Raw genomic sequence first — 55924 nt, forward strand, 5'->3', positions numbered from 1 at the left:
CCCTGTCCGCGATCTGCACGTCGATCACGCGATGCCGCATTTCGGAGACGGGAATCGCCTTCGGGGGCGAAGCGGGGGTTTCGGCGAGCACGGCTCGTTGCCCGTGGAGCCGGTCGGCCATGCAGGGCCGACCGTGGGACGGCTCCTGCGAAAAACCGCGACGCTGTTGCCCTTCGGAGCGGACCCTGTCCGCGATCTGCACGTCGATCACGCGATGCCGCATTTCGGAGACGGGGATCGCCTGCAGGGCAGGCTCCTACAAAGGCGCGACGGTGTTGCCCTTCGTCGGAGCGGACCCCGTCCGCGATTGGCGCGTCGATCACGCGACGCTGCATTTCGGAGACCGGAATCGTCTGCAGGGGTGGAGCGGGGGTTTCGGCGAGCACGGCTCGCCGCCCGTGATGGCTCCTGCGAAAGACAGCACGGCTCCAAGGATGTGAGGCGTTTTCCGTAGGAGCGGACCCTGTCCGCGATCCGGATGTCGATCACCCGCTGTCCCGTGTCCGGCGATAGCGGATCGCCAGTCGATGCCGTTCCGGCAACACTTCCCGCAGCGCAGTCAGCCGGCCCGCTCAGTCGGCTGGCCGGCGCCACACGCTGGCCAGCCAGTTCTGCTGTTCGCGCGGCAGGCCGGACGGGCGGTAGTAGTGGGTCAGTTCGACGAAACCGGCGCCGGTCAGGTAGCGGCGCCAGCTGTCGAGGTCATGGTAGCTGCCGTAGCGTTCGCCATTCCACCCTTCCTGTCCGTTGCCGCGCGGATTCGAACTGAACAGCACGCCGCCGGGCTTGAGTGCAGCACACAGCTTGCCCAGCACCCCGGGCAGCAGACGCGCCGGCACATGGAACAGCGAGGCATTGGCAAAGACGCCGTCGAAGCGCGCCGGGGGAAGGTCGAGATCGAGGAAGTTCTGTTCCAGCACCGTGCAGCCGCTGAACGCGCGCGCCATGGCAGCCGGGCGTGCGGCGCCTTCAAGACCGGTCGGACGATGGCCCATGTCCTTCAGTGTCTTCAGGTCACGGCCGGGGCCGCAGCCGAAATCCAGCAGCTCGAATGGTGGCTCGGCGTCGATGAAGGACAGCAGGGCGGCGATGTTCTGGCTCACGTCGTGGTTGCGCGTACCTTGCCAGTAGTCATCGGCATGGCGATCGTAGTGGCCCAGCGTCGAGCGGGTGATCAGGTCTGCATCGTCGGCGGGCTCGGACATGCGGTGCGCTTCCATGGATGGGGTCGGTGAAACGTCGCTGCAGTGCAGCGGGACACCTGCGCGAAAACCTCTATGCTGAAAAGGTATGTGCGCCGGCCCTGCTGCCGGTGCGTATTGTGTGCCGATTGCAGGCCCTGCCGCTCAGCCATCCAACAACAAGCGAACAACCGGCCGGCAGTAGATGGAACCCGGCGCCGTCCGCGGCCCGCGCCGTGCAAACGGTGAATCAGAACAGCGTCGTCGATGCGGCCTCCTGCCGCACCGGATGGCGTGTCGTCCATCGATGGAGGAGACCGACATGAAACGTGCAGGAAAAACGCCCGACTCTGACCCGTATCCGGAAGCTGAAAGCGAAGCCAGGTCCGGAGCCGGAACGAGGGAGGACATCGCAGCGGAATTTCTCCCGCCCGTCGACGTGCTGCAGGCGGAGAAGGCCGGATTCGGCATGCCCTGGGAACGTGAACTCGATGTCGTCGCGGCCTGGCAGGCGGCCGGCGGCAACGTCGACAGCGAGTGGGACGCCTGCGTGTGGGAAATGCGTGCCACGAGCTTGCGCAGCACACCGAGCGCAGCGCGCGCGGCCGGTCCGGATGCCGCGAATGAACCGCCGACCATGGCCACCGTGGTTCGCCTGACGACCTCGCTCGTGTCCCTGCGCGAGCGGCTGTTCCGCATGCAGAGCGAGGTGACCGACGTCGCGCGTGGCGAAATGCGCGAGCGGCGCACACCGGTCGACGATGCCGATGAGGCCCCCGCGCGCTCGGTGGTGCGCCGCCCGCTCAGCGCCCCGAACAGCGCACGCATCCTGCGCCTGGCGCGTGACTACGTGGCGGCACTTGATCTTGCGCGCGCCGGCATGGCCAGTCTGGTCGGCTTGCAGCCGATGAATGAAGCCGCTGCCGAGCCGGTGGTCGATCGTCGTCGCAACCGCGTGCTCATCGACTTTCCCGACCGCCGCTCCGCCGGCTGACGCCTCGACCCGCACCGGCGGGGTGTTGCCGCCCGGTCAGGCGACCGCGGCGGTGGCTGCTTCGGCCGGCTCTTCGATGTCCTCGCCGAGGAAGCCGCCGCTCTGGTGCGCCCACAGACGCGCGTACAGCCCGCCCCGGGCCAGCAGCGCAGCGTGGTCGCCCTCTTCGACGATGCGGCCGCGATCGAGCACGATCAGCCGGTCCATCGCGGCGATGGTCGATAACCGGTGCGCGATGGCGACCACGGTCTTGCCGGTCATCAGCCGGTACAGGCTGGCCTGGATCGCGGCTTCCACTTCCGAATCGAGCGCACTGGTCGCTTCGTCGAGCAGCAGGATGGGGGCGTCCTTCAGCATCACGCGGGCGATCGCCACGCGCTGGCGCTGTCCGCCTGACAACTTCACGCCGCGTTCGCCGACGTGGGCGTCGTAGCCGCGCCGGCCCTTGGGATCGACCAGATCGGCGATGAATTCGTCGGCTTCCGCGCGTTCGGCGGCGGCGATCATGTCGGCATCGTCGGCGTCGGGCCGGCCGTACAGGATGTTGTCGCGCACCGAGCGGTGCAGCAGCGAGGTGTCCTGCGTCACCATGCCGATCTGTGCGCGCAGGCTGTCCTGGGTGCCGAGCGACACGTCCTGACCGTCAATCAGGATGCGGCCGCCCTCGACGTCATGAAAGCGCAGCAGCAGGTTGATCAAGGTGGACTTGCCGGCACCCGAGCGGCCGACCAGACCGATCTTTTCTCCCGGCCGGATGTGCAGCGACAGGTCGTCGATCACCCGCTCGCCGGTGCCATGACCGTTGCCGTAGTCGAAATTGACATGCTCGAAGCGGATGTCGCCGCGCGTCACATGTAGCGGCTGTGCGTCGGGCCGGTCATTGACGAGGCGCGGCCGCGCCAGCGTGTTGATGCCGTCGCGCACGGTACCGATCTGCTCGAACAGCGACGCCAGTTCCCACATCACCCAGTGCGAAATGCCGTTCAGGCGCAGCGCCATCGCAGTGGCTGCCGCCACCGCACCGACGCCGATCTGGCCCTGCATCCACAGCCACAGCGTGGTGCCGGCGGTGCTGGCGATCAGCCCCATGCTCAGGATGTGATTGATGATTTCGAAAGCGGTGACGAGCCGGCTCTGCGCGTACACCGGCACCATGAATTCACGCATCGCGTCGCGCGCGAACAATGCCTCGCGCGCCGAGTGCGAAAAGAGCTTCACGGTCGCGATATTGGTATAGGCGTCGGTGATGCGCCCGGTCATCAGCGAGCGGGCGTCCGCCTGCGACTGAGCCACCTTGCCCAGGCGCGGCACGAAATAGACCATCGCTGCCACGTACAGCGACAGCCAGCCGGCGAAGGGCAACAGCAGCCACAGGTCGAAACTGCCGACCAGCGCCACCATGGTGACGAAGTAAATGATCACGAACACCAGGATGTCGGCCACGATCATCCAGGTATCGCGCACCGCGAGCGCGGTCTGCATCACCTTGGCAGCGATGCGGCCGGCGAACTCGTCCTGGTAGAAGTTCATGCTCTGGTCGAGCATGTGGCGGTGGAAGTTCCAGCGCAGACGCATCGGGAAGTTGCCGGCCAGCGACTGGTGCTTGATCAGCGTCTGCAATGCAATCAACAGCGGGCTGGCCAGCAGGATGCCGCCCAGCATCAGCAGGTGGGTGCGCTCCTCAACCCACAGCTGCGCCGGCTCGATCCTGCCCAGCCAGTCGACGATGTTGCCCAGCATGGCGAACAGCATGGCTTCAAACACGCCGATCAGCGCGGTACACGCGGTCATCAGCAGGATGAGGCCACGCATGCCTTCGGTGCCGCTCCACAGGAAGGCGAACAGGCCTTTGGGTGGCGAAGGAGGCGTGCCGTCCGGGTACGGATCGACCCGTCGTTCGAAATAGCTCAGCAAATCTTTCTCCGAGAGGGCTGCATGGGTGCATACCGCACCGACCCGAGGGGCGATTTTACCCGGCCGGCTGTGACAGCCCGCGCTTGGGCAACGGATCGACGGGTTGGTTGCGCCGGGCGCAGCGCCGCTACAGCAGTACCACGCGGTCCGGCAACTCGTTGTGCGGGTGGCCGTCGGGCGGGAAGTGGCGCGCCAGCGCCTGCGTGACCGCTTCGACGCATTCCAGTGCGCCGTCGCGGAATTCGCCACGCGCAAAGCGCGTTTCGAGCTGCCCGCACAGCGCCGCCCATTCGGCGTCGCCGACGCGGGCGCGGATGCCGCGATCGGCGACGATTTCGATGTCGTGATCGGCCATCTGCAGATAGATCAGCACACCGTTGTTCTGTGCGGTGTCCCAGATGCGCAGTTGCGAAAACACCTCGATTGCACGCTCGCGTGCGGTCTGGCCGCGCCACACCGCAAGTGGCTGCTGTGCACCCTCGACCACGAAACGCAATTCGCCCGCGTGGCGCGTTTCGCTGGCCGTGATCGCCTGTTCGATGTCGCGCAGCGTCGCAGCCGGAAACGCCCGGTGCATCTGCCAGGGCAGATGGAAGGCATGCTTGAGCATGCGCAGCACGGTCATGGCCTCACTCCGCTCACTTGCTCGTTCGTTCGCTCGCTCATGGGTTTGCTCACCATCGGCCCGACGCGCCACCGCCGCCGAAACCCCCGCCACCACCGCCGAAGCCGCCGCCCCCTCCGAAGCCACCACCCCGCCCGCCGCCCATGCCGCCGATACCGCGCCCGCCGCCACCAAACAGCGTGACCAGCAGCGCAATGATGGCGGCGGCAATGGCGATGCCCAGCCCACCCACCATCAGCCAGGCAACGAAGCCCACCGCGCCGCCGGTCACCAGCGCGCCGGGCAGTCGGCCCAGCACCGAGCGCAGGATGCCGCCCATCGCCAGTGCAATGACGAACAGCACCGGAATGTAGCCTTCGATGTCGCCGGCCGATTGGCCCGCTTTCGGTGACACCGCCGGCAGCGGCTCGCCGTCGATCACCGACACCATGCGTTCGACGCCGGCGCGCACGCCGCCGTCGAAGTCGCCTTCGCGAAAGCGCGGCGTGATGATTTCGGCAATGATGCGCTTGGCCGTGATGTCGGTCAGCGCGCCTTCCAGCCCGTAACCGACCTCGATGCGCAGCGCGCGGTCGTCCTTGGCCACCAGCAGCAACGCGCCGTCATCCACGCCCTGGCGACCGAGCTTCCAGCTTTCGGCGACGCGCAGCGCGTACTGCTCGACGGTTTCCGGCGCGGTCGTCGGCACGACGAGCACCGCGATCTGGCTACCCTTGCGCGCCTCGAAGGCCGCCAGCGACTGCTCGAGCGCAGCCGTGGTGGCCGGACTGAGCGTGCCGGTCTGGTCGGTGACGCGCGCGCCCAGCGGCGGCACCGCCAGCTGTGCGAAGGCCAGCGAGGAGACAAGCAACAGCGCGCCGAACGCGGCGCGCAGGCCCGGCATCAGGTTCACTTTCGGCTCACTGCGTGGCGCCGGCCGGTTTCGCCGGCTGGGTGCCGAAATCCACCGTCGGCGGGCGCGCAATCTCGGCCTCGTTCTCGACCGTGAAGTTCGGCTTCACGTCATGTCCGAATACCATCGCCGTCAGGTTGCTCGGGAAGGAACGCACCGTGACGTTGTAGTCCTGCACCGATTTGATGTAGCGGTTGCGGGCCACCGTGATGCGGTTTTCCGTGCCTTCGAGCTGCGCCTGCAGGTCGCGGAAGTTGGCATCCGACTTGAGCTGCGGGTAGTTTTCAGCGACCACCAGCAGGCGCGACAGCGCGCTGCCCATTTCGCCCTGTGCGGCCTGGAATTTCGCGAATGCCTGCGGATCGTTGATCAGCTCCGGCGTGGCCTGGATGGCGCCCACCTTTGCGCGCGCTTCGGTGACGCGGATCAGGATGTCTTTCTCCTGTTCGGCGAAACCCTTGACCGTATTGACCAGATTCGGAATGAGATCGGCGCGGCGCTGATACTGGTTCAGCACCTCCGACCACGCCGCCTTCACCTGCTCGTCGCCCGACTGCAGCGTGTTGTAGCCGCAGCCCGACAGCAGCGTGACGGTGAGAAGAGCCAACAGTGACATCCACAACTTGCGCATAGCCTGCCTCCGGAACCGTTTGAACATGACGGTAGTTGGGGGCGAGTGCCCCGGATGCAAGCAGGATACAGGCTGGATGTGACGGCGCCTCGGTTGTGAGGGTGATTGCGGACGGGGTCGGGTCCGACAATCAACCGCGAACGGCAGGAGCGGACCCTGTCCGCGATACGGACGCTGATCACGCGATGCCGCATTTCGGAGACCGGAATCGCCTGCAGGGCAGGCTCCTGCGAACACCGCGACGGCTTGCCCTTCGTAGGAGCGGACCCTGTCCGCGATCCGCACGCTGATCGAGCGCTGTCGCGTGTTCGGAGACCGGAATCGCCTGCAGGGCAGGCTCCTGCGAACACCGCGACGGCTTGCCCTTCGTAGGAGCGGACCCTGTCCGCGATCCGCACGCTGATCACGCGATGCCGTATTTCGGAGACCGGATCGCCTGCGGGGCAGGCTCCTACGAAAACCAGCGACCGTGCTGCCCTTAGGAGCGGACCCTGTCCGCGATCCGCACGCTGATCACGCGATGCCGTATTTCGGAGACCGGAATCGCCTGCAGGGCAGGCTCCTGCGAACATCGCGACGGCTTGCCCTTCGTAGGAGCGGACCCTGTCCGCGATCCGCACGCTGATCACGCGATGCCGTATTTCGGAGACCGGAATCGCCTGCAGGGCAGGCTCCTACGAACACCGCGACGCTGTTGCCCTTCGGAGCGGACCCCGTCCGCGATTGGCACGTCGATCACGCGATGCTGCATTTCGGAGACCGGAATCGCCAGTGGGGGCGGAGCGGGGGGGGGGCGAGCACAGCTCGCCGCCCGTGGGACGGCTCCTGCGGATACCGCGACGATGTTGCTCTTCGGAGCGGACCCCGCCCGCGATACGTGCGTCGATCACGCAAGGGCGGAGGTTCGGCGAACTGGCGCGGGGGCGCCGACTCAGTCGACCGCGCTCAGCGCGGTCTGGCTGAAACCGCCGTCTACATAGGTGATTTCTCCGGTCACGCCGCTGGCGAGATCGGACAGCAGGAAGGCGGCGACATTGCCCACTTCCTGGATGGTCACGTTGCGGCGCAGCGGCGAGTTCCTTTCGTTGTAGGCCAGCAGCTTGCCGAAGTTGCCGATGCCCGAGGCGGCCAGCGTCTTGATCGGGCCCGCCGATACGGCGTTGGCGCGGATGCCCTGCGGGCCGAGGCTGGCGGCAAGGTAGCGCACGGATGCTTCCAGGCTGGCCTTGGCCAGACCCATCACGTTGTAATTGGGTAGCGCACGCACGGCGCCGAGGTAGGACAGCGTGAGCACGGAGCCATTGCGCCCCTGCATCATCGGGCGCGCCGCCTTGCACAGCGCTGGAAAACTGTAGGCGCTGACTTCATGTGCGGTGCGGAAAGCTTCGCGCGAGAGGCCATCGAGAAAGTCGCCATCGAGCGCCTCGCCGGGGGCGAAGGCGATCGAATGCACCAGGCCGTCCAGACCGTCCCACGTCGAACCCAGTTGTTCGAACAGCGCGGCGATCTGCGCGTCGTCCGCCACGTCGCAGGCAAACAAAAGTGAAGACCCGAAATCCGCCGCCATCTTGGTGACGCGATCGGTGAAGCGCTCGTTCTGGTAGGTGAATGCCAGCTCGGCGCCTTCGCGGTAACAGGCCTGGGCGATGCCGTAGGCGATCGAGCGGTTGGACAAAAGTCCGGTGATCAGAATTTTCTTGCCGGCGAGAAAGCCCATGTGCGTCTCCAGAGGTCCGGTTTCGGGCCGGTTGGGGGAGGGCGGATTATAGGGGATGGCGCGCGCTGCGTTTCGCCCGCACGCATGCACCGCATGGCACCATCTGCCAGTGCCGACTTCCGCTCCTCTTTCGCTCGAACTTTCGCCCGAGCCCTTGCCCGATCCTTTGCCCCCCTCGACCTGGCAGATCTGGTTCGATGGCTGCGCGCTACCCAACCCGGGCCGCATCGGTCTGGGCGCGCTGCTGGTGTCGCCCCAGGGCGCGCGCATCGAGTTGTCCAGCCCGGCCGGACGTACCGGCTGCAGCAACGAAGCCGAACTGGTCGCGTTGTGCGCCGCACTCGAACACGCTGTCGGCCTCGGCGCCCGCCATATATGTATACGCGGCGACAGTGACTTCGTCGTCCGCCACCTGCGCGGCGAGCAGCGCACAGCCATCGCACCGCTGCTCGAACTGGTCGTGCGCACCGAAGCCCTGCTCACCGGCTTCGAATCGGTCAGCCTGGAATGGGTGCCGCGCCACCGCAACCGCGACGCCGACCGCCTGTCGCGCGCCGCGCTCGGCCTTCCGGACAAGCCGGCGCCGGTGCCGGGGCGTCGGCGCGCGCGCTAGCCCAGCACCCGTGCCGCGACCGCCGCATACGCCGGTATGCCGACCATCAGGTTGAGCGGGAAGGTCACGCCCAGGCTGAGACCGAAGTACAGCGCAGGGTTGGCTTCCGGTATCGCGGTGCGCAGCACGGCCGGCACCACGATGTAGGACGCACTGGCCGACAGCACCATCAGCAGGGTGGCGTCGCCTGGGCCCATGCCCAGCGCGGCAGCGAGCGCCAGGGCAATGGATGCATGCACGACCGGAGCCACGGTGGCATAGACCAGCAGCCAGCGCGAGGCCTTGCGCGCCAGGTCGAAATTGCGCGCCACCATCAGGCCCATGTCGAGCAGGAAAAAGGCCAGCATGCCCTTGAACAGGTCGCCGGTGAAAGGCTGCATCATCGCCTTGCCGGCTTCGCCGCTGAAGTAGCCGATGGTCATCGCGCCGATCAGCAGGAGCTGGGCGCCATCGGTGAAGGATTCGTGCAGGATGCGGCCGATCGGGGTGCCCGATGCACGCGGGCCGGCAGTCATCATGAGCACCCCACCGCCCGAAGCGACGACGGCGGGGGCGGTGGCGGCCTGCCGCGCCGCGTTTGCCAGCACCACGGCCATGATGATGGCGGGCGATTCCATCAGCACCATGGCGGCAGTCATGTGGCCGCCGAAGGCGGTGCCGGCGTTGTCCAGATACTGCGTGGCGGTAACGAAGGTGACCGCGCTGACCGAGCCGTACGATGCCGCCACCGCCGCCGCGTCGAAGCGCGACCCCACCCGGCGCAGCAGCAGGTAGCCGATCCCCGGCACCAGAAAGGCCATGAAGACTGCAGCCGCGAGGCCGGCCGCCACGCCCGGATTCATGCCGGACTGCGCCAGGGCGTAGCCGCCCTTCAGGCCGAGTGCCATCAGCAGGTAAAGAGACAGGAATTTCTTGATCGGCTCCGGGATGTCGAGGTTGGAGCGCAGCGCGCCGGCCAGAATGCCGAACACGAAGAACAGGATGGCGGGGTCGAGCAGTGTATGCATGGGGGCAATCTCCTTTCGACCCGGATGCTAGGGTGTGCAAGTCATCGAGTAAAATCGATTTTTGTGTCTTGCAACATAGAGAAAACCCTATGAACATCACCTTCAGGCAGTTGCGGCTCTTTCTCTCGCTGGCCGAAACCGGCAGCGTGAGTGGTGCGGCGCGCGCACTCCACGTGACCCAGCCCACTGCGTCCATGCAGTTGAAGGACATGAGCGAATCCGTGGGGCTGCCGCTGTACGAAGTGGTGGCGAAGAAGGTGTATCTGACCGACATCGGTCATGAACTGGCCAAGACGGCGCGGGCCATCGCGCAGTCCTGGGACGCCTTCGAACAGGAGGCCGACGGCGCGCGCGGCCTCACCCGTGGCAAGCTCAGGGTCGCGGTCGTCAGCACCGCGCAGTACTTCATGCCGCGCCTGCTCGGCAGCTTCTGCGCCCGGCATCCGGCGATCGACGTGTCGCTCGAAGTGCTCAACCGCGACGGCGTGGTGCAGCGCCTGCGCGAAAACATGGACGATCTGTACATCATGTCAATGCCACCGGCCGACATGGACCTGAGCGACGACATCTTCATGACCAATCCCATCGTCGTCGTCGCACCCGCCGACGATGCGCTCGCCAGCCAGTCATCGGTGCCCCTGGACGCACTGCGCAGCCACCGCTTCATCCTGCGGGAACGCGGCTCCGGCACGCGCATGGCGGCCGATCAGCATTTCCGCAGCCACCGTTTCCGGCCCGACATCCGGCTCGAACTGGGCAGCAACGAAGCGATCAAGGAAGCCGTCGCCGGCGGTCTCGGCATCGCGGTGCTGTCGCGCCATGCGCTGCACGGCCTGGACGGCGAGCACGGCGTGAGCGTGATCGACGTCGAGGGATTTCCGGTGCTGTCGAACTGGCACATCGTGCATCCGGGCGGCAAGAAGCTGTCGCCGCTGGCGCGCGCGTTCAAGGCGCACCTGCTGGCCACTTGAACCGGCGGCTGGCCACCGGAAACGCCTGGCGAGAACCCTCGGCGCCCACATGGAAAGCCGTTCCCGCAGGGCCTGGTCCGTGATCGGAGCGGACCAGGCCTGCGCGAACCGGTGACGTTGCGCGCAGGCAGGACGGCGGGTGTCAGGCCAGATCGAAGCGGTCGGCGTTCATCACCTTGGTCCAGGCGGCGACGAAGTCGTGCACGAACTTCCCCTTGCAGTCGTCCTGCGCATACACCTCGGCGCAGGCGCGCAGGATGGAGTTGGAGCCGAACACCAGGTCGACCCGGGTGGCGGTCCATTTCACCTCGCCGGACTTGCGGTCGCGGATTTCGTACAGGTTGCTGCCGGCCGGCTTCCACATGTAGGCCATATCGGTGAGATTGACGAAGAAGTCGTTCGTCAGCGCGCCGACGCGGTCGGTGAACACGCCGTGCAGGGTGCCGCCGTGGTTGGTGCCGAGCACCCGCATGCCGCCGATCAGCACGGTCATTTCCGGTGCCGTGAGCCCCATGAGCTGGGCGCGGTCGAGCAGCAGTTCCTCGGCAGTGACCACGTAGTCGCGCTTTTGCCAGTTGCGGAAGCCGTCCGCCACCGGTTCGAGCACATCGAAGGATTCGACGTCTGTCTGCGCCCGGGTCGCGTCGCCGCGACCCGGCGCGAACGGAACCGGGATGCCGAAGCCGGCCGCCTTGATGGCCTGTTCGAGGCCGACATTGCCGGCCAGCACGATCACGTCAGCCAGACTGGCGCTGGCGTCAGACGCGATGGGTTCGAGCACGCCGAGCACGCGAGCGAGGCGGGCCGGTTCATTGCCTTCCCAGTCCTTCTGCGGTGCGAGCCGGATGCGCGCGCCGTTGGCGCCACCGCGCAGGTCCGAGCCGCGAAAGGTGCGCGCGCTGTCCCACGCCGTCGCCACCATGTCACCGACAGACAGGCCGCTGGCAGCGATCCGGGCCTTGACGGCAGTAATGTCATAGCCGATGCGGCCGACGGGCACCGGGTCTTGCCATATCAGGTCTTCCTGCGGCACGTCGGGCCCGATGTAGCGGGCCTTCGCACCCATGTCGCGGTGGGTGAGCTTGAACCAGGCGCGCGCGAACACTTCCGAGAAGTAGGCCGGATCGGCATGGAAGCGCTCGGCAATCTTCCGGTACGCCGGGTCCATCTTCATCGCCATGTCGGCGTCGGTCATGATGGGGTTGCGGCGGATGGCGGGGTTTTCCGAATCAACCGGCTTGTCTTCTTCGCGGATGTTGACCGGTTCCCACTGCCAGGCGCCGGCCGGGCTCCTCCTGAGTTCCCAGTCGTAGCCGAGCAGCAGCTTGAAATAGCCGTTGTCCCACTTCGTCGGGTGGGTGGTCCATGCGCCTTCCAGTCCGCTGGTGACGGCGTTGCTGCCGACGCCGCGCGACGTGTGGTTCATCCAGCCGAAGCCCTGTTCCTCGATCGGCGCGCCTTCAGGGCTCGGGCCGAGCACGGACGCATCGCCATTGCCATGCGCCTTGCCGACGGTGTGGCCGCCGGCGGTCAGTGCGCAGGTTTCCTCGTCATCCATCGCCATGCGGGCGAAGGTGATGCGCACGTCGTGCGCCGTCTTGATCGGGTCGGGCTGGCCGTCGACGCCCTCCGGATTCACGTAGATCAGACCCATCGTGACGGCGGCCAGCGGATTGTCCAGTTCGCGCTGACCGGAATAGCGGCTGTTCGGGTTGTCGCTGGGGGCCAGCCATTCCTTTTCCGAGCCCCAGTAGATGTCCTTTTCCGGGTGCCAGATGTCGGCACGGCCGAAGCCGAAACCGAAAGTTTTCAGGCCCATGGATTCGTACGCCACGGTGCCGGCGTACAGCATCAGGTCAGCCCATGACAGCTTGCTGCCGTACTTCTTCTTGATCGGCCAGAGCAGGCGGCGTGCCTTGTCGAGGTTGCCGTTGTCGGGCCAGGAGTTGAGCGGGGCGAAGCGCTGGTTGCCGGTGCCGCCGCCGCCGCGGCCGTCGGCCGTGCGATAGGTGCCGGCCGCGTGCCAGGCCAGGCGGATCATCAGGCCACCGTAGTGACCCCAGTCAGCGGGCCACCAGTCCTGGCTGTCGGTCATCAGTGCTGTCACGTCCTTCTTGAGCGCTTCGAAATCGAGCGTCTTCACCTCTTCGCGATAGTTGAAGCATTCGCCCATCGGATTCGTCTTGCGGTCGTGCTGGTGCAGGATGTCGAGGTTCAAGGCCTTGGGCCACCACGCAGTCACCGAAATGTCGTTTGTCGTGGCGCCCCCGTGCATGACAGGGCACTTGCCGGTGGACTCGTCTCTTGTATTCATCGTGCTCTCCTTTGGTAGTGACCCGGTACGTTCGCTCCGGTAGAGATGTTGCACACAACCCGGATCGACGGCTCGGGCGATCGTCGATCGGGATCAATCAGCACAGATCAGGAACTGCGCCAGAAAGTTCTTGCATGGCATGCATAAGTCGGTTGTCGCCCGCAACCTGCAGCGCATTCGGGCTCGACAATGTTGCGCAGCCGGTCGATTCTCGTCGACGACCCGCGAATGACGATCGCGATTTTCTTTGGAAGGGATTCAACAATCAACGCAAGTTGCCGGCGGACGAGCGGTCAATCAAACTTCATGCCTTGAATGGTCAGCCGACCATGCGGGCGGCGAGCAGCGAGGTTTCTGTGGGGCGGCGTTCTTTGTGTGCGGCGTCCTCGCCGCGATAGTCACTGTGCTCTGCGACCAACTCGGCACTGATCGCGGCGGGTACGCCGCTCCCCCAGGGGCCGCTCAAGCATTCATCGCCGCTTTCAATTGCGCCGGCTCGACTTCACGCGTCGCAAGTTCAGAAGGGCAGTACGAGCTGCCCTTCTTCCTTTTCCGGCGCAGTGCCGGGCGCGGGCAGTGCGTCGGCACGCATCAGGTGGCCGGCGCGCACACCGAGCAGGCGGAAGCGCCGGTCGAGCGGCATGCGCTTGACGCACAGGGCGGCATGATGGCGGATGCCCGGCGCATCGCACAGGTATGCAGGCAGCGTGATTTCTCGTGTCAGGATGCTGAAATCATCGAGCCGCATCTTCGCTCCGATGGATTTCGCGACATAGCCCTTGCGCTGCAGGTCATCCGCCAGGCGCTCGCACAGCCAGGTGAAGATCGCGCCCAGTTCGGCTCGGTCGTGGCGCGCATGCAGGTCGCGCTCGAAGGTGGTTTCGCGGCTGAGCGATTTCGCTTCGCGCTCGGTCACCAGCGGCCGGTCGTCGCGGCCGTGCGCGGCGTCGGTCAGCCAGCGGCCATAGCTCTGGCCGAACTGTTCGATCAGCCAGTGCGGTTCTGCCGCCGCCAGTTCGCCGATGTGGCGGATGCCCAGCGCGTCGAGCTTCGCACTGGCCTTCGGGCCGATGCCGTTGATCCGTCTGGCCGGCAGCGGCCAGATGACGGACGGTATGTCGACTGCAGTCAGCAGCGTGATGCCGCGCGGCTTGTGCAGATCGGACGCCAGCTTGGACAGCAGCTTGTTCGGCGTGATGCCGATCGAACAGCTGAGCCCGGTCGCCGCCAGCACCGCATGCTGTATGCGCAGCGCAATGGCGCGCACGCCGCCGTGCGGGTCGTCGCCCACGGCGTCCTGCGCGCCCGGCAGGTCGGTCAGGTCCATGTAGATTTCGTCGATGCCGCGGTCTTCGATCAGTGGCGCGTGCTCGGCGACGGCTGCCTTGAACAGCCGCGAGTTGTGTCGATAGGCGTCGAAATCGACCGGCAGCAGCACCGTGTCCGGCGCCAGCGCGGCGGCTTTCATCAGGCCGATGCCCGAATGTACGCCGAAGGCGCGCGCCTCGTAGGTGGCGGTCGTGGCGACGCCGCGGCCGGCGTAGTCGCGCAGGCGGGCGAAACGGCGCGTGCCGTCGGCCTGCAGTTCGGGCTGATGCCGTGCGCCGCCGCCGACCACCATGGGCAGGCCGCGCAGTTCCGGGTAGCGCAGCAGTTCGACCGACGCGAAGAAGGCGTCCATGTCGAGGTGGGCGATCCAGCGGCGGCGCATCGTGGTCGGATCAGTTCGGCTTGTCGCTTCGCCGCGTGACCTGCGGGGGCGGCTGGCTGGCCTGCTCCAGCGCGTCGCGCACGCGTTCGAGGTCGTGCGCACGCAGGCCGTCGACCAGCGCACGTGAGGCGTCGAGCCGCCGTTCGGCATAGCGGCGCAGGCTTTCCAGTGTCGGCGCCGACGGTGCTTCCGGGCTGAGGCGCAGGTCGGTCAGTTCGTCGAAACGCTGCTGGTAGGCGTCGGCCACCTCGGATTCGATGCGCCCGGCCAGTTCGTCGAACGACGCGCCGGACGATTGCGCATCGCCGATCAGCTGCGTCCAGCGGTCAGCGATGCGCTTGTCTTCGCCGATGAACTCACGGATTTCACCGCGCGCCATCACCTCTTCGCTCCAGCGATAGCGCGGCGACGGAATGCCGATCACCATCAGCACCAGCGCGGTCACCAGCGTGAAGCCGGCCAGCCATTGCCCGGCCGAGGCGGTTTGCGTGCGGTAGCGGCCGAGCAGAGGTTTTGCGCTGTCGCCCAGCGGTTGCGCCAGCGCGGCACCGGCCAGCAGGCCGGCGATGAAGCCGCCGATGTGCGCTCCGTTGTCGATGCCCGGGATCTGGAAGCCGAGAAAGATGGTGATGGCCGCGAAAACGCTGGCGCCCCAGAACAGACGGGTGAATTCGCGCGGGTCCAGCGTGTCGCGCTGCTGCCACAGAAAGCTCAGCAAGGCGCCATACACACCGAAGATGGCGCCCGATGCGCCGCCCGACACGGCCCGGTCGCCCTGCGAAATCAGTGACAACAGATTGCCGGCCAGACCGCTCACCAGATAGATCGTGATGAAGCGCGCCGGACCGAACATGCGTTCGACCAGCCGGCCGCCGTCCCACAGCGACAGCATGTTCATGCCGAGGTGGAACAGCCCGAAGTGCAGGAACAGCGCGCTGCCCAGCCGCCACCATTCACCGTCCTTGGTCGCCGGGCCGAAATTGGCGCCCCAGGCGAACTGCACATCGCTCGATGAATGCCACAGACCGGCGCCGTACAGCAGCATCAGCGCGAACACGCCGACATTGAGTGCGACCAGCGTCAGCGTGACCGGAATGCGCCGGCGGCGCCGGATCAGCTGGTCGAGCAGGGGCAGGGGGGTGGGTGTCACGTGCGGCAGTGCGTCATGCGGAAGTGGGTCGAGCGTAGCACTGCACTACGGTGGCGACGCTCGCCAACGTGTATCCGTTTGCGATCCATCCGGCCGGAAGTCGCGGACGCACGCGCAACGACTGCCTGACCCGATCAACCGGGCCGCAGGGGTCAGCGACCGAATTCGGTCATGTCCAGCAGGTCGCTGATCAGCTCGAGGCGGAGCAGCGGGTCGGTCATTTCCATCATGCGCTGCCGATCCTCGGCCGGCACCGGCAGCAGTTCGCACCAGCGGTTGGCCACCCAGCCGGCGGCGTCGAAGCGGCTTGGTTCGAGGATGGGCGAAACCTCTGCCGATTCGAATACCTCGAGCATGCGCACCAGATTGGCCGCGACATAGGCCAGATCCGACGGCACCTTGACATGCGGGTCGGCCGGCAGCATGTCGACGTCGGCCATCCACAGGCCGTGCGGCGTCTGTTCGCTGGCCGTCACCTTGAAGCGCGAGGTGCCGCGGGTGACGATTTCGATCAGCCCGGGCTGCGGTGTCTGGTAATCGATGATTTCGGCCAGCGTGCCGATGGCGTGAAAGCGCTCGCCCGGCGTCGGGCCGGGGCGCTGCACGTCCTGGCCCTGGGTCAACGCCACCACGCCGAACGGCTTTCCGGTCTTGTGGCACTGCTTGATCATCGTCAGATAGCGCACCTCGAAGATGCGCAGCGGCAGCATGCCGTCCGGAAACAGTACGACGCCGAGCGGAAACAGCGGGATGGCGTCGGCGGAAAGTGAAGTCGTCATGAGTGGGCCTGTAGGCTGGATTCGCTGCGGCGGCAGGCGATCTGTTCGATATCGGCGATGAGCGAGGCGGCTTCGTTCTGCAGGTGCTTGCGCTGCGCCGGCGTGAGCGACGCCGACAGCGCCGACAGTGCCTCGGCCGCGCGGGCGCGGTTGGCGTCGAAGGCGGCGGAGTAGCCCGGCGTGAAGAGGTTGCCGGGCGACACGAACAGGGTTTCGAGGTCGCTGATCACGGCGTCACGTTCGGCGTTGCGGCGCGCCAGCACATCGGCCAGTGCAGTCTGCCAGCGACGGCGGCTTTCCATGCCGTCCTCGCCATTGCTGCGCACGTCGCGTGCCCAGTCGTCGATCAGCATCAGCTGCGTCGGCGTGAGTTTGCCCAGCCAGGCTTCGCTGCGCTTCTTCATGCGCCTGGCGCGCTCGCGCACCCGTTCGTCGCGCGGTGGCTCGACCCAATCTTCAACATAGTCACGGTTGCTCTTTTTCATCCGCTTGTTGAATGTCTCGATCTGCGCCGGCGTGGCACCCACCATCAGCGGCCCGACTTCACGCGCCGCGCGGCGGGCGATGTCGTGGCCGAACCCCAGGGCCTGGTCGATGTGCACATTCGCACGCGCCACGCTCAGGCCGGCGCGCATGTCGGCATCGACCGTGCGCAGCCAGGCCGAGTATGCAGGAAGCTGGGTCGCGCAGTGCCAGTCGACCAGCCGCGTGACCGCCGGCTCGACCACCGCACGCTGCGCCGAATACATCGGCAGGTAGTCGTCGAGCCGCCAGGCGATCAGGCGGTCGATCTGGTTGTAGCCCATCTGCACAAAGCTGCAGCCGGTGAGCGCAAGCACAACGGCGAACGCGGGCAGCAGGGCTTTCAGGGAGCGGGCAAGGGGGGCGTCCCGGTTCATCGGTGAGCGGAGAGGTGATACATCATGTCCATCCTAGACCGATCGTCGCACCGTCGGTTCGCCGAGTGAACCGACGGGCCTGTCAGCCGGGCACCGCCGGAAACCTTTTTCCGCCCGCCCGCTCACAGACCGGACCTCGCCGCCTACAATCCGCCCATGATCCGACTGCGACCGCTGCACCGTTCCCTGTGCCGACTGCTGGCCGCGTCCTTCGCCTTCGCGTTGCTCAGCGGCTGCGGCGAGGTCTGGAACAACCCGTATCCGGCGGCGGAAACCGGCCGCAACATTCTCTACACGGCGTTCACCGACCGGCCCAAGCATCTCGATCCGGTGCAGTCCTACAGCGAAAACGAAATCACCTTCACGGCGCAGATCTACGAGGCGCCGCTGCAGTACCACTACCTCAAACGACCGTTCGAACTGACCACGGCCACCGCCGAAGCGATGCCTCAGCCGCGCTTCTACGACCGCGACGGGCGCGAATTGCCGGCCGACGCGCCGGCGGCCGACATCGCCGAGTCGGTGTACGACATCCGCATCAAGCCGGGCATCCGCTATCAGCCGCATCCGGCACTGGCGCGCGACGAAGCCGGCCATTACCTCTACCACTCGGGTGGACCGGGCGCGCGCCTGACGCTGTACGACTTCGAACAGACCGGCTCGCGCGAGCTCGAAGCCGCCGACTACGTCTACCAGATCAAGCGGTTGGCGCACCCGGGCCTGCATTCGCCGATCTTCGGCCTGATGAGCGACTACATCGTCGGCCTGAAGGAATACGGCGACGCGCTGAAGGACGCCGCGAAGACATTGCCGCCCGGCGCCTGGCTGGACCTGCGCCAGCACGCGCTGGCGGGCGTCGAGGTGATCGACCGCCACACCTATCGCATCCGTCTCAAGGGCAAGTACCCGCAGTTCCTGTACTGGCTCGCCATGCCCTTCTTCGCGCCGGTGCCGTGGGAGGCCGACCTGTTCCACGCCCAGCCCGGCATGGCCGAACGCAACCTCACGCTCGATTGGTACCCGATCGGGACCGGCCCCTACATGCTGAGCGAGAACAATCCGAACGCGCGCATGGTACTGACGCGCAACCCGAACTTCCGCGAAGAAACCTATCCGTGCGAGGGTGAGGCGGGCGACCGCGAAGCCGGCCTGCTGGCCGACTGCGGCAAGCGCCTGCCGCTCGTGGAACAGATCGTGTTCACGCGCGAGAAGGAACAGATTCCCTACTGGAACAAGTTCCTGCAGGGCTACTACGACGCATCGGGCATCAGCTCCGACTCCTTCGACCAGGCGGTGCAGTTCGGCCACACCGGCGAGGTCAGTCTGAGCGACAGCATGCGGGCACAGGGCATCCGGCTGCAGACTTCGGTATCCACGTCCACGATGTACATGGGCTTCAACATGCTCGACCCGGTGGTCGGCGGCATGGCGGAGCGCGGCCGCAAACTGCGTCAGGCCATCGGCATCGCGCTCGACCAGGAGGAATTCATTTCCATCTTCCAGAACGGCCGCGGCCTGCCGGCCCAGTCGCCGCTGCCGCCCGGCATTTTCGGCTTTCGCGATGGCCGCGAAGGCATGAATCCGCAGATGTACACGTGGGTGGGCAACGAGCCACGGCGCCGGCCGATCGACGACGCGAAGCGGCTGCTGGCCGAAGCGGGCTGGCCGAACGGGCGTGACGCGAAGACCGGCGAGGCACTGGTGGTCAACCTCGACACGACCGGCACCGGTCTGGGCAGCAAGGCGCGCATCGACTGGCTGACCAAACAGTTCGATCAGCTCGGCGTGCAACTGGTGGTGCGCAGCACCGATTACAACCGCTTCCAGGAAAAGGTGCGCAAGGGCGCCGCCCAACTCTTTTTCTGGGGCTGGAACGCCGATTACCCGGACCCGGAAAATTTCCTGTTCCTGCTCTACGGCCCGCAGTCGAAGGTGAAGGTGCAGGGCGAGAACGCGGCGAACTACGAAAACGCGGAATTCGACCGCCTGTTCGAGAAGATGAAGGCGATGGACAACAGCCCGGAGCGGCAGGCCATCCTCGACCGCATGCTGGCCATCCTGCAGCACGACGCACCCTGGGTGTGGGGCTTCCACCCGAAGAGCTATGGCCTGGAACACAGCTGGGTGTTCAACCGCAAACCGTCGACCGTGGCCAACAACACGATGAAATACACCCGCATCGACCCGGCGCTGCGCGAAGCGAAGCGCGCCGAGTGGAACCGCCCGGTGCGCTGGCCGCTGGTCGCCGGCGCCCTGTTGCTGCTCGCACTGGTGTGGCCCGCCTGGCGCCACTGGAAGCGCTCGGAACAGGCGCGCGCAGTGGGGGCGGCGGCATGAGGACGTCGCTGGCCCGGGCTGGTGTCACGGGATTGTCCGCCGGGATCGCCTGCGGGAGGCTTGCCCGATGATTGCCTACATCATCCGCCGCCTGCTCTATGCCATCCCCATTCTGATCGGGGTGAACCTGATCACCTTCCTGCTGTTCTTCGTCGTCAATTCGCCGGATGACATCGCGCGCATGCAACTGGGCGCGAAACGGGTCACGCCGGAGGCGATCGAGAAGTGGAAGGCCGAACGCGGCTATGACAAGCCGATGGTGTGGAATGCCGCCGCGCCGGGCGTGGCCAAGGCGACCGACACCATCCTGTTCGACAAGTCGGTGCGCATGTTCGCGCTCGATTTCGGCCGCGCAGACGACGGGCGCGACATCGCGCTCGAAATCAGGAGCCGCATGGGTCCCAGCCTCGCCATCGCGATTCCGACCTTCATTCTCGGGCTGTTCGTCACCGTCAGTTTCGCGCTGCTGCTGGTGTTCTTCCGCAACACTGCGCTGGATGTCGGCGGCGTCGTGCTGTGCGTGGCGGCGATGTCCATTTCCGGGCTGTTCTACATCATCGGCGGCCAGTATCTGGTCAGCAAGGTGTGGAATCTGGTGCCCATCTCCGGCTACGCACCCGGGCTGGACGCCGGCAAGTTCCTGATACTGCCGGTGCTGATCAGCGTGGTCGGCGGCATCGGCGCGTCGGCGCGCTGGTACCGCACGCTGTTCCTCGAAGAGATCAACAAGGACTACGTGCGCACGGCGCGCGCCAAGGGCCTGTCGGAACTGCGCGTGCTGTTCCGGCACGTGCTGAAGAACGCGATGATTCCCATCCTGACCGGCGTGGTGGTGGTCATTCCGCTGCTGTTCATGGGTTCGCTGCTGCTCGAGAGCTTCTTCGGCATCCCGGGGCTGGGCAGCTACACCATCGACGCCATCGGCTCGCAGGATTTCGCCGTGGTGCGCTCCATGGTGTTCATCGGCTCGGTGCTCTACATCGTCGGTCTGCTGCTGACCGACATTTCCTACACGCTGGTCGATCCGCGGGTGAGGCTGAACTGATGTCCTACTGTTCACTGCGATCGCTGCCCGCTGCGAGGCACGGCTGACATGGATTTCAAACCGCTCCTTCTGTGGTCCGACATCCTGCTGTGGGCGATGGTCGCCGGCTGCATCGCGCTCGCCGTCTACTGTCGTCGGCAGGATTACCTGCGCCGCGCCTGGCGGCGGGTGGGCGAGTCGGGCGTGGCGATGGCGTCGGCGACGATACTGGCGGCCTTCGTCAGTGTCGGCCTGCTCGATTCTCTGCACTACCAGCCACGGCTGCCGGCGCAGGAAGGCAGCAGCGAAGTGCAGTACGCGCCCGAGGTGCTGTCGGTGCTCGACGCGCTGGTGGCCGACCTGCGGCTGAACAAGGAAAAGACCTACTCCGCGCCGCTCGCCACGCACGCCTTCGCGAAGGAAACGATGGAGCGCGACGGCCTGCAGACGCGCGACTACCCGCGGCTGAAGTGGGGCGGTGCGCATCTGGACGACGTGGCAGGGCGCGACAGTGATCTCGCGCGTCGCGCCGCAAGCGGCGCTTTCTACGGACTGCTGCTGTGGGCGGCGGTGGTCGGCGTGGCAGTCGGCTGGATGGCGCTCGCGCGCGGCGCCCCCTACGGCGCCACCTGTCGCACCGTGTGGCGGCCGGGCACCGCGGCAACCCGGCCCATCGCCTGGCGCGCGGTGTTCGCGACGCTGGCCGTGCTGAGCGTGATCGGCGGCATCACCGCGGCGTGGTCGGCTGGCTATCACGTGTTCGGCACCGACAAGGTGGGGCAGGACGTGCTCTATCTGTCGCTCAAGTCGGTGCGCACTGCGCTGCTGATCGGCACGCTCACCACGCTGGTGACGCTGCCGCTTGCGGTCGCACTCGGCCTGATCGCCGGGTTCCGCGGCGGCTGGTGGGACGACGCGATCCAGTACCTCTACACCGTGCTGAATTCCATTCCCGGCGTGCTGCTGATCGCCGCCATGGTGCTGATGATGCAGGTCGTCATCGATACCCACCCCGAATGGTTCGAAACCGCCGCCGAACGCGCCGATGCCCGGCTGCTGGCGCTGTGCTTCATCCTCGGCCTCACTTCATGGACCGGCCTGTGCCGCTTGCTGCGGGCCGAGACGCTGAAGCTGCGCGAACTCGATTACGTGCAGGCGGCACGCGCCTTCGGCGTCGGCGACGCGCGCATCATGGCGCGCCACATCCTGCCGAACCTGATGCACATCGTGCTGATCGCGCTGGTGATGGATTTCTCCGGCCTGGTGCTGTCCGAAGCCGTGCTGTCCTATATCGGCATCGGCGTTGACAGTTCGATGAACAGCTTCGGCACCATGATCAATGCCGCACGCCTCGAATTGTCGCGCGAGCCAGTCGTGTGGTGGTCGCTGGCGGCGGCCTTCGTGCTGATGCTGGCGCTGGTGCTGGCGGCCAACCTGTTCGCCGACGCGGTGCGCGACGCCTTCGATCCGCGCTTCCAGTGGCGCGCGCGGCGCATCGTGAAGAACGTGACAGCATGAGCGGACCCGACGTGAGACACGCGCTCGAGCCGCTGCTCGAGGTGCGCGGCCTGATCGCCGAGCTCGATACGCCGGCCGGCGTTGCGCGCGCGGTCGACGGCCTCGACTTCGAGGTGCGCGCCGGCGAAACCATGGCGCTGCTCGGCGAATCCGGCTGCGGCAAGTCGATGACGGCCGGTGCGCTGATGCGCCTGCTGCCCGACGTCGGCTATATCGCCGGCGGCTCGGTGAAACTGGCCGGGCGCGAGCTCACCACGCTGACCGAAGCGCAGATGCGCGAAAGCCGCGGCAGCGACATGGCGATGATTTTCCAGGAGCCGGCGACCAGCCTGAACCCGGTGCTCACCGTGCTGCAGCAGATCGGCGAGGTATTGGCCACCCATCGCGGTCTGCGCGGCGCGGCGGCGCGCGCCCGGGCGCTCGAACTGCTGGACGCGGTCGGCATTCCGGACGCGGCGCGCCGGCTCGACGAATACCCGTTCCAGTTTTCCGGCGGCATGAAGCAGCGCGTGATGATCGCCATGGCGCTGGCCGGCGAGCCGCGCCTGTTGATTGCCGACGAGCCGACGACCGCGCTCGACGTGACCATACAGGCGCAGGTGCTCGACCTGCTGGCGCGGCTGCAGCGCGAGCGCGGCATGGCGGTGCTGCTGATCACGCACGACCTCGGCGTGGTGGCGCGCATGGCGCACCAGATCGGCGTCATGTACGCCGGCCAGCTGATCGAACAGGCGCCGCGCGCCGCCTTCTTCACGCGGCCGGCGCATCCGTACTCGAAGTTGCTGTTCGACGCGCTGCCGGATGCCGCGCGACACGGCCGCGGCGAACTGGCGACCATTCCCGGTTCGGTACCGCCGCTGACAACGGTGTTCGCCGGCTGCCGCTTCGCCGACCGCTGTCCGCAAGCCTGGTCGCGCTGCCATGACGAAGCGCCGGCCTGGCATGAGGCGGGCGAGGCGCAGCGTGTGCGCTGCCACCTGTACGACCCGGCGGAGGCAGGACGTGCTGCGCCGCTTGCGGCTGCGGCGACGTCAGTCGTGGCCGATGGCGGCGTCGAGGCAGGGCAGGCGCCATTGCTGTCGGTGCGCGATCTGAAAGTGTACTTCCCGATCCGCCGCGGCGTGCTGCAGCGTGTGGTCGGTCATGTGCGGGCGGTCGATGGCGTGTCGCTCGACATCCGCCCGGGTCGTACGCTGGCGCTGGTCGGCGAATCCGGTTGCGGCAAGACCACGGTGGGCAAGGCCATCCTGCGCCTGATCGAACCGACCGGCGGCACCGTGAGCCTCGATGGCCAGGACGTCGGCAGCCTGTCGAGAAGCGCGCTGCGCAGCCTGCGCGCGCGCATGCAGATGGTGTTCCAGGACCCGTACGGCTCACTGAACCCGCGCATGCGGGTCGGCGAAATCATCGGCGAGGGCATGGGCGCGCTGCAACAGGGCGGTGACGGCGTGGCGGTGGCGCGCCTGCTCGAACAGGTCGGCCTGCGCGCCGACATGGCCGATCGCTACCCGCACGAGTTTTCCGGCGGCCAGCGCCAGCGCATCGCCATCGCGCGCTCGCTCGCAGTGCAGCCCGCGCTGATCGTGTGCGACGAACCCACTTCCGCGCTCGACGTGTCGGTGCAGGCGCAGATACTGAACCTGCTGGGCCGGCTGCAGCGCGACATGGGGCTGGCCTACCTGTTCATCACGCACAACATCGCGGTGGTCGAACACCTCGCGCACGATGTGGCGGTGATGTACCTCGGGCGCATCGTCGAGATCGGCAGCGTTGACCAGGTGCTCGGCGCGCCGCGTCATCCCTACACGAAGGCGCTGCTGTCGGCGGTGCCGCGCGCCGACCTCGACGCCGCCACCCTGCCGCAGAAGCTTGCCGGCGACTTGCCGTCGCCGGCCGATCCGCCCACCGGCTGCCATTTCCACCCGCGCTGCCCGCGCGCGCAGGCGCGCTGTGGCACCGATGCGCCGGTGCTCGAAGGTCGTGACGGACGTCAGGCCGTGGCGTGCTGGTTCGCGGACTGAACCTGATCAACGCGCGCATCGCGGACAGGGTCCGCTCCTGCGAAGGACATCGATCTCCTGCAGGAGCGGACCCGTCCGCGATCACGGCATCAGACTGCTGGCGTCTCGCCTATTTCCGCGCCGGGATCACGGTCGTCTTCCGTGCCGGTGGCGCACTGACCTTTTTCTTCTGCACGCCCTGCTTCACGGCCTTGCTGCCGGAGGCCGGCGTGACCGGCACGTTCACCCAGCGACCGTTGCGCTTGACGCGCTTGTATTTCGGCTTGTCGACACCGAGGCGCGGCGCTTCTTCGGCGTTGCCGCCGTCCAGCGACAGGCTGCTGTTCTCGTCCGGCACCAGCAGCGTGCTGCCCGGGCCGATGCGCACGGTCGGCGACAGGCCGTTGAAACGGCGCAGCCGCCATTCGCTGACGCCGAAGCGGCGGATCACCGTGGCCAGCGTTTCCTTCGGCCCCAGCGTGTAGGTGCGCCAGGGCGCGCCGGCGGTTGGTGCGGCGTCGGGATTGCGGTTGTCCAGATTGGCCATGAAGGTATCGACCGCGTGCGCCGGCAGCACCAGCTGCGCGCCGCCCTTGCCGGTGCGGATGACCGGCCGCTTGTGCTGCGGGTTGAGCGCCTTGATTTCGGCGACCGGCACGTCGGCCAGCCGGGCGGCAGTGGCCAGATCCATCGACGGTGCTTCGGCCACCTGGGCGAAGTAGGGCTTGTTTTCGACCGATTCGAGTTCGATGCCGAACAGTTCGGGCTGCGCGACGATGTTCTTCAGCGCCTGCAGCTTGGGGACGTAGTGGCGTGTTTCGGCAGGCATGTTCAGCGAGGCGTAGTCGGTCGGCAGGCCGGCCGCCTGGTTGCGCAACACCGCGCGCCCGACCGCGCCTTCGCCCCAGTTGTAAGACGCCAGCGCCAGATGCCAGTCGCCGTGCATTTCGTAAATCTTCTGCAGGTATTCGAGCGCCGCCTGGGTCGACGCGACGATGTCGCGCCGGTCGTCGCGCTGTGCGTTTTGTTCGAGCCCGTACATCTTGCCGGTGGACGGGATGAACTGCCACAGACCGGACGCCTTGGCCACCGACAGCGCCTCCGGGTTGTACGCGCTCTCCACCATCGGCAGCAGTGCCAGTTCGGTCGGCAGGCCGCGCTTTTCGATCTCTTCGACGATATGGAACATGTAGCGCCGGCCCCGCTCGGACATGCGCCGGAAGTAGTCGGGGCGGTTCAGATACCAGGCCTGGTGCTCGGCGACCAGCGGGTGGTCGAGGTCGGCCATGCCGAAGCCCTTGCGGATGCGTTCCCACAGATCGTCCGGCGGCAGGGTGAGGTCAACCGGCTTGATTTCGTCTTCCGGTGCCCGGACGATTTCGGTCGGTTCGGGGAAGGGGATCGGTTCGGCCTTGCCCGGTTTGATGCCCGGTGTGCGGCTGGTGTCACCCGGTTTTTTCGTCGCACGGCTGCGTTCCGGCGTGCTGACGGATGACCGGGCAACGGGCGCGTCGCTGGTATTCTCGCTGACCACACCGGTGGCCGCGCAGCCGGCGAGCAGCAGGCCCGACAGCAGGATCGCGGCGCGGCGCAGGAGGGAATCGATGAGAAGCGACATTGCTGCGAAAGAGCCAAACCCCGAATGCTAGCCACCCGGAGCATGCAGCGTCAAACCTGATTGCGGACGCTGCCGGCGTTGAAGAACCGATGAAGAGACCGGAAAGGGACCGCGCGGGCAGCGCTTAGTTTCGTTTCGTCAGACACCCGCACGCGCGATGCGCACGTGGCTTATCATGCGCAAAAAAGGGTATGTCCATGAAAGCGCTGATCATTGAAGATTCCCAGACGGGGCTTGCCGTCATCAGTCAGCATCTCGAACGGATGGGCATACTGCCCATTGCCGCCACCGACGGCGAAGCCGGTATTGCCGCTTTTCGCGAGCACAACCCGGACATCGTGCTGCTCGACGTCGTGCTGCCGGGCATCGACGGCTACGAGGTCGCGCGACGCATCCGCGCCATCGAGCAGTCGGGCGAATGGACACCCATCCTCTTTCTGACCGCTCGTACCGCCGACACCGATCTGGTGCAGGGCATCACTGCGGGCGGAGACGACTACCTGTTCAAGCCGGTCAGCGAAGTCGTCCTTGCGGCCAAGGTGCGCGCCATGCAGCGCATCCTGCAGATGCGCTATTCGCTGGTGGTGCTGACACGCAAGCTCGACGCCGCCAATCAGGAACTGACCCGGCTGAGTTCGCTCGACGGGCTGACCGGGTTGGCCAACCGCCGCCAGCTCGACGAAACCATCATGCGTGAATGGCGGCGCGCGGCGCGCTACAAGCGGCCGATCGCACTGGCGCTGGTCGATGTGGACAATTTCAAGCAGTACAACGACACCTACGGTCACCTCGCCGGTGACGAGTGCCTGAAGAACGTCGCGAATGCATTGCTCGCGGTGTCGCGCCGACCGAGTGATCTGGTTGCGCGCTATGGCGGCGAGGAATTTGCGCTGGTGCTGCCGGAGACCGATCTGGGCGGTGCTCGCCGCGTTGGCGAGGGGCTGTGCGACGCGATCCGCGCGCTCGGCATCGAACATCGTGCCGTGCCGGGCGGCAAGTTGACCATCAGTGTCGGCGTTGCCAGCACGACACCCGGGCAGGAAAGCGGCGGCCCGCGAAGCCTGCTTGCAGAAGCAGACTTCGCGCTCTATTCCGCCAAGTCCGGTGGTCGTGACCGCGTCGGCTTCAAGGTGCCGGAAGTCGCGTTGGAGTGATCGGGTACGTTGTGCCCGTCTCGGGACACCGCACCATCCATATTGCAGGTCAAGCTGAACCGTCGCCGACGCACGGGCAACGTCATCCTCAGGGGCACCATGACATATTTCTCGGCGGGTGTTGCGGGCGAGGTGGTTGCGGTTCGCAGCGGCTGCTACGGTTCAAAGGGTGACTTCATCATGGAGTGGTAATCATGGACGCCTGCTTTTCGAACCGAGCCGTTCGGTCACAGCGCCGTCAGCACACTCCGCGGTCAGGACGTTCTGCAGCCTTGACCCTGCTTGTGTGCGGCGCTGCGGCGTGGGCGTCGGCGACGGCGCAGACGACCGTGCCCAGTGGTCAGCAGGTCGATAAGTTCGGGGCGGTCGATCTGGGCGTGCTGTCGATGGAGGGCGGCACGATCATTTTTCGGGACGGCTTTTTCGGACCCTCAACCGCAACAAACGCTGTGCTCGCCAATGGCTGGATTGCCGCTGCGGGTTACTCGGCCCGGGTCGAATTTCGAGGAGACACCGCCGTCCCGGGCGCAAGCTATGGCGTCTCGTTTCCGACCGACGGCATGTACATCGCGGCCAGCGATGCCGAGGACCTGTTTCCGCTCGATGCGATCAACAAGGGTCAGTTTTTCCAGACGGGCAACGGCCAACTGACGCTGGGTGGCGGTGCGCGTTTCGTCAATGATGTTTTTTCGACTTACTGGATCCAGAACGATCTGGGCATGGTTCGAACTTCCGATCTTGCGCGGTCGTCTTTCGTGAACCGGAGCGGGTCGGTGATCAAGGCGTCCGGTACCGGAACGAGCGTATTCGCGCTGCCGGTGCAGCACGATGGCGGCAAGTTCGAGACATGGTCGGGCACGCTTCACCTGGCCGCCGGTGGATACCACGACACCGCCACCTTCTACGCCGACGGGCTTGGCGGCAACCCGAGCACGTACGGTATTTCCTTCGCGGGCTCCCATGTGTTTACCGGTATCACCACGACGGAGACCGGTGGTCTGCTGCTGAACCAGCGCAGCCGCATCGCTCTGGTGCGAGGCGGGAACTTTGATGTCGCGGAGTGGCGGCAGCACGCAGTTTTTCTCGTCGACGGGTTTCAGAGCCGCATCGAGATCGGGCCCGACGCGACGCTGCACAACACCGGAACATTGGTGACGGCGGGCGGTGGTGCGTTGGTGGCGATGGGGGCAGGATCGTCGCCACTCGCCAGTCCAGGCCGTGGCCAACTGATCAACGAAGGCTTTTTTACGGGCGTGCTGCTGGGCAGCCGCGAGTCCGGCCCCTGTTCGAACGATCGATTCGGCGACACCTGCGTGATCAACGTCCGCAACGCGCGGGGGGGCGAAATGACCTTTCTTCCGGTGCCGGAAGACGATCCGCTTTTTCCTGATAACGCCTCCGATTACAACGCGGTCGGCGTCTTCGAGAACGCCGGTCGCGTGCGCGTCCCCGGAATTGTCGAACCTCTCAACGGCATCGCGACGGTGGTGGATGCGGACGCCTTCATCCAGGATCGGCAGGGCGTCGCCACGCTGTTCAACACGCCCGAACTGGTGATCGATCCGGATGGTGAGCTGCGCGTCGGCAGCTTCAGCCAGCTCGAAGGTGACACGGTGGTCAATGGGCGGCTGACTGGCGATCAGATCGAGTTCCTGGGCGGCACGCTCAGCGGCACCGGGAGGATAGGCTACGGCTCCGGCGGCTTCAACAGCGCCATTGCAACGGGTGCCGTTACCGTCGGGCCGGGCAACTCGCCCGGCATCCTCACCATCGACGGCAACCTCGATGCGAACGGCACGATCTTCGACATCGAAATCGGCGGTCGCCTCGCGGGCATCGAATATGACCAGCTGGTCGTACTGGGTCAGGCGAATCTCGTAGACAGCGTTGTGAACCTGCGCTTCATCGATGGCTTCGTTCCCGATCAGGGCGACGTGTTCGAATGGCTGGTCGCTGATCCGCCGTTCTCCGGTCCGGCGCCGCTGACGGTCCATGTCTTCAGCGACCTGGCCGTGATCGAAGGCGAAACCGACGGTCGCAGGTTCTATGTCAATGCCGTCACTGCGGTGCCGCTGCCGCCTGCCGCCTGGCTTTATGGAGCCGGGCTTCTGATGGTCGGTTGCCTGGCCCGGCGCAGACGATGATCTCCGCCTGAGGCTGACCTGATCCAGCGAGGCAAGCGGTTTTCGCGTCGAGGACAGTGACCTGCCTGGCGACCCTTAGGTCTGGCCAGGACACAGTTCGATCGGCCAGACTCCGGACCAGGTTTGGCCGCTCCGCACCCCGCTAGAGCCCGTTCTTCCACTCCCGCAGGACCGCGAACACCTCGACCGGGCTTTTCAGTTCGCGGCCGGCGTGCGCTTCGGCCGCGCGAATGACCGCTGCCTCGCGCACGCGCAGGAAGGGGTTGGTGGCCAGTTCTTCGGCCAGTGCGAACGGCACGCTGGGCTGGCCGGCGGCCCGGAGCTTCGCAACGCGGCGGGCGCGGGCGATCAGCGCCTGGTTGTCCGGTTCGACCGCCAGTGCGAAGCGCAGATTGGATTCGGTGTATTCGTGCGCACAGTAGATCTGCGTGTGCAGCGGCAACGAGGCGATGCGCGACAGCGAATGCCACATCTGCTCGGCGGTGCCTTCGAACAGTCGGCCGCATCCGGCGGCGAACAGCGTGTCGCCGCAGAAAAGTGCATCGCCGCCATACCACGCGATGTGGCTGCGCGTGTGGCCGGGCACTTCGAGCACGCTGAGGGCGACGCCCAGCCAGGGCAGGTCGATGCGCCGGCCCTCCGCCACCGGATCGGTCACTTCGGCAATGCGCTCGTCCGCGGGCCCGTAGACGCGTGCGCCGGTGCGACGCACCAGTTCGGCGACGCCGCCGATGTGGTCGCTGTGGTGGTGGGTGATCAGGATGGTGTCGAGCGTCAGGTGGTGCCGGTCGAGTGCGGCGAGCACCGGTGTGGCGTCACCCGGGTCGACCGCCAGCGCGCGTGTTCCGTTTGCGACCAGCCAAAGATAATTGTCGCCAAACGCGGGTATCGGATATATCTTCATCCGCCCGATTCTGGCGTGACGTTGGCGCAATGACAATGCGTCGCCTGCACGCGCGACGATTCACCGCCCCGAAAAACATGTCGATTCCCGGTTTGCACGAATGGCTGGATACCCCGCAGGGACAGTACGTCCAGCGCTGGGAGCACGCGCAGGTCGACCTGCTGTTGGCGGATGTATTCGGTTACAACGCGGTACAGATCGGCCTGCTGCAGCACGACTATCTGCGCGCCAACCGGATGCCGTTCAAGCTGTACAGCGACGATGCGCACTCCGGCACGAAGCCGGCGCTGGTGTGCGATCCGGTGCATCTGCCGTTTCCCGCCACCAGCGTCGATCTGGTAGTGCTGCCGCATGTGCTCGAATTTGCTGCCGACCCGCACGCCGTGCTGCGTGAGGTCGAGCGCGTGCTGGTACCGGAGGGACAGGTGCTGGTGACCGGCTTCAACCCGTTCAGCCTGTGGGGCGCACGGCGGCGCCTGCAGGAACGCGAGCCCTTTCCGTGGAATGGTGACTGGCTGTCGGTGCCGCGCCTGCGCGACTGGTTCAAGCTGCTCAGCCTGGACACGCAGGCGGGCTGTTTCGGTTGCTATCGCCCGCCGGTACGCAGCGAAAAATGGCTGGCACGCTGGAGCTTCATCGAATCCGCCGGGGACCGCTGGTGGCCGTTTCTGGGAGGCGCCTACGTACTGCAGGGCGTCAAGCGGGTGCATGGCATGCGCCTCATCACGCCGCAATGGAGCGACCGCCGCGCCGCCGCGCGAGCCGTGGCCAGCGTCGGCAGCGCCAATCGCAATACCGTGCCGGACCGCAAGTTCGGCACCTGAACCTGGAGCAAGCCTTGGACGACGTGATCATCTACACCGACGGTGCCTGCAGCGGCAACCCCGGCCCGGGCGGCTGGGGCGCGCTGCTCAAGTGCGGCGCCGTAGAGCGCGAACTGTCGGGCGGCGAGCGCGCGACCACGAACAACCGCATGGAACTGATGGCGGTGATCGAGGCGCTCAACGCACTGAAGAAGCCGGTGCGCGCCGTGGTGTATACCGATTCGCAGTATGTGCAGAAGGGCATCAGCGAGTGGATACACGGCTGGAAGCGCAAGGGCTGGAAGACGGCGGGCGGCGATCCGGTCAAGAACGTCGACCTGTGGCAGGCGCTTGACGCGGCGGCACGGGTGCATGAAGTCGAGTGGAAGTGGGTCAAGGGCCACGCCGGTCACCCGGAAAACGAGCGCGCCGACCGGCTGGCGCGCGACGCGATTCCTTTGCGCGGCGCGTAAGCGTGACGGCTGGCTGTAGAATGCGCGGCGCTGCAGTCCGACCTGTTTCCAGACTTCCCTTCCAATGAAACGCCAGATCATCCTCGACACCGAAACGACCGGACTGGAATGGCAGAACGGCGACCGGCTGATCGAAATCGGCTGCGTCGAAATGGTGGGTCGCAAGCGAACCGGCAGGCAACTGCACCGCTTCGTCAATCCGGAGCGCGAGGTGCCGGAAGGGGCCGTCGCCATTCACGGCATCACGACCGACTTTCTCGCCGACAAGCCGAAATTCCGCGATGTGGCGGCGGAATTCGTCGATTTCGTGCGCGACGCCGAACTGGTCATCCACAATGCCGCATTCGACGTCGGTTTCATCGACAACGAACTGAACCTGATCGGGCTGCCGCTGCTGCGCACGATCACCAGCGGCCCGCCGATCGACACCGTGCGCATGGCGCGCGACATGTTCCCCGGCAAGCGCGCCAATCTCGATGCACTGTGCGAGCGCTTCGGCATCGACAATACGCATCGCGAATTCCACGGCGCACTGCGCGACGCCGAACTGCTGGTCGAGGTGTATCTGGCGATGACGCGTGGTCAGGAAAGCCTGATCATCGATCTCGAACCGGATGCCGCAACGGTGCGCAGTGCCGGGCCGACGCGCGTTTCCGGTGCATTGCGTCGCGTGCTGGCGAGTGACGCCGAGCGGGCCGAACATGAACGCGTGCTGGCCGAGATCGACAAGGCCAGCGGCGGCGCCACGGTATGGCGCGCCATCGAGCCGGTCGCGCCGGCATGAACATCGGGTCTGCCGGTACGTGCCGCCAGACCCTGCCGGGGCAGGTTTCTTGCTTCGGCCATTCCACATTTCCGGACGCTGCGCCAACCCGGCGCTGACGTCCGGCGATGCACAACCATGACAGGAGACCCCGAATGAGTGCGCACAAAATCCCCGCCACCCTGATACCCGGCGACGGTATCGGCCCCGAAATCATGGACGCCGCGCTGGCTGCGCTGGACGCCGTCGGTGCGCCGTTCGAATGGGATACGCAGCCGGCCGGCATGGGCGCGCTCAAGACGCACGGTGACCCGCTGCCGGAGGCGACGCTGGAAAGCATCCGCCGCACCCGGCTCGGCCTGAAGGGCCCGCTGGAGACGCCGGTCGGCGGCGGCTTCCGCTCGATCAACGTGCGTCTGCGCGAGGCGTTCAAGCTGTACGCCAACATCCGTCCGGCGCGCACGCTGATCCCGGGTGGCCGCTACGACAACATTGATCTGATCGTCTGCCGCGAAAACCTCGAAGGCCTGTACATGGGCTATGAGCACTTCATCCCGATCGAGGGCGACCCGCACGCGGTGGCCATGTCGACCGGTGTGAACACCCGTCAGGGCGCGCGCCACATTCTCGAATACGCGTTCGAACACGCGATCGCGCTCGGCCGCAAGAAGGTGACCGTGGTGCACAAGGCCAACATCATGAAGGCGCTGACCGGCATCTTCCTGGAGACCGCCGAACAGATGTACGAAGAGCGCTACAAGGGCCGCATCGAGTTCGAACAGGTCATCGTCGACGCCTGCTGCATGAAGCTGGTGATGAATCCGTGGCAGTTCGACGTGCTGGTGACCACCAACCTGTTCGGCGACATCCTGTCCGACCTGACGGCAGGTCTGGTCGGTGGCCTGGGCATGGCACCGGGCTCGAACATCGGTGCCGACGCGGCGATCTTCGAGGCGGTGCATGGCTCCGCGCCGGACATCGCCGGCAAGGGCATCGCCAATCCGACCGCACTGGTGCTGGCGTCCGCGTTGATGCTTGACCATGTGAATCTGCAGGAAAAGGGCGACGTCATCCGCAAGGCAGTGTCGGATACGCTCAATATCGATAATGTGCGCACCGGCGATCTCGGCGGCAAGGCGACGACGAAGCAATACACCGACGCCCTGGTCGCGCGCATCCGCAACAGCTGATCGCGGTCGGGGCTGACGCGGTAGCGGCGTCCTCGCTGCAATAGGCATGGCGGCGGTTCCCTTGGCGCGCGGCCGCCTCGCCGCGATCGTGCCGCGACCATCGTTGAGCAGCGTGCGCATCGCGGCGGGGACGCCGTCCCACAGGGGCTCCTCCCGCAGTCATGGCCCGTGGGGCCATGCACTCAGCGCAGATTGCCGCGGTAGCGCTGCACATCGATCACGCTGACCGGGCTTGCAGTGTTGCTCCAGCTGCTGCGGATGTGTGACACGACCAGCGCGATGTCTTCGTCGCTCAGACTGGCGGCGAACGGGGGCATGCCGAACGGACGCGGATTGCCCTGTGTGGCGGGGGCGAAGCCGCCGCCGAGGACGATGCGCAGCGGATTGGCCGGCGGGTCCAGCGTCACCGCGCGGTTGCCGTCGAGCGCCGGATAGATGCGGCCGGATCCTTCGCCCTGCTCGCCGTGGCAATTCGCGCAGTGGTCGGCGTACAGCAGGGCGGCGCGGGCGCGCTGCGCGTCGTCCAGCGCGACAGCCCGGCCGGTCGCTGCCGCAGAAGACGTCGCAGGCAACGCCTGCAGATAGGTCGCCATCGCGTCCAGATCGCCGGCGGACAGATATTGCGTGCTGCCATACACCACCTCGGCCATCGGCCCGGCGACCGACGCGTCGTGCGTGATGCCGTCGCGCAGCAGTGCGATGACGTCGTCGCGTTTCCAGCCCTGCACGCCCGCCTCGTGCGGTGAGCCCAGCGACGGCGCATACCAGTTCTGGCCTGCCATCAGTCCGCCGGCCAGCTTGTCCGCGTCTTCGCTGGCGCCCAGCGCGTTGCGCGGTGCGTGGCACGCGCTGCAGTGGCCGAGCCCCTGAACCAGATAGGCGCCGCGGTTCCAGTCTGCGGACTGCGACGCGTCGGCCTGGAACACGGCCGGCTTGAAATACAGCGCCCGCCAGGCGGCCAGCGCGGTCTGCGAGTCGTACGGGAAGCGCAGCACGTGCGGCCGGCTGGCTTGCCGGGTCGCGGGCAGCGTCTGCAGATAGGCCCACAACGCATCCGAATCTTCGCGCGTGACATGGGTGTAGCTGGTGTAGGGAAAGGCTGGATAGAGCAGACGGCCGTCGCGCGAGCGACCTTCGTGCAGCGCCCGCCAGAATTCGTCGGAAGTCCAGCGGCCGAGACCGGTGTCGGGGTCGGGGGTGAGGTTGGTCGTGTAGAAGGTGCCGAACGTGGTGTTGATGGCGCGCCCGCCGGCCCAGGGTGTGCCGCCGCGTGCGCTGTGGCAGGCCATGCAGTTGCCGGCGCGTGCCAGATACTCGCCGCGTGCGACGAGTTCAGTCGATGGTGCAGCGACGCGGGATGCGTTGGCAATCGCGGGCGTGTCCGGACCGGCGTCACGACCGGTCGTCCACCAGACCAGTGCAGCCAGCAGCGCCAAAAGCGGAAGGATCAGTGCGGCGCGTTTCATCGTGCGGCGCCCCCGGCTGTCTGCGCGGCGGGCACGCCTCCGCAGCGTATCGGCAGGTCGCGCGCCGGCCTGGCAGCGGGTCTGGCACCGGCCGGCACTGTCTGTGCAGCCAGCCACTGCGATACCGCGCCGATGTCGTCCGCGCTCAGTTGCTTGACGATCTGTGCCATGCAGTCCGGCGCGTGTGCCTGGCGGATGCCGCTTTTCCAGGCGCTCAGCTGGGCGGCCAGATAGTCGCGCGGCAGGCCGATCAGGCCCGGAATCGCGGGCGCGACGCCCATCAGTGCGTCGCCATGGCAGCTGGCGCAGGCCGGCAGGTCACGTGCTGCGTCGCCCTCGCGCACCAGTTTTTCGCCGCGGGTGAGCGCCGCGTTCGGGCCCATGGCGCGGACGGCCGGGTAGGGCAGGTCGAGCGCGGCGAAGTGGTCGGCCATGTCGCGCAGGTAGTCGTCGCCGAGCGTCTGCAGCAGTTCGGACATCAGCGGGTACTGGCGGCGACCGTCGCGGAAGTTCAGTAGCTGGTTGTGCAGATAGCCGGCCGGCTTGCCGGCGATGCGCGGGTAATAGCCGTCCGGGCCGGCGCGACCTTCGGCGCCGTGACAGCCGGTACAGGCGAGTACGCGCTGCGCCAGCGTGTCTTCGACGAGGGGTGCAGCGAGAGCCGAAAAAGAGAAAAGTGCGCAGCAGGTGAGCAACAAGCGCTGCATCGGCAGACGGGCGGGGCGGGATGCAAACAGACGTTTCATCGGGGCGGGTGGAGCAGGCAGGCAGGAGGCGGAAAAGCCGGATGATAAGGGCCGCGCCCCGGTATGCACGGTTATGGTGCGATGCCGCACCCGCCGCCGCGATCAGAGCCCACGGATTTTCTGCAACAGTGCGCTGGTCGAGCGCTCGTGCTCGAAAGCGATCGATTCGACCCGGCCGCCCCACGCCAGCACCTCACGTGCGCCGACGATGCGGTCGATCGGCCAGTCTCCGCCCTTGACCAGCACCTCGGGACGACAGGCAAGGATGAGATCGAGCGGGGTATCGGCGTCGAACCAGGTGACCAGACTGACTGATTCCAGCGCCGCGATCACGGCTGCGCGATCTTGCAGCGGATTGACCGGGCGGTCATCGCCTTTGCCCAGCCGGCGCACCGAGTCATCGGAGTTCAGCGCCACGATAAGCGAGCCACCGAGCGCACGCGCCTGTGCCAGGCAGGTCACGTGACCGCGATGCAGGATGTCGAAACAGCCGTTGGTGAATACCCGAGATACGGGCAGCTCGGCCGCGCGCGCCGACAGGTCGGCCGGCGCGCACAGTTTGCCCTCGAAGGCCGGTGTGCCGCCCTCCATCAAGCGGTCGTGGCGAACTGCTTGCGGAAGCGGTTCAGGTCGCTGACGGTCTTGAAGCTCTCGCCGAACAGCGAACCGAGATTGCGCAGGATGCCGCCGATGACGCGCGCTTCGCAATCCTTGTCGAAGCGGATCTGCTGGTCCAGCCAGTGCTCGAGCCAGTCCGGGTCGGGCAGGCGGGACTGTATCGTGTCGCGCGGATACAGCGCCTTGCTGACGTGCAGGTTGGTCGGATGCAGCGGCTTGCCGGCGCGCCCGCTGGCCGCCATCAACATGCCGATCTTGGAAAACGCCGCGCGCGCCGTGTCGCCGGTGCGCTCGATCGCACGCTTCATGTACTTCAGATAGGCGCCACCATGCCGCGCCTCGTCGCGCGACAGCAGATTGTAGATGTGCTTGATGACCGGCTCGGTGTGCCATTCCGACGCACGGCGATACCACTGGGTCAGCCGCACTTCGCCACAGAAATGCAGCATCAGCGTTTCAAGCGCCGGTGCCGGATCGAATTCGAAGCGCACCTCGTGCAGTTCCTGCTCGGTCGGCGCCAGGTCGGGCCGGAACCTGCGCAGGTACTCGAGCAGTACCAGCGAATGCTTCTGTTCCTCGTAGAACCACACCGACATGAAGGCGCAGAAGTCGGAATCGTCGCGGTTGTCGCGCAGGAACATTTCGGTTGCCGGCAGCGCGGACCACTCGGTGATGGCATTCATCTTGATGGTCAGCGCCTGTTCGTCCGACAGCAGCGACGCGTCGAAGCCGTCCCAAGGCACGTCCTTGTCCATGTCCCAGCGGGCGGATTCGAGTGACTTGAACAGTTCAGGGTAGAGCATGGGCGGGCTCCTCGGGAAAACGCCATTTTACGCGAGCACAAGTCAGCATGATGAATGCTGTACGTGTACGACCGGTCAGATCAAACCACGTTCAGCCCGCTGCCGGTAAATGAAATAGGCGGATGAAAAGGGCGCTATCGAACCTGAGCGGCGTGCCCGGTGCATATTTCAGGAGAAAGTCCCGGCCGGATGACGTCCGCCCGGTGAGTCCGCGCGTCAGTTGAGGGCGGCGATGGACGCACCGGGCAGCCGGGCCGCGCGCCACCGCGCCAGCGCGTCGGGCACGCTCCGGATGGCACCAATCACGGATACGCCGGGGATGCCGGCCAGTCGCTCGTGCGCCCCTGCGCCACCGACCCAGATGTCCACCGTGTCCGGAAGTGATTCACGCAGGGTACGAACGCCGGCGAGTGCCTGGCGCAGCGGATAGGCAGCGCTGAAGGACAGCGCCACGATGTCGGCCGCCGAGGTGATGGCCGATGTGCGGATGTCGGTCAGCGGCATGCGGGGCCCGAGCGAACAACACTGCGCGCCTTCGGATGCAAGCATCACCTCCACCATCAGCAGTCCGAGACCATGTTCCTCTTCCGGCAATGTGGTCAGCAGCACGCGCGGCGGCGTGGCCGGCCGGGTGTAGCTGGCGAGGGTACCTCGCAGGAAGCTCTGCACCTGCTCGGTGTAGAAGTGTTCTTCCGGCACGCCCAGTTCGCCGCGTAGCCAGGCTTCGCCGATGACCACGTTGAGGGGCGCGACAAGGTCCGACACCAGCCCCTGCAGACCTCTTTCGAGCAGGCTGCGCTGGAACAGGTTGCGCAGTGCGGGTACATCGTGACGCCGTATCGCCGCGAGTACGTCTTCCGTCGGTACGCCACCATCCGGCGCGACCGGCCCGCCTGCGCCGCGTTCAGCTTCGATAATCCGCTGTAGTTCCGCCTCGCTGGCGGCCAGCAGCTTGCCCGGCCGCCACCCTTGATCGAGCAATCTGCGTATCAGGCGCAACCGATTGACGTCGTCAGACGTATACAGACGCTCGCCCGCTTCATCGCGAGCAGGCTGGGGGAATCCATAGCGCCTTTCCCACGCGCGCAACGTATCTTTGGGAAGGCCTGTTTCGCGTTCGACGGCGCTGATCGTCATTCGAGCCAGACCGTTGGCGTCATGTTTCATATTGTCCTGGACAAACTATTGACACAGCGTTCAATGCACCCTAGATTAAGAACATTAGATCGTTTTGTCCAGGACAAATTGGGGGGGTAATCATGAAGCACGCTGCTGTAGCGGGTTTGCTATTCGCCGTAACGGGTGCTTTCAGCAGTACATGCAATGCTCGCATGCCGGGCGCGGACGAACCGTCGGCCACCGCAAATCCGGCGCCGGTTGCGCTGGCTGTGCCAGCAAGAGCCGCGCACAAGGCGACGCCGAACGAAACGCTCATCCACCTGCATCGCGCGGTGACGGGCATCCACTTCCTGCCGTCGGCGTTTTCCGAAACGACGGTGCGCTGTTGTGAGCCCAGTCGTGCGTCGCGCTGACGGGTTTCTTGCTGCCGTTTTTACCCTGATGACCGGAGTCGCCATGGCCGAAGCCTGCCCGAACCTGCTTGATCGCTCGCTGCCCGGCCTGCTCGACGGCAAGCCGAGATCGCTGTGCGAATTCAGCGGTCGCGTGTTGCTTGTCGTCAATACCGCAAGTCGCTGCGGCTTTACCCGGCAGTACGAAGGCCTGGAAAAACTGCAGTCTCGCTTCGGCGCGCGCGGCCTGACCGTGCTGGGATTTCCGTCAAACGATTTCGGGAATCAGGAGCCGGGCAGCGACAAGGACATCGCAGAGTTCTGCAGCATGACCTACGGGGTCAAGTTTCCGATGTTTTCGAAGACTGCCGTGAAGGGTGCGCAGCGGCACCCCTTTTACGCCGACCTCACGCGTCTGACTGGCGTCGAACCGGCATGGAATTTCCACAAGTATCTGATCGCGAGAGATGGCAGCACGATCACGGCGTTTCCGAGCAATGTGGCGCCGGAATCGCCCGAAATGATCGCTGCCATAGAGGCCGCGCTGGCGCGTTGATGTGGATGTCCATTTTCCGTTAATTGGTTGTGTCAATGTAAAGTTACGCTTTGCTTCCGCGTTGTGTTACGGCCGCATCTCACCCAGGGCGGTTCCAGGAGAGTTATGAGAATTGCAGTCGTGGGTTCCGGAATTTCCGGACTCGCAGCCGCATGGCTGCTGTCGCGCGAACACCAGGTCACCCTGTTCGAACAGCACGACCGTCTCGGCGGTCACTCGAACACGCTTGATGTCGAACTGGATGGCGTGCGCCATCCGGTGGACACCGGTTTCATCGTATTCAACCGGGCGACCTATCCGCACCTGTGCGGCCTGTTCGCTCATCTGGGCGTGGACATCGCGGACAGCGAAATGAGCTTCGGCGTCAGCCTGCGCGACTCCGGCATCGAATGGAGCGGCAGCAGCCTCGCCACGGTGTTCGCCCAACCGGCGAATCTCGCCCGGCCAAAGTTCTGGCGGATGTTGCAGGACATCATGCGCTTCAACAGCGAAGTGACCGAGCGGGCCGCCAACGGCAGCGCCGAGCACCTGTCGCTCGGTGAGTTTCTGGTGAAGCATCGCTACAGCGAGTCCTTCCGGGACTGGTATCTGCTGCCGATGGCGGCAGCGATCTGGTCCTGCCCGACCCGTACGATGATGGCCTACCCGCTCGCCACGTTTGCCCGCTTCTGCCACAACCACGGATTGCTGCGCGTGAATGACCGACCTCAGTGGCTCACCGTACGCGGTGGTTCGCGTGAGTACGTGAAGAAACTGGCTGCGCTGTTGTCGGACGTGCGGCGCGGTGCGGCCGTCACCCGTGTGCGCCGGACCGAAGAGGGCGTGTGGATCGATGCGGAGGGCGCCTCGACCTGCTTCGATCAGGTTGTGATGGCCAGTCATTCCGATGAGTCACTCGTTCTGCTGGGTGAAGCAGCGACGCCTGCCGAACAGCGGCTGCTTGGCGCCATACGCTACCAGTCCAACCATGCGGTGTTGCACACGGACACGCAGTTGTTGCCGCGCAACCGGCGCGTCTGGTCAGCGTGGAATTACCTGGCGGGCGAGGGCGCGCCCGACGAGCGGCCAGTCAGCGTGTCCTACCTGATGAACCGCCTGCAGCCGCTGCCGTTCAGGCACCCTGTCGTGGTGACTCTGAACCCGTTCATCCAGCCCGATCCGGCCAGCGTGATCGCGCGCATCGAATATGCGCACCCGCTGTTCGATGGCCCGGCGATCGATGCGCAGCAACGGCTGCCCGAAATACAGGGCCGCGACCGCATATGGTTCTGCGGCGCCTGGACCGGCTACGGTTTTCACGAGGACGGCCTGTCGTCCGCGGTGCGCGTGGCGCGGCAGCTCGGTGCCGACGTGCCCTGGCAACGCAGCGAACCGGTGCTGGCCGCGTGATGATGGCGAGCGACGTCAGCCTGTGCCGCGGCGCAGTCATGCACGAGCGGACCGCACAGGTCCGTCGCCGCTTCGCGTATCAGTTGTTCTTCATGCGTTTTCGTCTCGACACGCTGGGCAAGTCGAAGATTCCGATGCTTGCACTGAACCGCTGGGCGCCGTTGTCGCTGCACTACCGCGATCACGGTGCGCGCGACGGATCGCATCCGCTGCCCTGGATACGCGCATTGCTGGCGCAGGAGGGGCTGGCCGGCGTTGATGGGGAAGTCGTCCTGCAAACCATGCCGCGGCTGTTCGGTTATGTGTTCAACCCGGTCAGCTTCTGGTTCTGTCACGACGCCGACGGTGCCTTGCGCGCCGTGCTGTGCGAGGTCAGCAACACCTTCGGCGAACGCCATGCCTACCTCGTGGCGCATGACGACCGCCGCCCCATCCTGAATGGCGAGTGGCTGGAAACACGCAAGGTGTTTCACGTGTCGCCCTTCTTTCCGGTCAGCGGTTCCTATCGCTTCCGTTTCGATCAGCGCGACACCCAGCATGCGGTCGCGATCGACTACTTCGAAGGCGCAGAACGGCAGTTGCGCACGCGTGTCTCGGGGCGCGCCGTGCCGATGAGCCGCGCCGTGGCGTGGCGTGCGCTGGCGGCTTTTCCGCTGATGACGCTGGGTGTGATCGCGCGCATTCATATCCAGGCTTTTCACCTGTGGCGGGCGAATGTGCCCTTTTTCAGAAAACCGCCTCCTCCAGTACAGGAATTGACCCGATGAACCAACCGGATGCCCTCATCGCGCTTGCGCGACACGGAAAGCTTCCATCGGCCGCGCGCCACGTATTCAAACTGCTCGAACGCATCGAGCACGGCTGGCTGATGATGTCGCTGCCGGACGGCGAAATGGTGTCTTTCGGCGGCCGGGGCGAGCCGGTCGAAATGCGCGTTCTCGACTGGGGTGTATTCGACCGCGTGATCGCCCGCGGCGACATCGGTCTTGGCGAGGCGTGGTTCGACGGACTCTGGGACACCGACGAGCTCGGCCGCGTGCTGACGCTGTTCGCGCAGAACCGCGACGCGCTGCAGCGCGCGGTGCACGGCAACCTGCTCGCGCTGGTGTTTGCGCGCATGCGTCATCTCGGCCGCGCGAATACGCGACGTGGCAGCCGCCGCAACATCGTCGCCCACTACGATCTGGGCAATGAGTTCTACGGTCTGTGGCTGGACGGCAGCATGACCTACTCGAGCGCGCTGTACGAAGGCGATACCCGACGCGATCTGGAAACGGCGCAGCTCGCCAAGTATCAGCGCATCGCGCGCGTGATGGGACTGTCGGCCGACGACAGCGTGATCGAGATCGGTTGCGGCTGGGGTGGTTTTGCCGAGGTCGCGGCGCAGCGTGCCGGTGCGCGCGTGCATGGCGTGACCCTGTCTCCCGCACAGCTTGCATGGGCGCGACAGCGCGCCGAGCGCGGCGGCTATGCCGACCGCGCGACCTGCGAATTGCGTGATTACCGGGACTTGCGCGGCAAGGCGTCGCACATCGTATCGATCGAAATGCTCGAAGCCGTCGGCGAGCGCTGGTGGCCGACCTATTTCGCCAAGCTCGACAGCCTGCTGGCGTCCGGCGGGCAGGCGGTGATCCAGACGATCAGCATCGCCGACGACCTGTTTGCGCGTTACCGTAAAGGCACTGACTTCATCCAGCAGCATATTTTCCCGGGCGGCATGCTGCCCTCGCCCAGCGTGTTCGTGCAGCAGGCGGAGAAGGTCGGCTTGCAGGTGCGCGACGACTTCCGCTTCGGGCTTGATTACGCGCTCACGCTGGCACGCTGGCGCGCCACCTTCGAAGCGCGCACCGACGCCTTGCGCGCGCTGGGTTTCGATCGTCGCTTCCAGCGGCTGTGGCGCTTCTATCTGGCGTATTGCGAAGCCGGTTTCCGTGCCGGTTCGATCGATGTTCATCAATTTCATCTGGAGAAAACCTGATGCGCCGAATGCTTGCCTTGTTGTTGATGGTCGCCGGCATCGCGTCCGCCCAGCCTCTGGCGGGGGCCGGCGACGTGTTGCCCGACCTGAAACCGCTCGGCAAGGGTGAAATGCGCTGGTTCGGCTTCAAGCTGTACGACGCCTCGCTGTGGGCCAGCGGCGGCAGCTATTCGCCGGACGGCGGTTTTGCGCTGAGCCTCCGCTACGCTCGTTCGTTCGAAGGCTACAAGCTGGCCGAAGCCAGCATCGATGAGATCAAGCGCCTGGGCGAACGCGACAAGAAGCTTCTGGCGCGCTGGAAGGACATCCTCACTGGCGTATTTCCAGACGTGAAGGAAGGCGATGTGCTGACCGGCGTGAAGATGCCGGACGGCAGCGCACGCTTCTTCCATCAGGGCGTCGAACTGCCAGCCATCGAAGACAGGGCGTTGTCCGATGCCTTCTTCGCCATCTGGCTTGACGCCCGCACCCGCGAGCCGAAGCTGCGCGCCCGTCTGCTGGCCGAATCGCTCCCGTCCAGTTGAGATCGGCCCGCCTGTTTGCCTATGGCGTGCTCGGTGCGCCGCTGGCCGCCGCGGCACTGCCCATCTACGTACACATTCCGAAGCTGTACGCCGACAGCTTCGGCGTATCGCTGACCGTGCTGGGCATCGTGCTGTTCGCCGCGCGTCTGCTCGACGCGCTGGTCGACCCGCTGATTGGCGCGGCCAGTGATCGCGCGCGGGGCCGCCGTCGCCTGGTGTGGATGGGCTTGCTGCCGCTGGCGCTCGGGTTGCTTGCGCTGGTGCGTCCGGCCGAAGGCGCCGATCCGGTGTTCTGGCTGATCGGTGCGCTGGCACTGGTCTATGCCGGCTACAGCATCAGCACCATCAATTATTACGCCTGGGGCGCCGAACTGTCGGCGACGCCGGCTCTGGGCACCCGGCTTGTCGCGGTGCGCGAAGGTTGTGCGCTGGTCGGTGTCGTGGCGGCGTCCATCGCGCCGGGCTTGCTGTCGCCGGATGCGGCACAGGGTCTGTGGCAGGCGGTGCTGTACTGGCTGCCGCTGCTGGCGGTGAGTGCTGTCATCACGCTGTTCGCCGTGCCGGAGGCGAGCCGCGTGCAGCCGATGGGGCACGAGCCGTTGCGTGCAGTGCTGGGCGAGGTGCTGCGGAACAGGCGCTTCCGTCGCCTGCTCGCGGTGTTTGCGCTCAATGGCATCGCGTCGGCGATTCCGGCCACCCTGGTGTTGTTCTTCATCGCCGACGTGCTCGGCGCAGCGGAGCGGGAAGGGCTGTTTCTCGCGCTGTACTTCGTCGCCGGCGTGCTGGCGCTGCCGCTGTGGACGCGCCTGTCGGACCGCTACGGTCGCGCGCGCAGCTGGGCTGCGTCGATGGTGCTCGCGATATCGGTCTTCGCATGGGCGTTCACGCTCGGCCCGGGTGACGACACGGCCTTCATGCTGATCTGCGCCGCATCGGGCATCGCGCTCGGTGCCGACCTCGCATTGCCGGCGGCGCTGGTGGCGGGCCTGGTCGGCCGGCGCGATGAGCCGCTGTCGGCTGGCGGCAGCTTCGGCGTGTGGAACTTCGTCACCAAGATGAATCTGGCGCTGGCAGCCGGTCTGGCGCTACCGCTGCTGGGCGTGCTCGGCTATCAGCCAGGCGCCACCGACGCCGATGCACGACTGGCGCTGGCCGCGGTCTATGGGCTGGTGCCGTTGGCGCTCAAGGCGGCCGCCTGCGTGCTTCTGTGGCGCCATGCGGACTGGCTGGAACCGGAAGTGGAAACCGAAGCGAATGACGGAGGACTGAAGTCGTGAGATCGATGTTGTGGCGGATGCGGGGCTTCATCGGTGCGCTGTGCGCCGCCGTGCTGGTGGCCGGGTGTGGTGGCGTGGCGGTCGATCGTTATGCAGGGCAGAAGCCCGCCATGGACCTGCGCACCTACTTCAACGGCACGGTCAATGGCTGGGGCATGTTCCAGGACCGCGGCGGCGAGGTGATCAAGCGCTTCACGGTGCGCATCGAGGCGCGCTGGGAAGGCGACACCGGCACGCTGGATGAACACTTCTCATGGAGCGACGGCACGACCAGCCGCCGCGTGTGGACCATCAGGGATCTGGGCAACGGCCGCTACACCGGCCGTGCCGACGACGTCGTCGGCGAAGCGACCGGCGAGGCAAGCGGCAGTGCGCTGCGCTGGCGGTATGTACTGGCGCTGCCGGTCGATGGCAGCGTCTACAACGTCGACTTCGACGACTGGATGTACATGATCGACGACAAGGTCATGCTGAACCGTTCGGCGATGAGCAAGTTCGGCATCCACCTCGGCGAGGTGACGCTGTCGTTCACCCGCGGCGCGCCCTGATGTTCGCGCCGCTGAATCCGCCGCTGACTGACTGGTCGGGCAAGCGCGTCTGGCTCATCGGCGCATCGTCCGGCATCGGCGAAGCGCTGGCGCGCCGGCTGATGGCCGACGGTGCCCGGGTGGCGTTGTCGGCGCGCAGTGCCGACAAGCTCGCGCAACTGGGTTCGCTGTCTCCCCTGGCCGTGGTGCTGCCGCTCGACGTGGCCGAACCCGACGCACTCGCGCATGCGGCCGCCACGCTCACCGCACGCTGGGGCGGCATCGATGCCGTGCTGTTCGTCGCCGCGCGCTATCAGGCGGTGCGCGCCTGGGAGCTGGATCCGGCGGACATCGACGCCACGCTCAACACCAATGTCGCGGCCGTCATGAAGGGCTGTGCCGCGGTGCTGCCCGGCATGCTCGCCGCGCAGTCGGGTGCGCTGGTCATCCTGTCCAGTGTGGCGGGTTATCGCGGCCTGCCCAAGGCCATCATCTACGGTGCGACCAAGGCGGCACTGATCAATTTCGCCGAAACGCTCTTCATGGACGTGCGGCCGCGCGGGCTCGGCGTGCATCTGGTCTGCCCCGGCTTCGTCGAAACGCCGCTGACCGCCCAGAACGATTTCAAGATGCCGGCCCTCATTTCCTCCGACGAAGCGGCGGGGCATATCCTGAACGGCCTCGCCCGCGGCGAGTTCCACATCCACTTTCCGCACCGCTTCACGCGCTGGCTGCTGCTGCTGCGACTGCTGCCCTACCGGATGTATTTCACCGCCGTGCGGCGGATGACCGGACTTTGACGCCCACCGACGCGGGGCTCAGCGCGCCTCGACCGTCGCGGCGGTGTCGTCCCGACGCATCGCAAGCCCCGCCAGCCAGTCCAGCGCGCAATAGAACGCACCGGCCGCGATCGGCGGATTGGCGGCGGTAAATGGCAGCCCCGGAACGAGCAGCGCCCAGGTCCAGTTGCCCATCGCCGTGCCGTACAGTTCCATCAGCAGCGCGAGTGCAAACATGGTGCCGTACAGCCGGGGTGACGGACCGTACCGGATGCACAGCAGGAAGAAGGCGAACAGCAGCAGGCTGATGGTGTCGGCCTCCAGCCATGCGAAGGACAGGACCAGACCGGCGCCCAGTGCCGGAACGGCGTCCGGCAGTGAAGCGGGCAGCCGCTCGGTGAGCCACATGCCGAGCGCGAACAGCAGCACATGGCCGGGCGGCACGAACAGCGGCAGATTGCCGAGCCGGTATTCGTACAGCCCCCAGACCAGCGCGAGCACGATTTCGCCGAAGGTTGCCCACGCCAGGCAGACCAGCCACAGCCGGCGATGGTCGGCATCGGCGCGCCAGCACAGCAGTCCGAACAGCATCCAGGTCCAGATGGACACCACCGGCTGTGCCCAGACGTAGGCCTGCCCGTCGAGCCACAGGCCAGCGACGATGGTCAGCACGATGATGAGGGCGAAGCGTTGTGTCATGGCGAGGCGGGTGCAGTCACGGGCGGTGTGCGCCGGAAAGGCGCGACCGGGGCGCATGGTAAACTCCGGGCCTTGAAAAATCGCGGGTTTTCCCATGTCCGGCAACACTTTGGGCACGCTGTTCTGTGTCACGTCCTTCGGTGAATCGCATGGCCCGGCCATCGGCTGTGTGGTCGATGGCTGCCCGCCGGGGCTGGCGCTGACCGCTGCCGACATCCAGCATGAACTTGATCGACGCAAGCCCGGCACATCGCGTCACGTGACGCAGCGGCGCGAGCCGGACGAAGTGGAAATCCTGTCCGGCGTGTTCGAAGGTATGACGACCGGCACGCCGATCGCATTGTTGATCCGCAATCAGGACCAGCGTTCGAAGGACTACGGCAACATCGCCGAAACCTTCCGCCCGGGTCACGCCGACTACGCCTACTGGCAGAAGTACGGCATCCGCGACCACCGTGGTGGCGGCCGTTCGTCGGCGCGCGAAACCGCGGTGCGCGTGGCGGCCGGCGCGATCGCGCGCAAGTGGCTGAAGGAGCGCCACGGCATCGACATCCACGGCTGGATGAGTCAGCTCGGCCCGCTGCGCATCAGCTACCGTGACCGTGCAGCCATCGCGGACAACCCATTCTTCGCCCCCGACGCGGCCATCGTGCCCGAACTCGAAGTGTTCATGGACACGCTGCGCAAATCCGGTGATTCCTGCGGCGCGCGCATCGATGTCATGGCATCCGGTGTGCCGGTTGGCTGGGGCGAGCCGGTGTACGACCGGCTTGATGCCGATATCGCGCACGCCATGATGGGCATCAATGCGGTCAAGGGTGTCGAAATCGGCGCCGGTTTTGCGAGTGTCGAGCAGCGCGGCACCGAACATTCGGACGAAATGTCGCCGCAGGGCTATCTGTCGAACAACGCCGGCGGTGTGCTCGGCGGCATTTCGACCGGTCAGGACGTGCGCGTGTCGATCGCCATCAAGCCGACGTCGAGCATCCGGCTCGACCGCCATTCGATCGACAAGGCGGGCAACCCGGTCATCGTCAACACGCACGGCCGTCACGATCCGTGTGTCGGCATCCGCGCGACGCCGGTGGCCGAAGCCATGCTGGCGCTGGTGCTGATCGACCATGCGCTGCGCCATCGCGCGCAGTGCGGCGACGTCGAATGCGCGACGCCGCGCATCGCCGCTGCGGCGCCGGCCGACGTGATCGCCGGCATCCGCGCGCAGCGCGACGCGGCGGTCGATGATCCGGAGCCGGACGAGGCCTGAGGGAACGTCAGCCGGTGACTGCCGGGTTCAGCGAGTAAACCCCGGTCAGCTTGGCTTCTCCGAGCACCCGGCCAGCCATGGCCTTGAGTGCATCGGCGGCGTTGAAACGCCCGTCGACCGGCAGCCGCTCGATGTCCAGCGCGTACAGCGTGAACACGTAGTGATGCAGGATTTCGTCATTCCACGGCGGGCAGGGACCGTCGTAGCCGTAGTAGTCGCCCTTCATCTGCTCGTCGCCGGCAAACCAGGCCGTATAGTCATTGATGCCCTGGCGCGTGCCGCGCGGTCCGGTCGGGCCCGGCTTGCCGCACGGCGTCACGTCGGACGAGAACTCGCCTTCGGCGATTTCCCCTGTCGGGGCGAGATCCACCAGCACCCAGTGCGAAAAATCGGTGCGCGGCAGACTGGCCGGCACGGTGCGCCCTTCCTGATTCACATCGTCCGGCCGGGTCGGTACGTCCGGGTCGTTGCAGATCAGCACCAGCGACCGCGTTCCGGTCGGCAGGCCGGACCACGCCAGATGTGGATTGCGGTTCGCGCCCAGGCAGACGTGGCCGGTGGCGGCCGGAATGCAGAAGGCGTTTTCGCCCGGAATGCGGCTGTTGTCTGCGAAGTTGTTGCTCGTCAGTTTCATACATGCCCTCCAGTCAGGATGTTGCGCGCCGCGAAAAGTCGCGCAGCCGGAAACCCAGTGCAAACAGCGTGGCGAAGTAGGCACCCGCGCCCGCCAGAACAATCCAGGTCAGGTTCAGGATGCGCGTCATCGTACCTGCGCGCAGCCAGTCGCCGGCCAGATCGGCGCTGACGTACAGCACGCCGCCCATGACGGCCAGCGCGACCAGGATCTTCAGCCAGAAAGCGGTCCATCCGGGTGCCGGCAGATAGGCGCCGATGCGCCGCAGGCCGCGATACAGCAGTGCGGCGTTGACCAGCGAAGCGAGACCGATCGACAACGCCAGCCCGGCATGCGCCAGCGGTTTGATGAAGGCAAGGTTCATCAGTTGCGTCAGCACCAGCACACCGAGTGCGATTTTTACCGGCGTGCGGATGTCCTGGCGCGAATAAAAGCCGGGCGCGAGCACCTTCACGAGGATCAGCCCTGTCAGGCCGATACTGTAGGCGACCAGTGCGTTGCGCGTCTGCAGCACATCGTGCGCCGTGAACTGGCCGTGGTGGAACAGCGTGGCCACCAGCGGCGTGGCGAGCAGGGCGAGCGCCAGCGCAGCGGGCAGCGTCAGCATCAGGGTCAGCCGCAGGCCCCAGTCGAGCAGGCCGGAAAATTCACCGGTGTTTCCGTCGGCGTGACTGCGCGACAGCGAGGGCAGCAGGATGGTACCCAGCGCCACGCCGAGCAGACCGGCCGGAAATTCCATCAGGCGATCGGCGTAATACAGCCATGACACCGATCCGCTTTCCAGGAAGGACGCGAAGATGGTGTTGATCAGCAATGAAATCTGCGACACCGACACGCCGAGGATGGCCGGCAGCATCAACTTGAAAACACGCCGCACGCCGGGGTCCTGCAGATCGAGCCTGATGCGCGGCAGCATGCCGATGCGCATCAGTGCCGGCACCTGCAGCGCCAGCTGCAATACGCCACCGATGAATACCGCCCAGGCGAGCGCCAGCACTGGCGGATCGAAGAAGGGCGCCGCGAACAGGCTCATGCCGATGAAGCTCAGATTCAGCAGCACCGGCGTGAATGCCGGTATCGCGAAGCGGCTGAAGGTGTTCAGCACGCCGCCGGCCATGGCCACCAGCGACATGAAAAGGATGTAGGGGAAGGTGATGCGGGTCAGCATGACCGTCAGGTCGAACTTTTCGGCGTCGGCCGCGAAGCCCGGGGCGGATATGTAGATCAGCCACGGCGCGCCGAAGATGCCGAGCAGCGTCACGCCGGTGACGATGAGCGCCAGCAGGGTCGCCACCCGATCGATCAGCGCCCGTGTATCGTCGGTGCCGCGCCGGTTGCGGTACTCGCCGAGAATGGGCACGAAGGCCTGCGAAAACGCACCTTCGGCGAACATGCGGCGCAACAGGTTGGGCAGGCGGAAGGCGACGAAGAAGGCGTCGGTCGCGGCGCCCGCACCAAAAGCGCGCGCGATGAAGAAGTCGCGTACGAAGCCGAGGATGCGCGACAGCAGTGTCATGCTGCTGACGGTCGCGAGTGCGCGGAGCAGATTCATCGAAAGAAGGCGATGCCGGGTCAGCGCGCACCTTACCAGAGCGCGCAGCGCGAACGTGCCTGCCGGGAGCTCGAAAGGGGGCTTGCGCCGCACTGTGAGCTTATGTATATTCGCGTGTTTTCCCGAACACGAGTTCGCAACATGGCCAATTCAGCACAAGCACGCAAGCGCGCCCGTCAGGCAAACGTTCGTCGCGATCACAACACGAGCCAGCGCTCTGAACTGCGCACGGCGATCAAGAATGTCCGCAAGGCGATTCTCGCCGGCGACAAGCAGGCCGCGCAGGCGATCTTCCTGAAGGCACAGACGACGATCGACAGCATCGCCGACAAGAACATCATTCACAAGAACAAGGCCGCTCGCCACAAGAGCCGCCTGTCCGGTGCGATCAAGTCGATGGCCGCAGCGGCCTGAGCCTCGATACGAATGAAAAAGCCGACCTTCGGGTCGGCTTTTTTGTTTTCTCCGGCAGCTTTTCCGGAGCAACGGTTTGAGGCGTCGGACGGGTCATCCGGATGATCGATCCGGAATTCATACGTTGTCGTGGATTCCCGCGCTCACTGTCCGTCCGCATTCCGGACGACGCAGGTCGATTGCGGCCATGCCCGTCAGGGCAGCGTGTCGCTGACCTGGTAGTCGACGCGCAAGCCGTTGTCGCGCGCGAAGTGCATCAGGAAGTTGTAAGCCAGCGGTTCGAGCTCATACAGCCGCGCATCGACGAAAACACACTTTTCCCCGGTGATCCAGCACCCTGGTCGCACAAATGGCGAGTAGCGCATCTTGCGCTGGCTGCCGAACGATGACATCACGCCGCACAGACGGTCGCACCAGTCGCTGGGTCGGAACGCCTTGCCATTCGCGGTGGCGCCGATGATGGTGAAACTGCGCGGAGCGCGGCTCCCGTCGCGCAACGCGTCATCGGCATGGCGTGTCGACAGGACTTCGTTCGCCGGTGAATCGGCAATCGATAAAGCTGCGGCTTCGAGGTGCGGTACGGCGCTCATATCGGATTTACGACCTGTGCAATGGAATTCTTGACCCGGGTCGCAGATGCGTGTGCCGGCAGGCAAAGCGAGTCAAACAAGAAATCCCTTAAAAAACAATCGGAACGAATTGTAAAGTTACCAACTAGTTTCTATACTCGCGCTATCTCCATGACGAGATTGCGATTTATGCTTAATTCACCCATGCGCGCTCACAAGGCAACGAAGCCTTCGACGGTGCGGTCTCCGGTAGCACGGTTCGGATTCAGCATTCGCACACGCAGCGGCGTGTTGATGGAGAACCTGAGCATTCCGGGTACGTCGGCCGACGATGCCGAACGCAAGCTGAAACAGATCTACATGGGTTGCTCGGTGCTAGCACGCTTTGTGCCAGACTGAGGTTGGCACGCCGTACCTGTCGGTGATCCGTTCCGGATCAAGGCGCTAGCGATGTTGTTGTCCGTTTCAGGCAGGTTGTGAAGCGGCGTGTCACCCGCGACCTTTGCTGCGCTGCAGTGACGATGTGCGCCGCACACGACGGTCTGGCGCTACACAGCGTGACGGCTTTGCACTAAAATCTCGGCTTGATCAAGCACGGCGGCGCGAGCCGCCGTGCTTTTTTCGTTTTCCGTAGTGCGCCTGACGGCACACTCGCCACGCGGTCGCGGAGCTTTCGATGACGCATCTGATGAATACCTACGGCCGGCAGCCGGTCGCCTTCACGCACGGCAAGGGCGCCCGCCTGTATGACGACGCCGGGCGCGAATATCTGGACGCGATGGCGGGCGTGGCGGTCAACACGCTGGGCCACGGCCACCCCGATCTGGTGCAGGCGATTTCCCGCCAGGCCGCCGAAATGATCCATTGCTCGAACCTCTACCGGGTGACCGCTCAGGAAGACCTGTCGGACCGTCTGGCCGCGCTGTCGGGCATGGACGAGGTGTTCTTCTGCAATTCCGGTTGCGAAGCCAATGAGGCCGCCATCAAGCTGGCACGCCTGTACGGTCATCAGCGCGGCGTCGAACTGCCGGGCATCATCGTCATGGAACACGCCTTCCACGGACGCACGCTGGCCACATTGTCGGCCACCGGCAACCGCAAGGTGCAGGCCGGGTTTGAGCCGCTGACGCCGGGTTTCTACCGGGTGCCGTTCAGCGACATCGAGGCAGTGCGCGCCATCGCCGAACACAACCGCAACGTCGTCGCCGTGCTGTTCGAGCCGGTGCAGGGCGAGGGCGGCATCCACCCGGCAGACCTCGCCTACATGCGCGAACTGCGCGTGCTGTGCGACCAGCATCAGTGGCTTTTCATGGTGGACGAGGTGCAGTGCGGCATTGGCCGCACCGGCAGCTGGTTCGCCTTTCAGCACGCCGGCATCGAGCCCGACGTGATGACGCTGGCCAAGGGTCTGGGTTCCGGTGTGCCGATCGGCGCCTGCCTGGCGCGCGGCCCGGCCGCCGGCGTGTTCAAGCCGGGCACCCACGGCTCGACCTTCGGCGGCAATCCGCTCGCCTGCGCCGCCGCGCTGACCACCCTCGAAGTGGTCGACCGTGACGATCTGCGGGGCAATGCGGTGCGCCAGGGCGATGCAATCCGCGCCGGTTTCGGGGCGGAGCTGCGGGACGTCGCAGGCGTCGTGGACATCCGCGGTGTCGGGCTGATGATCGGCATCGAACTTGATCGTCCCTGTGCCGCGCTGGTAGCGCTGGCACTGGAAGCCGGTTTGTTGATCAATGTGACGGCCGACACCACCATCCGTCTCGTGCCGCCGCTGATCTATTCCGATGCCGACAGTCAGGAACTGGTGCAGCGCCTGACGCCCCTCATCCGCAACTTTCTCGCGGGCGCCCAGCTCGCCGCCTGACGATGACCCGACCCAGACACTTTCTGCAGCTCACCGACCTGTCGCGCGAAGAACTGGATTACGTGTTCGCGCGCACGCGCTGGATCAAGGACAAGTTCAAACGCTACGAACAGTACTGGCCGCTGCAGGACCGCACGCTGGTAATGATTTTCGAAAAGCAGAGCACGCGTACGCGGCTGTCGTTCGAAGCCGGCATGCACCAGATGGGGGGCAGCGCCATCTACCTGAACACGCGTGATTCGCAGCTTGGACGCGGCGAGCCGGTGGAAGACGCGGCGCAGGTCATTTCGCGCATGTGCGACGTGGTCATGATCCGCACCTTCGAACAGACCATCATCGAGCGTTTCGCGGCCAACTCGCGGGTGCCGGTCATCAACGGTCTGACCAACGAATACCACCCGTGTCAGGTGCTGGCCGACATCTACACCTGGATCGAGCACCGAGGCGAGATATCCGGCCGCACGGTGGCCTGGATCGGTGACTCGAACAACATGTGCCACACCTGGATGCAGGCGGCCGAGCTGTTCGACTTCAAACTCAATATTTCGACGCCGCCCGGCTACGAGGTGGAACCGGAGCGCGCAGGCGTGGGTACCGATCATCACGAATGTTTCGCCGACCCGATGGACGCCGCGCGCGGCGCTGATCTGGTCACCACCGACGTATGGACCTCGATGGGCTGGGAAGCGGAGAACGAGGCGCGCGCCGCGGCGTTCGCCGACTGGCAGGTGGATGCCGACATGATGAAGGCCGCGAAGCCGGATTCGCTGTTCATGCATTGCCTGCCGGCACATCGCGGCGAAGAGGTCAGTGCAGACGTGATCGACGGCCCGCATTCGGTGGTGTGGGAAGAAGCCGAAAACCGCCTGCACGCGCAGAAGGCGCTGATGGAATTCCTGCTGCTGGGCCGCGTGTCCGGCAGCTGAATCAACGAATCAACTGAAAGCGAAAGACGAAATACGATGAGTGGCACGATGACTAGCGGCGACATCAAGAAAGTGGTCCTGGCCTATTCGGGCGGCCTGGACACCTCGGTCATCCTGAAGTGGCTGCAGGATGTGTACCAGTGCGAAATCGTGACCTTCACCGCCGATCTCGGCCAGGGTGAAGAGCTCGAACCGGCGCGCGCCAAGGCGATCAAGCTGGGCATCAAGCCGGAGAACATCTACATCGACGACCTGCGCGAGGAGTTCGTGCGCGACTTCGTGTTTCCGATGTTCCGTGCCAACACGATCTACGAAGGCGAATACCTGCTCGGTACCTCGATCGCGCGTCCGCTGATCGCCAAGCGCCTGATCGACATCGCCCGCGAAACAGGCGCCACCGCCATTTCGCACGGCGCGACCGGCAAGGGCAACGACCAGGTTCGTTTCGAGCTGGGCGCCTACGCATTGATGCCGAACGTGAAGGTGATCGCGCCGTGGCGCGAATGGGATCTGCTGTCGCGCGAAAAGCTGCTCGCCTACGCCGAAACGCACGGCATACCGATCGAAATGAAGCACAAGCAGGGTGGCTCGCCGTACTCGATGGACGCCAATCTGCTGCACATCAGCTACGAAGGCCGTCATCTGGAAGATCCGTCCGCCGAGGCTGAAGAGTCGATGTGGCGCTGGACGGTGTCGCCGGAAGCGGCGCCGGACGCGGCCGAATACCTCGACCTCGAATTCGAGCGCGGCGACCTGGTCAGCATCAACGGCACGCGCATGAAGGCGCACGAGCTTCTGGCCTCGCTGAACCAGATCGGTGGCAAGCACGGCATCGGCCGCCTTGATCTGGTCGAGAACCGCTACGTCGGCATGAAGTCGCGCGGCTGCTATGAAACACCGGGCGGCACGATCCTGCTGCGCGCCCACCGCGCCATCGAGTCGATCACGCTGGACCGCGAAGTCGCCCATCTGAAGGACGATCTGATGCCGCGCTACGCCAGCATCATCTACACCGGCTACTGGTGGAGCCCGGAGCGCCGCGCGCTGCAGGCGCTGATCGACCACACGCAGCAATCGGTCAATGGCTGGGTGCGGCTGAAGCTGTACAAGGGCAATGTGATCGTCGTCGCGCGCGATTCGAAGACCGATTCGCTGTTCGATCCGACCATCGCCACCTTCGAGGACGACGCCGGTGCGTACGACCAGAAAGACGCGGCCGGTTTCATCAAGCTGAACGCGCTGCGCATGCGCATTGCCGCCAACGCGGCGATCAAGCGCGGCAAGTAAGTCTCCGGACGCCTACCCACTTACAGGAACGGAAGCATGTCCCAGTTCGACAACGTCAATGTCGTCAAGAAGGCCAACGTCTATTTCGACGGCAAGTGCGTCAGCCACAGCATCCAGTTCGCCGACGGCACGAAGAAGTCGGTCGGCGTCATCCTGCCGGCCACGCTCACCTTCAACACCGGCGCACCGGAAATCATGGAAGGCGTGGCAGGCAGCTGCCGTGTGCGCCTGAAGGGTGAGGCCGAATGGAGGACTTACGGTGCAGGCGAGTCCTACAATGTGCCGGGCAACTCGTCGTTCGACATCGAAGTCACTGGCGAGCCCTATCACTACGTCTGCCACTTCGGCTGAGCGGACACTTCCGGGAACCGACGCATGCCTTCCTTCGACATCAGTTCCGAAATCGACATGGTCGAACTGCGCAATGCAGTCGATCAGGCGAACAAGGAAATTGCCAACCGCTTCGACTTCAAGGGGTCGGATGCGCGCGTCGAGCAGGGCGACAAGCTGCTGACGCTGTTCGCCGACGACGACTTCAAGCTCGACCAGGTCTACGACGTGCTGCTGACCAAGTTCGCCAAGCGCAACATCGACGTGCGTTCGATCGAGCGTGGCGACGCGCAGAAGATCAGCGGCAACAAGTCGAAGCAGGAACTGAAGCTCAAGGTGGGCATCGAGAGCGAATCGGCGAAGAAGATCGTGCGTGTCCTCAAGGACAGCAAGCTCAAGGTGCAGGGCAGCATCCAGGGCGAAGAAGTGCGCGTGACCGGCGCCAAGCGCGATGTGCTCCAGGACGCGATCGCGCTGCTGCGCAAGCAGGTGACCGACATTCCGCTGCAGTTCGGCAATTTCCGCGACTGAGCGGCGCGCGGCCGCGTCAGCCGGCGGCGCAGTTAGTCCTTCAGACCTTGACTCCACTTCGCGTACGCGCATTCCGCGACGGCGTGCAGCGCCGCCACGCGCGCCTCGATGTCCTGCTGCATGCCGTCGGCCGACTGCACCGTCGGCTGGGCCGAAGCTTCGTGGATTTCCTTCTGCCCGCCGACACACCACTCGCGGATCATCGCTTCGGTCATTTCGATGTGGCACTGCATCGCCAGATGCTTGCCGATCGCCCAGGCCTGATGGGTGCAGGCATCCGACGCCAGCAGATGGGTGGCACCGTCGGGCAGCGAAAAGGTTTCACCGTGCCAGTGAAACGACAGGAAACCCTCC

Annotated in this window: 55 protein-coding genes (1 of these 55 cut by a window edge); 30 read left to right on the forward strand and 25 right to left on the reverse strand. The window is 65.8% G+C overall.

Going from position 1 to position 55924, the window contains the following annotated elements:
- Both Q8Q80_RS00675 and Q8Q80_RS00680 read right to left on the reverse strand, forming a co-directional pair.
- Positions 1-211, reverse strand: a 211-nt coding sequence (locus tag Q8Q80_RS00675) for a hypothetical protein (RefSeq protein WP_305631078.1), incomplete at its 3' end; no start/stop codon positions are given.
- Between the two features lie 361 nt (positions 212-572).
- Positions 573-1205 (reverse strand): bifunctional 2-polyprenyl-6-hydroxyphenol methylase/3-demethylubiquinol 3-O-methyltransferase UbiG, encoded by a 633-nt coding sequence (locus Q8Q80_RS00680; protein ID WP_305631079.1) that lies wholly within the window; start codon positions 1203-1205, stop codon positions 573-575.
- A 298-nt stretch (positions 1206-1503) separates the two neighbouring features.
- Between Q8Q80_RS00680 and Q8Q80_RS00685 the strand changes: the two genes are divergently transcribed.
- Entirely contained in the window at positions 1504-2175 is a 672-nt protein-coding gene (locus tag Q8Q80_RS00685; protein WP_305631080.1) for a hypothetical protein, read from the forward strand.
- 36 nt (positions 2176-2211) lie between these two features.
- On the opposite strand, the gene Q8Q80_RS00690 is transcribed toward Q8Q80_RS00685, so the two are convergent.
- The 5 genes from Q8Q80_RS00690 to fabI all read right to left on the reverse strand — a co-directional run bounded on the left by Q8Q80_RS00690 (position 2212) and on the right by fabI (position 7954).
- The gene (locus Q8Q80_RS00690) at positions 2212-4089 is read right to left on the reverse strand and encodes an ABC transporter ATP-binding protein (RefSeq protein WP_305631081.1); all 1878 of its coding nucleotides are present in this window, start codon (positions 4087-4089) and stop codon (positions 2212-2214) included.
- 127 nt (positions 4090-4216) lie between these two features.
- Positions 4217-4714 (reverse strand): TPM domain-containing protein, encoded by a 498-nt coding sequence (locus Q8Q80_RS00695; protein WP_305631082.1) that lies wholly within the window; start codon positions 4712-4714, stop codon positions 4217-4219.
- A gap of 49 nt (positions 4715-4763) precedes the next feature.
- Positions 4764-5606: a YgcG family protein gene (locus Q8Q80_RS00700; protein ID WP_371132661.1), complete on the reverse strand. Its 843-nt coding sequence runs from the start codon at positions 5604-5606 to the stop codon at positions 4764-4766.
- A 7-nt stretch (positions 5607-5613) separates the two neighbouring features.
- Positions 5614-6237, reverse strand: coding sequence for a LemA family protein (locus Q8Q80_RS00705; RefSeq protein ID WP_305631083.1), 624 nt, complete (start codon positions 6235-6237; stop codon positions 5614-5616).
- 931 nt (positions 6238-7168) lie between these two features.
- Entirely contained in the window at positions 7169-7954 is a 786-nt protein-coding gene (fabI, locus tag Q8Q80_RS00710; protein ID WP_305631084.1) for an enoyl-ACP reductase FabI, read from the reverse strand.
- A 154-nt stretch (positions 7955-8108) separates the two neighbouring features.
- Between fabI and Q8Q80_RS00715 the strand changes: the two genes are divergently transcribed.
- A complete protein-coding gene (locus Q8Q80_RS00715; RefSeq protein WP_305631085.1) occupies positions 8109-8567 on the forward strand; it encodes a ribonuclease HI family protein in 459 nt (152 codons plus the stop codon).
- Here Q8Q80_RS00715 and Q8Q80_RS00720 read toward each other — a convergent pair.
- Positions 8564-9574, reverse strand: a complete 1011-nt coding sequence (locus Q8Q80_RS00720; protein ID WP_305631086.1) for a sodium-dependent bicarbonate transport family permease — start codon at positions 9572-9574, stop codon at positions 8564-8566. The genes Q8Q80_RS00715 and Q8Q80_RS00720 overlap by 4 nt on opposite strands.
- A gap of 89 nt (positions 9575-9663) precedes the next feature.
- Here Q8Q80_RS00720 and Q8Q80_RS00725 point away from each other — a divergent pair, with 89 nt between their 5' ends.
- Positions 9664-10545 (forward strand): LysR family transcriptional regulator, encoded by an 882-nt coding sequence (locus Q8Q80_RS00725; RefSeq protein ID WP_305631087.1) that lies wholly within the window; start codon positions 9664-9666, stop codon positions 10543-10545.
- Between the two features lie 142 nt (positions 10546-10687).
- Here the strand turns inward: Q8Q80_RS00725 and katG are convergent, their stop codons facing one another.
- The 5 genes from katG to Q8Q80_RS00750 all read right to left on the reverse strand — a co-directional run bounded on the left by katG (position 10688) and on the right by Q8Q80_RS00750 (position 17398).
- A complete protein-coding gene (katG, locus tag Q8Q80_RS00730) occupies positions 10688-12859 on the reverse strand; it encodes a catalase/peroxidase HPI (RefSeq protein ID WP_305631088.1) in 2172 nt (723 codons plus the stop codon).
- A 517-nt stretch (positions 12860-13376) separates the two neighbouring features.
- Positions 13377-14570, reverse strand: coding sequence for a DNA polymerase IV (locus Q8Q80_RS00735; protein ID WP_305631089.1), 1194 nt, complete (start codon positions 14568-14570; stop codon positions 13377-13379).
- A gap of 10 nt (positions 14571-14580) precedes the next feature.
- Positions 14581-15720 carry a rhomboid family intramembrane serine protease gene (locus tag Q8Q80_RS00740; protein ID WP_305631090.1) on the reverse strand — a complete coding sequence of 380 codons (1140 nt, stop codon included), beginning with the start codon at positions 15718-15720 and terminating at the stop codon, positions 14581-14583.
- A 152-nt stretch (positions 15721-15872) separates the two neighbouring features.
- Positions 15873-16499 (reverse strand): LON peptidase substrate-binding domain-containing protein, encoded by a 627-nt coding sequence (locus tag Q8Q80_RS00745; RefSeq protein ID WP_305631091.1) that lies wholly within the window; start codon positions 16497-16499, stop codon positions 15873-15875.
- On the reverse strand, positions 16496-17398 hold the full coding sequence (locus tag Q8Q80_RS00750) for a DUF6279 family lipoprotein (protein ID WP_305631092.1): 903 nt from the start codon (positions 17396-17398) through the stop codon (positions 16496-16498). Before Q8Q80_RS00750 ends, Q8Q80_RS00745 begins: the two co-directional genes overlap by 4 nt.
- Before the next feature lie 156 nt (positions 17399-17554).
- On the opposite strand from Q8Q80_RS00750, the gene Q8Q80_RS00755 reads away from it, so the two are divergent.
- The 4 genes from Q8Q80_RS00755 to Q8Q80_RS00770 all read left to right on the forward strand — a co-directional run bounded on the left by Q8Q80_RS00755 (position 17555) and on the right by Q8Q80_RS00770 (position 24298).
- Entirely contained in the window at positions 17555-19735 is a 2181-nt protein-coding gene (locus tag Q8Q80_RS00755) for an ABC transporter substrate-binding protein (RefSeq protein WP_305631093.1), read from the forward strand.
- Positions 19736-19802: 67 nt separating this feature from the next.
- Positions 19803-20780: an ABC transporter permease gene (locus Q8Q80_RS00760; RefSeq protein WP_305631094.1), complete on the forward strand. Its 978-nt coding sequence runs from the start codon at positions 19803-19805 to the stop codon at positions 20778-20780.
- 48 nt (positions 20781-20828) lie between these two features.
- The gene (locus tag Q8Q80_RS00765; RefSeq protein WP_305631095.1) at positions 20829-22277 is read left to right on the forward strand and encodes an ABC transporter permease; all 1449 of its coding nucleotides are present in this window, start codon (positions 20829-20831) and stop codon (positions 22275-22277) included.
- The gene (locus Q8Q80_RS00770; protein ID WP_305631096.1) at positions 22274-24298 is read left to right on the forward strand and encodes a dipeptide ABC transporter ATP-binding protein; all 2025 of its coding nucleotides are present in this window, start codon (positions 22274-22276) and stop codon (positions 24296-24298) included. Before Q8Q80_RS00765 ends, Q8Q80_RS00770 begins: the two co-directional genes overlap by 4 nt.
- Before the next feature lie 109 nt (positions 24299-24407).
- Here Q8Q80_RS00770 and Q8Q80_RS00775 read toward each other — a convergent pair whose 3' ends face one another.
- Positions 24408-25895, reverse strand: a complete 1488-nt coding sequence (locus tag Q8Q80_RS00775; protein ID WP_305631097.1) for a transglycosylase SLT domain-containing protein — start codon at positions 25893-25895, stop codon at positions 24408-24410.
- Positions 25896-26092: 197 nt separating this feature from the next.
- Here Q8Q80_RS00775 and Q8Q80_RS00780 point away from each other — a divergent pair, with 197 nt between their 5' ends.
- Together Q8Q80_RS00780 and Q8Q80_RS00785 are read left to right on the forward strand one after the other, a co-directional pair.
- On the forward strand, positions 26093-27049 hold the full coding sequence (locus Q8Q80_RS00780) for a diguanylate cyclase (RefSeq protein WP_305631098.1): 957 nt from the start codon (positions 26093-26095) through the stop codon (positions 27047-27049).
- A gap of 272 nt (positions 27050-27321) precedes the next feature.
- Positions 27322-29193, forward strand: coding sequence for a hypothetical protein (locus Q8Q80_RS00785; protein WP_305631099.1), 1872 nt, complete (start codon positions 27322-27324; stop codon positions 29191-29193).
- Positions 29194-29335: 142 nt separating this feature from the next.
- On the opposite strand, the gene gloB is transcribed toward Q8Q80_RS00785, so the two are convergent.
- Positions 29336-30097, reverse strand: a complete 762-nt coding sequence (gloB, locus tag Q8Q80_RS00790) for a hydroxyacylglutathione hydrolase (protein ID WP_305631100.1) — start codon at positions 30095-30097, stop codon at positions 29336-29338.
- 77 nt (positions 30098-30174) lie between these two features.
- On the opposite strand from gloB, the gene Q8Q80_RS00795 reads away from it, so the two are divergent.
- The 4 genes from Q8Q80_RS00795 (at position 30175) to Q8Q80_RS00810 (ending at position 33326) form a co-directional block, all read left to right on the forward strand.
- Entirely contained in the window at positions 30175-30921 is a 747-nt protein-coding gene (locus tag Q8Q80_RS00795; protein ID WP_305631101.1) for a class I SAM-dependent methyltransferase, read from the forward strand.
- Positions 30922-30935: 14 nt separating this feature from the next.
- A complete protein-coding gene (gene rnhA, locus Q8Q80_RS00800; protein WP_305631102.1) occupies positions 30936-31373 on the forward strand; it encodes a ribonuclease HI in 438 nt (145 codons plus the stop codon).
- A 64-nt stretch (positions 31374-31437) separates the two neighbouring features.
- A complete protein-coding gene (dnaQ, locus tag Q8Q80_RS00805; RefSeq protein WP_305631103.1) occupies positions 31438-32157 on the forward strand; it encodes a DNA polymerase III subunit epsilon in 720 nt (239 codons plus the stop codon).
- A gap of 134 nt (positions 32158-32291) precedes the next feature.
- Positions 32292-33326 (forward strand): isocitrate/isopropylmalate dehydrogenase family protein, encoded by a 1035-nt coding sequence (locus Q8Q80_RS00810; protein WP_305631104.1) that lies wholly within the window; start codon positions 32292-32294, stop codon positions 33324-33326.
- Between the two features lie 182 nt (positions 33327-33508).
- On the opposite strand, the gene Q8Q80_RS00815 is transcribed toward Q8Q80_RS00810, so the two are convergent.
- The 5 genes from Q8Q80_RS00815 to Q8Q80_RS00835 form a co-directional block, all read right to left on the reverse strand.
- On the reverse strand, positions 33509-34792 hold the full coding sequence (locus Q8Q80_RS00815; RefSeq protein WP_305631105.1) for a cytochrome c: 1284 nt from the start codon (positions 34790-34792) through the stop codon (positions 33509-33511).
- Positions 34789-35538 (reverse strand): c-type cytochrome, encoded by a 750-nt coding sequence (locus tag Q8Q80_RS00820; protein WP_305631106.1) that lies wholly within the window; start codon positions 35536-35538, stop codon positions 34789-34791. Before Q8Q80_RS00820 ends, Q8Q80_RS00815 begins: the two co-directional genes overlap by 4 nt.
- Positions 35539-35640: 102 nt before the next feature.
- The gene (locus Q8Q80_RS00825) at positions 35641-36129 is read right to left on the reverse strand and encodes an adenylyltransferase/cytidyltransferase family protein (RefSeq protein WP_305631107.1); all 489 of its coding nucleotides are present in this window, start codon (positions 36127-36129) and stop codon (positions 35641-35643) included.
- Positions 36129-36959 carry a ferritin-like domain-containing protein gene (locus Q8Q80_RS00830; RefSeq protein ID WP_305631108.1) on the reverse strand — a complete coding sequence of 277 codons (831 nt, stop codon included), beginning with the start codon at positions 36957-36959 and terminating at the stop codon, positions 36129-36131. The genes Q8Q80_RS00825 and Q8Q80_RS00830 overlap by 1 nt, the downstream gene beginning before the upstream one ends.
- 216 nt (positions 36960-37175) lie before the next feature.
- Positions 37176-38126, reverse strand: a complete 951-nt coding sequence (locus tag Q8Q80_RS00835; protein ID WP_305631109.1) for a MerR family transcriptional regulator — start codon at positions 38124-38126, stop codon at positions 37176-37178.
- 164 nt (positions 38127-38290) lie between these two features.
- Here Q8Q80_RS00835 and Q8Q80_RS00840 point away from each other — a divergent pair, with 164 nt between their 5' ends.
- From Q8Q80_RS00840 to Q8Q80_RS00880, 9 genes are all read left to right on the forward strand, one after another.
- Positions 38291-38491, forward strand: a complete 201-nt coding sequence (locus Q8Q80_RS00840) for a hypothetical protein (RefSeq protein WP_305631110.1) — start codon at positions 38291-38293, stop codon at positions 38489-38491.
- Positions 38492-38534: 43 nt separating this feature from the next.
- Entirely contained in the window at positions 38535-39026 is a 492-nt protein-coding gene (locus Q8Q80_RS00845; RefSeq protein WP_305631111.1) for a glutathione peroxidase, read from the forward strand.
- 105 nt (positions 39027-39131) lie between these two features.
- Positions 39132-40415, forward strand: coding sequence for an NAD(P)/FAD-dependent oxidoreductase (locus tag Q8Q80_RS00850; RefSeq protein ID WP_305631112.1), 1284 nt, complete (start codon positions 39132-39134; stop codon positions 40413-40415).
- Entirely contained in the window at positions 40415-41182 is a 768-nt protein-coding gene (locus Q8Q80_RS00855) for a DUF1365 domain-containing protein (protein ID WP_305631113.1), read from the forward strand. Before Q8Q80_RS00850 ends, Q8Q80_RS00855 begins: the two co-directional genes overlap by 1 nt.
- Positions 41179-42393, forward strand: a complete 1215-nt coding sequence (locus tag Q8Q80_RS00860) for a cyclopropane-fatty-acyl-phospholipid synthase family protein (RefSeq protein ID WP_305631114.1) — start codon at positions 41179-41181, stop codon at positions 42391-42393. Before Q8Q80_RS00855 ends, Q8Q80_RS00860 begins: the two co-directional genes overlap by 4 nt.
- Positions 42393-42917 carry a chalcone isomerase family protein gene (locus Q8Q80_RS00865; protein ID WP_305631115.1) on the forward strand — a complete coding sequence of 175 codons (525 nt, stop codon included), beginning with the start codon at positions 42393-42395 and terminating at the stop codon, positions 42915-42917. Before Q8Q80_RS00860 ends, Q8Q80_RS00865 begins: the two co-directional genes overlap by 1 nt.
- Positions 42914-44194, forward strand: coding sequence for an MFS transporter (locus Q8Q80_RS00870; RefSeq protein WP_305631116.1), 1281 nt, complete (start codon positions 42914-42916; stop codon positions 44192-44194). Before Q8Q80_RS00865 ends, Q8Q80_RS00870 begins: the two co-directional genes overlap by 4 nt.
- A gap of 5 nt (positions 44195-44199) precedes the next feature.
- Positions 44200-44742: a DUF3833 domain-containing protein gene (locus Q8Q80_RS00875; protein WP_305631284.1), complete on the forward strand. Its 543-nt coding sequence runs from the start codon at positions 44200-44202 to the stop codon at positions 44740-44742.
- Positions 44742-45521 (forward strand): SDR family oxidoreductase, encoded by a 780-nt coding sequence (locus tag Q8Q80_RS00880; protein ID WP_305631117.1) that lies wholly within the window; start codon positions 44742-44744, stop codon positions 45519-45521. The genes Q8Q80_RS00875 and Q8Q80_RS00880 overlap by 1 nt, the downstream gene beginning before the upstream one ends.
- Before the next feature lie 18 nt (positions 45522-45539).
- Here the strand turns inward: Q8Q80_RS00880 and Q8Q80_RS00885 are convergent, their stop codons facing one another.
- Positions 45540-46256: a hypothetical protein gene (locus tag Q8Q80_RS00885; RefSeq protein ID WP_305631118.1), complete on the reverse strand. Its 717-nt coding sequence runs from the start codon at positions 46254-46256 to the stop codon at positions 45540-45542.
- A 37-nt stretch (positions 46257-46293) separates the two neighbouring features.
- Here Q8Q80_RS00885 and aroC point away from each other — a divergent pair, with 37 nt between their 5' ends.
- Positions 46294-47463 carry a chorismate synthase gene (aroC, locus tag Q8Q80_RS00890; protein ID WP_305631119.1) on the forward strand — a complete coding sequence of 390 codons (1170 nt, stop codon included), beginning with the start codon at positions 46294-46296 and terminating at the stop codon, positions 47461-47463.
- 7 nt (positions 47464-47470) lie between these two features.
- Here aroC and Q8Q80_RS00895 read toward each other — a convergent pair whose 3' ends face one another.
- Together Q8Q80_RS00895 and murJ are read right to left on the reverse strand one after the other, a co-directional pair.
- Positions 47471-48097, reverse strand: a complete 627-nt coding sequence (locus Q8Q80_RS00895; RefSeq protein WP_305631120.1) for a YbhB/YbcL family Raf kinase inhibitor-like protein — start codon at positions 48095-48097, stop codon at positions 47471-47473.
- 13 nt (positions 48098-48110) lie between these two features.
- Positions 48111-49649: a murein biosynthesis integral membrane protein MurJ gene (gene murJ / locus Q8Q80_RS00900; protein ID WP_305631121.1), complete on the reverse strand. Its 1539-nt coding sequence runs from the start codon at positions 49647-49649 to the stop codon at positions 48111-48113.
- Between the two features lie 141 nt (positions 49650-49790).
- On the opposite strand from murJ, the gene rpsT reads away from it, so the two are divergent.
- Positions 49791-50063 (forward strand): 30S ribosomal protein S20, encoded by a 273-nt coding sequence (gene rpsT / locus Q8Q80_RS00905; protein WP_257080127.1) that lies wholly within the window; start codon positions 49791-49793, stop codon positions 50061-50063.
- Positions 50064-50257: 194 nt separating this feature from the next.
- On the opposite strand, the gene Q8Q80_RS00910 is transcribed toward rpsT, so the two are convergent.
- Positions 50258-50653: a DUF3579 domain-containing protein gene (locus Q8Q80_RS00910; protein ID WP_305631122.1), complete on the reverse strand. Its 396-nt coding sequence runs from the start codon at positions 50651-50653 to the stop codon at positions 50258-50260.
- Between the two features lie 21 nt (positions 50654-50674).
- Between Q8Q80_RS00910 and Q8Q80_RS00915 the strand changes: the two genes are divergently transcribed.
- The 6 genes from Q8Q80_RS00915 to Q8Q80_RS00940 all read left to right on the forward strand — a co-directional run bounded on the left by Q8Q80_RS00915 (position 50675) and on the right by Q8Q80_RS00940 (position 55570).
- Positions 50675-51031, forward strand: a complete 357-nt coding sequence (locus tag Q8Q80_RS00915) for a hypothetical protein (protein WP_305631123.1) — start codon at positions 50675-50677, stop codon at positions 51029-51031.
- Positions 51032-51308: 277 nt separating this feature from the next.
- Positions 51309-52496, forward strand: a complete 1188-nt coding sequence (locus Q8Q80_RS00920) for an aspartate aminotransferase family protein (RefSeq protein ID WP_305631124.1) — start codon at positions 51309-51311, stop codon at positions 52494-52496.
- A gap of 2 nt (positions 52497-52498) precedes the next feature.
- Complete coding sequence (gene argF, locus Q8Q80_RS00925) at positions 52499-53422, forward strand: ornithine carbamoyltransferase (RefSeq protein ID WP_305631125.1); 924 nt, start codon at positions 52499-52501, stop codon at positions 53420-53422.
- A 48-nt stretch (positions 53423-53470) separates the two neighbouring features.
- Entirely contained in the window at positions 53471-54709 is a 1239-nt protein-coding gene (locus Q8Q80_RS00930) for an argininosuccinate synthase (protein ID WP_305631126.1), read from the forward strand.
- 36 nt (positions 54710-54745) lie between these two features.
- Positions 54746-55060: a pyrimidine/purine nucleoside phosphorylase gene (locus Q8Q80_RS00935; RefSeq protein ID WP_305631127.1), complete on the forward strand. Its 315-nt coding sequence runs from the start codon at positions 54746-54748 to the stop codon at positions 55058-55060.
- 24 nt (positions 55061-55084) lie between these two features.
- Positions 55085-55570, forward strand: a complete 486-nt coding sequence (locus tag Q8Q80_RS00940) for a YajQ family cyclic di-GMP-binding protein (protein ID WP_305631128.1) — start codon at positions 55085-55087, stop codon at positions 55568-55570.
- Between the two features lie 32 nt (positions 55571-55602).
- On the opposite strand, the gene Q8Q80_RS00945 is transcribed toward Q8Q80_RS00940, so the two are convergent.
- On the reverse strand, positions 55603-55924 hold the 3' portion of the coding sequence (locus Q8Q80_RS00945) for a type 1 glutamine amidotransferase (RefSeq protein WP_305631129.1). 383 nt of this gene lie beyond the right edge of the window; only the last 322 of its 705 coding nucleotides appear in the window; the start codon falls outside the window, past its right edge; the stop codon is at positions 55603-55605.

This window comes from Methyloversatilis sp. (assembly GCF_030698125.1).
Taxonomy (GTDB): domain Bacteria; phylum Pseudomonadota; class Gammaproteobacteria; order Burkholderiales; family Rhodocyclaceae; genus Methyloversatilis.

Coding starts and splice junctions, on each gene's coding strand:
- Q8Q80_RS00745 (WP_305631091.1), bottom strand. CDS start 16,499: ATGACGACTTCACTTTCCGCCGACGCCATCCCGCTGTTTCCGCTCGGC.
- katG (WP_305631088.1), bottom strand. CDS start 12,859: ATGAATACAAGAGACGAGTCCACCGGCAAGTGCCCTGTCATGCACGGG.
- Q8Q80_RS00885 (WP_305631118.1), bottom strand. CDS start 46,256: ATGCGCCCCGGTCGCGCCTTTCCGGCGCACACCGCCCGTGACTGCACC.
- murJ (WP_305631121.1), bottom strand. CDS start 49,649: ATGAATCTGCTCCGCGCACTCGCGACCGTCAGCAGCATGACACTGCTG.
- Q8Q80_RS00830 (WP_305631108.1), bottom strand. CDS start 36,959: ATGCTCTACCCTGAACTGTTCAAGTCACTCGAATCCGCCCGCTGGGAC.
- Q8Q80_RS00685 (WP_305631080.1), top strand. CDS start 1,504: ATGAAACGTGCAGGAAAAACGCCCGACTCTGACCCGTATCCGGAAGCT.
- Q8Q80_RS00835 (WP_305631109.1), bottom strand. CDS start 38,126: ATGAAACATGACGCCAACGGTCTGGCTCGAATGACGATCAGCGCCGTC.
- Q8Q80_RS00815 (WP_305631105.1), bottom strand. CDS start 34,792: ATGAAACGCGCCGCACTGATCCTTCCGCTTTTGGCGCTGCTGGCTGCA.
- rpsT (WP_257080127.1), top strand. CDS start 49,791: ATGGCCAATTCAGCACAAGCACGCAAGCGCGCCCGTCAGGCAAACGTT.
- Q8Q80_RS00935 (WP_305631127.1), top strand. CDS start 54,746: ATGTCCCAGTTCGACAACGTCAATGTCGTCAAGAAGGCCAACGTCTAT.
- Q8Q80_RS00755 (WP_305631093.1), top strand. CDS start 17,555: ATGATCCGACTGCGACCGCTGCACCGTTCCCTGTGCCGACTGCTGGCC.
- Q8Q80_RS00765 (WP_305631095.1), top strand. CDS start 20,829: ATGGATTTCAAACCGCTCCTTCTGTGGTCCGACATCCTGCTGTGGGCG.
- gloB (WP_305631100.1), bottom strand. CDS start 30,097: ATGAAGATATATCCGATACCCGCGTTTGGCGACAATTATCTTTGGCTG.
- Q8Q80_RS00735 (WP_305631089.1), bottom strand. CDS start 14,570: ATGCGCCGCCGCTGGATCGCCCACCTCGACATGGACGCCTTCTTCGCG.
- Q8Q80_RS00695 (WP_305631082.1), bottom strand. CDS start 4,714: ATGACCGTGCTGCGCATGCTCAAGCATGCCTTCCATCTGCCCTGGCAG.
- Q8Q80_RS00930 (WP_305631126.1), top strand. CDS start 53,471: ATGACTAGCGGCGACATCAAGAAAGTGGTCCTGGCCTATTCGGGCGGC.
- Q8Q80_RS00680 (WP_305631079.1), bottom strand. CDS start 1,205: ATGTCCGAGCCCGCCGACGATGCAGACCTGATCACCCGCTCGACGCTG.
- Q8Q80_RS00825 (WP_305631107.1), bottom strand. CDS start 36,129: ATGGAGGGCGGCACACCGGCCTTCGAGGGCAAACTGTGCGCGCCGGCC.
- fabI (WP_305631084.1), bottom strand. CDS start 7,954: ATGGGCTTTCTCGCCGGCAAGAAAATTCTGATCACCGGACTTTTGTCC.
- Q8Q80_RS00920 (WP_305631124.1), top strand. CDS start 51,309: ATGACGCATCTGATGAATACCTACGGCCGGCAGCCGGTCGCCTTCACG.
- argF (WP_305631125.1), top strand. CDS start 52,499: ATGACCCGACCCAGACACTTTCTGCAGCTCACCGACCTGTCGCGCGAA.
- Q8Q80_RS00865 (WP_305631115.1), top strand. CDS start 42,393: ATGCGCCGAATGCTTGCCTTGTTGTTGATGGTCGCCGGCATCGCGTCC.
- Q8Q80_RS00915 (WP_305631123.1), top strand. CDS start 50,675: ATGGAATTCTTGACCCGGGTCGCAGATGCGTGTGCCGGCAGGCAAAGC.
- Q8Q80_RS00760 (WP_305631094.1), top strand. CDS start 19,803: ATGATTGCCTACATCATCCGCCGCCTGCTCTATGCCATCCCCATTCTG.
- Q8Q80_RS00770 (WP_305631096.1), top strand. CDS start 22,274: ATGAGCGGACCCGACGTGAGACACGCGCTCGAGCCGCTGCTCGAGGTG.
- Q8Q80_RS00860 (WP_305631114.1), top strand. CDS start 41,179: ATGAACCAACCGGATGCCCTCATCGCGCTTGCGCGACACGGAAAGCTT.
- Q8Q80_RS00780 (WP_305631098.1), top strand. CDS start 26,093: ATGAAAGCGCTGATCATTGAAGATTCCCAGACGGGGCTTGCCGTCATC.
- Q8Q80_RS00820 (WP_305631106.1), bottom strand. CDS start 35,538: ATGAAACGTCTGTTTGCATCCCGCCCCGCCCGTCTGCCGATGCAGCGC.
- Q8Q80_RS00880 (WP_305631117.1), top strand. CDS start 44,742: ATGTTCGCGCCGCTGAATCCGCCGCTGACTGACTGGTCGGGCAAGCGC.
- Q8Q80_RS00850 (WP_305631112.1), top strand. CDS start 39,132: ATGAGAATTGCAGTCGTGGGTTCCGGAATTTCCGGACTCGCAGCCGCA.
- Q8Q80_RS00855 (WP_305631113.1), top strand. CDS start 40,415: ATGATGGCGAGCGACGTCAGCCTGTGCCGCGGCGCAGTCATGCACGAG.
- aroC (WP_305631119.1), top strand. CDS start 46,294: ATGTCCGGCAACACTTTGGGCACGCTGTTCTGTGTCACGTCCTTCGGT.
- Q8Q80_RS00725 (WP_305631087.1), top strand. CDS start 9,664: ATGAACATCACCTTCAGGCAGTTGCGGCTCTTTCTCTCGCTGGCCGAA.
- Q8Q80_RS00750 (WP_305631092.1), bottom strand. CDS start 17,398: ATGAACCGGGACGCCCCCCTTGCCCGCTCCCTGAAAGCCCTGCTGCCC.
- Q8Q80_RS00720 (WP_305631086.1), bottom strand. CDS start 9,574: ATGCATACACTGCTCGACCCCGCCATCCTGTTCTTCGTGTTCGGCATT.
- Q8Q80_RS00875 (WP_305631284.1), top strand. CDS start 44,200: ATGTTGTGGCGGATGCGGGGCTTCATCGGTGCGCTGTGCGCCGCCGTG.
- Q8Q80_RS00940 (WP_305631128.1), top strand. CDS start 55,085: ATGCCTTCCTTCGACATCAGTTCCGAAATCGACATGGTCGAACTGCGC.
- Q8Q80_RS00845 (WP_305631111.1), top strand. CDS start 38,535: ATGGCCGAAGCCTGCCCGAACCTGCTTGATCGCTCGCTGCCCGGCCTG.
- Q8Q80_RS00910 (WP_305631122.1), bottom strand. CDS start 50,653: ATGAGCGCCGTACCGCACCTCGAAGCCGCAGCTTTATCGATTGCCGAT.
- Q8Q80_RS00795 (WP_305631101.1), top strand. CDS start 30,175: ATGTCGATTCCCGGTTTGCACGAATGGCTGGATACCCCGCAGGGACAG.
- Q8Q80_RS00840 (WP_305631110.1), top strand. CDS start 38,291: ATGCCGGGCGCGGACGAACCGTCGGCCACCGCAAATCCGGCGCCGGTT.
- Q8Q80_RS00775 (WP_305631097.1), bottom strand. CDS start 25,895: ATGTCGCTTCTCATCGATTCCCTCCTGCGCCGCGCCGCGATCCTGCTG.
- Q8Q80_RS00895 (WP_305631120.1), bottom strand. CDS start 48,097: ATGAAACTGACGAGCAACAACTTCGCAGACAACAGCCGCATTCCGGGC.
- dnaQ (WP_305631103.1), top strand. CDS start 31,438: ATGAAACGCCAGATCATCCTCGACACCGAAACGACCGGACTGGAATGG.
- Q8Q80_RS00810 (WP_305631104.1), top strand. CDS start 32,292: ATGAGTGCGCACAAAATCCCCGCCACCCTGATACCCGGCGACGGTATC.
- Q8Q80_RS00705 (WP_305631083.1), bottom strand. CDS start 6,237: ATGCGCAAGTTGTGGATGTCACTGTTGGCTCTTCTCACCGTCACGCTG.